Origin of the sequence: Micromonospora sp. NPDC000442, from assembly GCF_042898635.1 — a bacterium.
Taxonomy (GTDB): domain Bacteria; phylum Actinomycetota; class Actinomycetes; order Mycobacteriales; family Micromonosporaceae; genus Micromonospora.
The window spans coordinates 286,482-344,152 of sequence record NZ_JBIAYZ010000006.1; the positions used below are offsets into that span (position 1 = coordinate 286,482).

47 protein-coding genes and 1 pseudogene (2 of these 48 cut by a window edge) are annotated in these 57,671 nt (G+C 72.3%); 25 read left to right on the top strand and 23 right to left on the bottom strand.

What is annotated here, in order from left to right:
- The 5 genes and pseudogenes from ACFY2A_RS12510 to ACFY2A_RS12530 form a co-directional block, all read left to right on the top strand.
- Nucleotides 1–973, top strand: partial view of an amidohydrolase gene (locus ACFY2A_RS12510; RefSeq protein ID WP_387171158.1) — the 3' portion only. It extends 596 nt beyond the left edge of the window; only the last 973 of its 1,569 coding nucleotides appear in the window; its start codon lies beyond the left edge, outside the window; the stop codon is at nt 971–973.
- Nucleotides 970–2,529: pseudogene (locus ACFY2A_RS12515) on the top strand (lysine 5,6-aminomutase subunit alpha); the annotation flags it as partial. The gene ACFY2A_RS12510 and the pseudogene ACFY2A_RS12515, both read left to right, overlap by 4 nt.
- Before the next feature lie 59 nt (nt 2,530–2,588).
- Nucleotides 2,589–3,344, top strand: a complete 756-nt coding sequence (locus ACFY2A_RS12520) for an OAM dimerization domain-containing protein (protein WP_363920714.1) — start codon at nt 2,589–2,591, stop codon at nt 3,342–3,344.
- Nucleotides 3,341–3,733 (top strand): hotdog domain-containing protein, encoded by a 393-nt coding sequence (locus ACFY2A_RS12525; RefSeq protein WP_093402361.1) that lies wholly within the window; start codon nt 3,341–3,343, stop codon nt 3,731–3,733. The genes ACFY2A_RS12520 and ACFY2A_RS12525 overlap by 4 nt, the downstream gene beginning before the upstream one ends.
- On the top strand, nt 3,730–5,061 hold the full coding sequence (locus tag ACFY2A_RS12530; protein WP_387171160.1) for a glutamate mutase L: 1,332 nt from the start codon (nt 3,730–3,732) through the stop codon (nt 5,059–5,061). The genes ACFY2A_RS12525 and ACFY2A_RS12530 overlap by 4 nt, the downstream gene beginning before the upstream one ends.
- A gap of 468 nt (nt 5,062–5,529) precedes the next feature.
- Here the strand turns inward: ACFY2A_RS12530 and ACFY2A_RS12535 are convergent, their stop codons facing one another.
- Nucleotides 5,530–6,108, bottom strand: a complete 579-nt coding sequence (locus ACFY2A_RS12535; RefSeq protein ID WP_363920719.1) for an XRE family transcriptional regulator — start codon at nt 6,106–6,108, stop codon at nt 5,530–5,532.
- A 71-nt stretch (nt 6,109–6,179) separates the two neighbouring features.
- Between ACFY2A_RS12535 and ACFY2A_RS12540 the strand changes: the two genes are divergently transcribed.
- The 4 genes from ACFY2A_RS12540 (at nt 6,180) to ACFY2A_RS12555 (ending at nt 10,926) form a co-directional block, all read left to right on the top strand.
- Nucleotides 6,180–7,760 carry an FAD-dependent oxidoreductase gene (locus tag ACFY2A_RS12540; protein WP_387171162.1) on the top strand — a complete coding sequence of 527 codons (1,581 nt, stop codon included), beginning with the start codon at nt 6,180–6,182 and terminating at the stop codon, nt 7,758–7,760.
- A 44-nt stretch (nt 7,761–7,804) separates the two neighbouring features.
- A complete protein-coding gene (gene lnt / locus ACFY2A_RS12545) occupies nt 7,805–9,460 on the top strand; it encodes an apolipoprotein N-acyltransferase (RefSeq protein ID WP_387171164.1) in 1,656 nt (551 codons plus the stop codon).
- Between the two features lie 41 nt (nt 9,461–9,501).
- Nucleotides 9,502–10,281, top strand: a complete 780-nt coding sequence (locus ACFY2A_RS12550; protein WP_387171316.1) for a polyprenol monophosphomannose synthase — start codon at nt 9,502–9,504, stop codon at nt 10,279–10,281.
- 90 nt (nt 10,282–10,371) lie between these two features.
- Entirely contained in the window at nt 10,372–10,926 is a 555-nt protein-coding gene (locus ACFY2A_RS12555) for an FxsA family protein (RefSeq protein WP_387171166.1), read from the top strand.
- 56 nt (nt 10,927–10,982) lie between these two features.
- Here the strand turns inward: ACFY2A_RS12555 and ACFY2A_RS12560 are convergent, their stop codons facing one another.
- From ACFY2A_RS12560 to ACFY2A_RS12590, 7 genes are all read right to left on the bottom strand, one after another.
- A complete protein-coding gene (locus ACFY2A_RS12560) occupies nt 10,983–11,324 on the bottom strand; it encodes an RNA polymerase-binding protein RbpA (RefSeq protein WP_046564157.1) in 342 nt (113 codons plus the stop codon).
- Nucleotides 11,325–11,604: 280 nt separating this feature from the next.
- Complete coding sequence (locus ACFY2A_RS12565; RefSeq protein WP_387171168.1) at nt 11,605–12,198, bottom strand: pyridoxamine 5'-phosphate oxidase family protein; 594 nt, start codon at nt 12,196–12,198, stop codon at nt 11,605–11,607.
- A 123-nt stretch (nt 12,199–12,321) separates the two neighbouring features.
- Nucleotides 12,322–13,458 (bottom strand): hypothetical protein, encoded by a 1,137-nt coding sequence (locus ACFY2A_RS12570; protein WP_387171170.1) that lies wholly within the window; start codon nt 13,456–13,458, stop codon nt 12,322–12,324.
- 62 nt (nt 13,459–13,520) lie between these two features.
- Nucleotides 13,521–15,719, bottom strand: a complete 2,199-nt coding sequence (locus tag ACFY2A_RS12575; protein WP_387171172.1) for a glycoside hydrolase N-terminal domain-containing protein — start codon at nt 15,717–15,719, stop codon at nt 13,521–13,523.
- Nucleotides 15,716–16,789 carry a LacI family DNA-binding transcriptional regulator gene (locus ACFY2A_RS12580; protein ID WP_363920731.1) on the bottom strand — a complete coding sequence of 358 codons (1,074 nt, stop codon included), beginning with the start codon at nt 16,787–16,789 and terminating at the stop codon, nt 15,716–15,718. Before ACFY2A_RS12580 ends, ACFY2A_RS12575 begins: the two co-directional genes overlap by 4 nt.
- Nucleotides 16,786–19,233, bottom strand: a complete 2,448-nt coding sequence (locus ACFY2A_RS12585; RefSeq protein WP_387171174.1) for a glycoside hydrolase family 3 C-terminal domain-containing protein — start codon at nt 19,231–19,233, stop codon at nt 16,786–16,788. Before ACFY2A_RS12585 ends, ACFY2A_RS12580 begins: the two co-directional genes overlap by 4 nt.
- A 256-nt stretch (nt 19,234–19,489) precedes the next feature.
- On the bottom strand, nt 19,490–20,707 hold the full coding sequence (locus ACFY2A_RS12590; protein WP_387171176.1) for an ROK family protein: 1,218 nt from the start codon (nt 20,705–20,707) through the stop codon (nt 19,490–19,492).
- Nucleotides 20,708–20,903: 196 nt separating this feature from the next.
- On the opposite strand from ACFY2A_RS12590, the gene ACFY2A_RS12595 reads away from it, so the two are divergent.
- From ACFY2A_RS12595 to ACFY2A_RS12605, 3 genes are read left to right on the top strand one after another with little or no spacing between them, the layout of a single operon-like run.
- Nucleotides 20,904–22,568: an extracellular solute-binding protein gene (locus ACFY2A_RS12595; protein WP_387171178.1), complete on the top strand. Its 1,665-nt coding sequence runs from the start codon at nt 20,904–20,906 to the stop codon at nt 22,566–22,568.
- A gap of 43 nt (nt 22,569–22,611) precedes the next feature.
- A complete protein-coding gene (locus ACFY2A_RS12600) occupies nt 22,612–23,619 on the top strand; it encodes an ABC transporter permease subunit (protein WP_363920739.1) in 1,008 nt (335 codons plus the stop codon).
- Nucleotides 23,616–24,599, top strand: coding sequence for a carbohydrate ABC transporter permease (locus tag ACFY2A_RS12605; protein WP_387171180.1), 984 nt, complete (start codon nt 23,616–23,618; stop codon nt 24,597–24,599). Before ACFY2A_RS12600 ends, ACFY2A_RS12605 begins: the two co-directional genes overlap by 4 nt.
- Nucleotides 24,600–24,668: 69 nt before the next feature.
- Here ACFY2A_RS12605 and ACFY2A_RS12610 read toward each other — a convergent pair whose 3' ends face one another.
- Nucleotides 24,669–27,017, bottom strand: coding sequence for a TIM-barrel domain-containing protein (locus tag ACFY2A_RS12610; RefSeq protein ID WP_387171182.1), 2,349 nt, complete (start codon nt 27,015–27,017; stop codon nt 24,669–24,671).
- A gap of 158 nt (nt 27,018–27,175) precedes the next feature.
- Here ACFY2A_RS12610 and ACFY2A_RS12615 point away from each other — a divergent pair, with 158 nt between their 5' ends.
- Together ACFY2A_RS12615 and ACFY2A_RS12620 are read left to right on the top strand one after the other, a co-directional pair.
- Complete coding sequence (locus tag ACFY2A_RS12615) at nt 27,176–29,212, top strand: beta-galactosidase (protein WP_387171318.1); 2,037 nt, start codon at nt 27,176–27,178, stop codon at nt 29,210–29,212.
- Between the two features lie 156 nt (nt 29,213–29,368).
- Entirely contained in the window at nt 29,369–30,550 is a 1,182-nt protein-coding gene (locus ACFY2A_RS12620) for a phosphotransferase (RefSeq protein ID WP_387171184.1), read from the top strand.
- A gap of 74 nt (nt 30,551–30,624) precedes the next feature.
- On the opposite strand, the gene ACFY2A_RS12625 is transcribed toward ACFY2A_RS12620, so the two are convergent.
- The gene (locus ACFY2A_RS12625; RefSeq protein WP_363920749.1) at nt 30,625–31,275 is read right to left on the bottom strand and encodes a LysE family translocator; all 651 of its coding nucleotides are present in this window, start codon (nt 31,273–31,275) and stop codon (nt 30,625–30,627) included.
- 61 nt (nt 31,276–31,336) lie between these two features.
- On the opposite strand from ACFY2A_RS12625, the gene ACFY2A_RS12630 reads away from it, so the two are divergent.
- Nucleotides 31,337–31,879: a DUF1992 domain-containing protein gene (locus tag ACFY2A_RS12630; RefSeq protein ID WP_387171186.1), complete on the top strand. Its 543-nt coding sequence runs from the start codon at nt 31,337–31,339 to the stop codon at nt 31,877–31,879.
- Between the two features lie 112 nt (nt 31,880–31,991).
- Here ACFY2A_RS12630 and ACFY2A_RS12635 read toward each other — a convergent pair whose 3' ends face one another.
- Together ACFY2A_RS12635 and ACFY2A_RS12640 are read right to left on the bottom strand one after the other, a co-directional pair.
- Nucleotides 31,992–32,195, bottom strand: coding sequence for a cold-shock protein (locus tag ACFY2A_RS12635; RefSeq protein ID WP_099845825.1), 204 nt, complete (start codon nt 32,193–32,195; stop codon nt 31,992–31,994).
- A 310-nt stretch (nt 32,196–32,505) separates the two neighbouring features.
- Complete coding sequence (locus ACFY2A_RS12640) at nt 32,506–32,826, bottom strand: MerR family transcriptional regulator (RefSeq protein ID WP_387171189.1); 321 nt, start codon at nt 32,824–32,826, stop codon at nt 32,506–32,508.
- Between the two features lie 1,177 nt (nt 32,827–34,003).
- Here ACFY2A_RS12640 and ACFY2A_RS12645 point away from each other — a divergent pair.
- The gene (locus tag ACFY2A_RS12645) at nt 34,004–34,741 is read left to right on the top strand and encodes a VOC family protein (RefSeq protein WP_387171191.1); all 738 of its coding nucleotides are present in this window, start codon (nt 34,004–34,006) and stop codon (nt 34,739–34,741) included.
- 246 nt (nt 34,742–34,987) lie between these two features.
- The gene (locus tag ACFY2A_RS12650) at nt 34,988–35,548 is read left to right on the top strand and encodes a DUF1062 domain-containing protein (RefSeq protein ID WP_387171193.1); all 561 of its coding nucleotides are present in this window, start codon (nt 34,988–34,990) and stop codon (nt 35,546–35,548) included.
- Between the two features lie 92 nt (nt 35,549–35,640).
- Here ACFY2A_RS12650 and ACFY2A_RS12655 read toward each other — a convergent pair whose 3' ends face one another.
- Nucleotides 35,641–36,108, bottom strand: a complete 468-nt coding sequence (locus ACFY2A_RS12655) for an HNH endonuclease (RefSeq protein WP_363920758.1) — start codon at nt 36,106–36,108, stop codon at nt 35,641–35,643.
- 115 nt (nt 36,109–36,223) lie between these two features.
- Here ACFY2A_RS12655 and ACFY2A_RS12660 point away from each other — a divergent pair, with 115 nt between their 5' ends.
- Nucleotides 36,224–37,222: a tyrosine-type recombinase/integrase gene (locus tag ACFY2A_RS12660; RefSeq protein ID WP_387171195.1), complete on the top strand. Its 999-nt coding sequence runs from the start codon at nt 36,224–36,226 to the stop codon at nt 37,220–37,222.
- Nucleotides 37,223–37,230: 8 nt separating this feature from the next.
- Here the strand turns inward: ACFY2A_RS12660 and ACFY2A_RS12665 are convergent, their stop codons facing one another.
- Both ACFY2A_RS12665 and ACFY2A_RS12670 read right to left on the bottom strand, forming a co-directional pair.
- A complete protein-coding gene (locus ACFY2A_RS12665) occupies nt 37,231–38,013 on the bottom strand; it encodes an FkbM family methyltransferase (RefSeq protein ID WP_387171197.1) in 783 nt (260 codons plus the stop codon).
- A gap of 55 nt (nt 38,014–38,068) precedes the next feature.
- Complete coding sequence (locus ACFY2A_RS12670; RefSeq protein WP_387171198.1) at nt 38,069–39,601, bottom strand: ArnT family glycosyltransferase; 1,533 nt, start codon at nt 39,599–39,601, stop codon at nt 38,069–38,071.
- A gap of 149 nt (nt 39,602–39,750) precedes the next feature.
- Here ACFY2A_RS12670 and ACFY2A_RS12675 point away from each other — a divergent pair, with 149 nt between their 5' ends.
- Nucleotides 39,751–40,176 carry an Hsp20/alpha crystallin family protein gene (locus ACFY2A_RS12675; RefSeq protein ID WP_363920766.1) on the top strand — a complete coding sequence of 142 codons (426 nt, stop codon included), beginning with the start codon at nt 39,751–39,753 and terminating at the stop codon, nt 40,174–40,176.
- A 99-nt stretch (nt 40,177–40,275) separates the two neighbouring features.
- Nucleotides 40,276–40,734, top strand: coding sequence for a hypothetical protein (locus tag ACFY2A_RS12680; protein ID WP_387171199.1), 459 nt, complete (start codon nt 40,276–40,278; stop codon nt 40,732–40,734).
- 22 nt (nt 40,735–40,756) lie between these two features.
- On the opposite strand, the gene ACFY2A_RS12685 is transcribed toward ACFY2A_RS12680, so the two are convergent.
- From ACFY2A_RS12685 to ACFY2A_RS12715, 7 genes are all read right to left on the bottom strand, one after another.
- A complete protein-coding gene (locus ACFY2A_RS12685; protein ID WP_363920770.1) occupies nt 40,757–41,458 on the bottom strand; it encodes an ABC transporter ATP-binding protein in 702 nt (233 codons plus the stop codon).
- Nucleotides 41,455–42,423, bottom strand: a complete 969-nt coding sequence (locus tag ACFY2A_RS12690; RefSeq protein WP_363920772.1) for an ABC transporter ATP-binding protein — start codon at nt 42,421–42,423, stop codon at nt 41,455–41,457. Before ACFY2A_RS12690 ends, ACFY2A_RS12685 begins: the two co-directional genes overlap by 4 nt.
- Nucleotides 42,420–45,107 (bottom strand): FtsX-like permease family protein, encoded by a 2,688-nt coding sequence (locus tag ACFY2A_RS12695; RefSeq protein WP_387171201.1) that lies wholly within the window; start codon nt 45,105–45,107, stop codon nt 42,420–42,422. Before ACFY2A_RS12695 ends, ACFY2A_RS12690 begins: the two co-directional genes overlap by 4 nt.
- On the bottom strand, nt 45,104–48,307 hold the full coding sequence (locus ACFY2A_RS12700; RefSeq protein ID WP_387171203.1) for an FtsX-like permease family protein: 3,204 nt from the start codon (nt 48,305–48,307) through the stop codon (nt 45,104–45,106). Before ACFY2A_RS12700 ends, ACFY2A_RS12695 begins: the two co-directional genes overlap by 4 nt.
- Before the next feature lie 127 nt (nt 48,308–48,434).
- Nucleotides 48,435–49,136 (bottom strand): thymidine kinase, encoded by a 702-nt coding sequence (locus ACFY2A_RS12705; RefSeq protein WP_387171320.1) that lies wholly within the window; start codon nt 49,134–49,136, stop codon nt 48,435–48,437.
- Nucleotides 49,137–49,246: 110 nt separating this feature from the next.
- Complete coding sequence (locus tag ACFY2A_RS12710; RefSeq protein ID WP_387171205.1) at nt 49,247–50,641, bottom strand: MFS transporter; 1,395 nt, start codon at nt 50,639–50,641, stop codon at nt 49,247–49,249.
- A 21-nt stretch (nt 50,642–50,662) separates the two neighbouring features.
- Nucleotides 50,663–51,433: a glycerophosphodiester phosphodiesterase gene (locus tag ACFY2A_RS12715; RefSeq protein WP_387171207.1), complete on the bottom strand. Its 771-nt coding sequence runs from the start codon at nt 51,431–51,433 to the stop codon at nt 50,663–50,665.
- A 157-nt stretch (nt 51,434–51,590) separates the two neighbouring features.
- Between ACFY2A_RS12715 and ACFY2A_RS12720 the strand changes: the two genes are divergently transcribed.
- From ACFY2A_RS12720 to ACFY2A_RS12730, 3 genes are read left to right on the top strand one after another with little or no spacing between them, the layout of a single operon-like run.
- Complete coding sequence (locus tag ACFY2A_RS12720) at nt 51,591–52,262, top strand: hypothetical protein (protein ID WP_387171209.1); 672 nt, start codon at nt 51,591–51,593, stop codon at nt 52,260–52,262.
- A 1-nt stretch (nt 52,263) separates the two neighbouring features.
- Complete coding sequence (locus ACFY2A_RS12725; RefSeq protein WP_363920784.1) at nt 52,264–53,982, top strand: hypothetical protein; 1,719 nt, start codon at nt 52,264–52,266, stop codon at nt 53,980–53,982.
- Nucleotides 53,979–54,344, top strand: a complete 366-nt coding sequence (locus tag ACFY2A_RS12730; protein ID WP_387171211.1) for a hypothetical protein — start codon at nt 53,979–53,981, stop codon at nt 54,342–54,344. The genes ACFY2A_RS12725 and ACFY2A_RS12730 overlap by 4 nt, the downstream gene beginning before the upstream one ends.
- An 89-nt stretch (nt 54,345–54,433) precedes the next feature.
- Here the strand turns inward: ACFY2A_RS12730 and ACFY2A_RS12735 are convergent, their stop codons facing one another.
- The gene (locus ACFY2A_RS12735) at nt 54,434–55,213 is read right to left on the bottom strand and encodes a lysophospholipid acyltransferase family protein (RefSeq protein WP_387171213.1); all 780 of its coding nucleotides are present in this window, start codon (nt 55,211–55,213) and stop codon (nt 54,434–54,436) included.
- A gap of 177 nt (nt 55,214–55,390) precedes the next feature.
- Here ACFY2A_RS12735 and ACFY2A_RS12740 point away from each other — a divergent pair, with 177 nt between their 5' ends.
- Together ACFY2A_RS12740 and cydB are read left to right on the top strand one after the other, a co-directional pair.
- Nucleotides 55,391–56,803: a cytochrome ubiquinol oxidase subunit I gene (locus ACFY2A_RS12740; protein ID WP_387171215.1), complete on the top strand. Its 1,413-nt coding sequence runs from the start codon at nt 55,391–55,393 to the stop codon at nt 56,801–56,803.
- Nucleotides 56,804–56,818: 15 nt separating this feature from the next.
- On the top strand, nt 56,819–57,671 hold the 5' portion of the coding sequence (gene cydB / locus ACFY2A_RS12745) for a cytochrome d ubiquinol oxidase subunit II (RefSeq protein WP_387171217.1). Its footprint extends 146 nt past the window's final position; the window shows 853 of its 999 coding nt (coding positions 1–853); its start codon is at nt 56,819–56,821; its stop codon lies off the right edge, out of view.

The following is a 57,671-nucleotide window of genomic DNA, read 5'->3' on the forward strand; positions in this document are numbered from 1 at the left end:
GTATGCGGCGTCGGTGGGGATCGCGGCGGTGCACGAGTGTGGTGGGCCGGAGATTTCCGACGAGGAGGATTTCACCGGCCTGTTGGCGATTTCCGGTGCGGGGGTGCCGGAGGTGTACGGGTACTGGGGTGAGTTGGGTGGTGCGGCTCGGGCGCGGGAGTTGGGTGCGGTCGGTGCCGGTGGTGATCTGTTCGCCGATGGTGCGTTGGGTTCGCGTACGGCGCATCTGTCGCAGCCGTATGTCGATGGTGACGGGTGTGGTCACGGTTATCTGAGCGCGGACCAGGTTCGTGATCATTTGTTGGATTGTGCGGCGCACGGGATGCAGGGCGGGTTCCATGCGATCGGTGACGCGGCGGTGTCGACGGTGCTTGAGGGTTTCGCGGGGGCGGCGCGGCGGTTGGGTACGGACCGGTTGCGGGCGGCGCGGCATCGGGTGGAGCACGCGGAGATCGTGGATCGGCGGTTGATCGCCGGGTTCGTGGAGTTCGGGGTGGTGGCGTCGATGCAGCCGGCGTTCGACCGGTTGTGGGGTGGCGCGGGCCGGATGTATGAGTCGCGGTTGGGGTTGGCGCGGTCGTTGGCGTCGAATCCGATGGGGGCGATGCACGGGGTCGGGGTGGCGTTGGCGTTCGGTTCGGATTCGCCGGTGACGCCGTTGGATCCGTGGGGTTCGGTGCGGGCGGCGGTGGCGCATCACAACCCGGTGCAGCGGATGAGTGTGCGGGCGGCGTTCGCGGCGCACACGCGGGGTGGTTGGCGGGCGGTGCATCTGGACAACGAGGGGGTGCTGGCGTTGGGTGCGCCGGCGACGTTCGTGGTGTGGTCGACGCCTGCGGGGGTGGAGCGGGGGTTGCCGGTGTTGCAGGCCGTGGATCCGGAGGCGCGGGGTGCGGATGATCCGACGCCGTTGCCGGTGTGCCGGCGCACGGTGTTGCGCGGCGAGGTGATCTATGAGGAAGGGTCCGCGTGACGGGGAAGCTTGATCTGGATCCGGTGCTGGTGGCGCGGGCGCGGGAGTTGGCGCGGCGGGCCGGGCGGCCGGTGGTGGAGTTGGCGCGTGGTCATACCACGGTGTCGGTGGAGCGGGCGGTGCTGCGGCTGGCCGGGGTGGTCGGTGCGGATCCGGACGGTATTCCGTGGGTGAACCGGCTGGTGGACGCGGTGGTGGCGGATGTCGGTCTGGGGCACGGGGTGGCGGTGCCGGTGTTCGACGCCCTGGCGCGGGAGCAGATCACCGATGTGACGTTGCTGGCGCAGCAGGCGGCGGCGGGGTCGGTGCGGTTCCAGGTGCCGTCGGGTCGGGCGGCGACGGTGGCGCGGCGGGCTGCCCGGAAGGCGGTCGCGGCGGGGATCCGGCGGATCGATCGGCGGCGGGCCGAGCGGGACCGGTTGGTGAAGCGGTTCGGGGATCCGCCGCGGCGGCCGTGGATCTATCTGATCGTGGCGACGGGGGACATCTACGAGGACATTCCGCAGGCGCAGGCGGCGGCGCGGGCTGGTGCGGATGTGATCGCGGTGATCCGGTCGACGGGGCAGTCGCTGCTGGACTACGTGCCGGAGGGGGCGACGCGGGAGGGGTTCGCGGGGACGTACGCGACGCAGGAGAACTTCCGGTTGATGCGGGCGGCGTTGGATGAGTCGTCGAAGGAGTTGGGTCGTTATGTGCGGCTGACGAATTACGCGTCGGGGTTGTGCATGCCGGAGATGGCGACCCTCGCGGGCCTGGAGCGGTTGGACATGATGCTCAACGATTCGATGTACGGGATTTTGTTCCGGGACATCAATCCGGTGCGGACGTTCGTGGATCAGCGGTTTTCGCGGCAGGTGCACGCGCGGGCGGGGATCATCATCAACACCGGTGAGGACAACTACCTGACCACCGCGGACGCGGTGGACGAGGCGCACACGGTGACGGTGTCGCAGTTGCTCAACGAGTATTTCGCGCATGAGGCGGGGTTGGCGGACTGGCAGTTGGGGCTGGGGCACGCTTTCGAGATCAACCCTGATGTGTCGGAGTCGTTGCGCCTGGAGTTGGCGCACGCGTTGTTGGCGCGGGAGTTGTTTCCGGATGCGCCGTTGAAGTGGATGCCGCCGACGAAGCACATGACCGGGGACGTGTTTCGGGGGAATCTGCTGGACGGGTTCTTCAACCTGGTGGGCACGGTGACCGGGCAGGGCATCCTGCTGGTGGGGATGATGACGGAGGCGGTGGTGACGCCGTGGTTGTCGGACCGGGACATCGCGTTGCAGAACGTGCGGTATGTGCTCGGTGCGGCGGGTGGGTTGGCTGAGGATTTCGTGCCGGTGCCGGGTGGGTTCATTCAGCAGCGGGCGAACCGGGTGCTGGGTGAGGCGGTGGATCTGCTGGAGCGGATCGGGGATCAGTCGTTGTTGACGGCGATCGCCGAGGGCACGTTCGGGATCATGAAGCGGCCGGCGGACCGGGGTAAGGGTCTGGACGGGGTGGCGCGGCACGAGGCGGGTTACTACAACCCGGCCACGGAGATCCTGGAGCAGCCGGGAGCGCGAGGAATGAGCGAGCGCGGCGAGCGGGTCCCGCAGTCGCGACCCGAGGAGGTCCGGCAATGACGGGCGGCAGTGTCGTGCGGCCGTACGGGGACACCACCGGTGACGGCATGGTGCAGGTGTCGTTCACGTTGCCGGTGCCGCATGACAAGCGGGCCGAGGGTGCAGCGGTGCAGTTGGCGAACAGGATGGGTGTCGATCCGGCGTTGCTGGTGCACGCGAAGCCGATCGGTGACGGGTTCACGTTCTTCGTGGTGTACGGGCGGGTTAACCACCTGGTGGACCTGTCGGCGGTGCGGGTGGTGGAGCGGGACTTTCCGTTGCTGAGCGCCAAGGAGGTCAACGCGGTCGTCAAGCGGCGGTTGCGGCGGAAGTTGTCGGTGGTGGGGGCGTGTATCGGCACGGATGCGCACACGGTGGGCATCGACGCGATTTTGAATGTGAAGGGGATCGCGGGGGAGAAGGGCCTGGAGTACTACCGCGAGTTGGCGGTGACGAACCTGGGTGCGCAGGTGAGTGTGCCGGAGTTGGTGGAGGCGGCGCGGGTGGCGCGGGCCGATGCGGTGCTGGTGTCGCAGGTGGTGACGCAGCGGGATGCGCATCTGCACAACACGCGGGAGATGTCGGCGGCGTTCCGGGAGGCGATGCCGGCGGGTCGGCGACCGTTGCTGATCGTGGGTGGGCCGCGGTTCGACGAGTCGCAGGCCGCTGAGCTGGGGGTGGATCGGATCTTCGGTCGGGGTACGACCCCGGGTGAGGTGGCGTCCTATCTGGTCCACGCGTTGATCACGGGTAGGAAGGCGAGGGTGGCATGACGGACCGGCGGTTGGGTGTGACGGTGACGCATCGGCGGTATGTGCCGTACGCGCATGCGCACTACGCGGGTGATCTCGTCGACGGGGCGTACGCGTTGGGTCTGTTCGGGGATGTGGCGACCGAGGTGTGTATTCGGACCGACGGTGACGAGGGGTTGTTCGCGTCGTATTCGGATGTGCAGTTCAAGGCGCCGATGCGGGCCGGTGACGTGTTGGAGGTGGTGGCGACGGTGACCCGGGTGGGTACCCGTAGTCGCACCATCGACTTCGAGGCCCGGGTGGTGTGTCGGGGTCGGCCGGATCGGGGTTCGTCGGCGGCGGAGGTGTTGGCGGAGCCGTTGGTGGCGGTGACGGCGACCGGCACGGTGGTCGTGCCCGCTGCGGTGTGAACGTCGCGGTCTGCGCCGACGTCGGTTCGACGTACACGAAGGTGGCGGTGGTCGACCTCGACGGTGGTGGGCTGGTGTCGGCGGCGGCGGTGCCGACCACTGTGGGTTCGGATGTGCTGCGCGGTCTGGACGTGGCGGTGGGCGCGGCCACCGTCGGCCTCGGGTCGGGTGAGGTGCCGTGGTTGGTGTGTTCGTCGGCGGGTGGTGGGTTGCGGCTGGCGGTGGTCGGCTACGAGCCGTTGGTGACCGCGCAGGCGGGTCGCCGGGTCGGCCTGTCGGCGGGGGCGGACGTGGTGCACGTGGCGGCCGGGCGGCTGGGTCGCGCGGAGGTGACGGCGTTGCGGGCGGCCCGCCCGGACGTGGTGCTGCTGGTGGGTGGCACCGACGGCGGGGACGCGGAGACGCTCACGCACAACGCGACACGGTTGGCGCGGGCCCGCTGGCGGGTGCCGGTGGTGTTGGCGGGCAACGTCGACGTCCGTGACGACCTGCACGGGTTGTTGGCCGGGGCGGGGGTGCCGGTGACGGTGGCCGACAATGTGTTGCCTCGCATCGGGGTGTTGGCGCCGTCGTCGGCGCGGTCGGCGATCCGGCAGGTGTTCCTGCGGCATGTGATCGGTGGTAAGGGGTTGTCGCGGGGTGGTCGGTTCGCCCGGCTGGTGCGGGCGGCGACGCCGGATGCGGTGCTGTCGGGGGTGGAGGTGCTCGCCGACGTGGCCGGCGGTGACCTGGTGGTCGTCGACGTGGGTGGCGCGACGACGGACGTGTATTCGGTGCTCACCCCGGACGAGCGGGCCAGCGGGCCGGGCCGGGAGGTGGCCGGTGAGCTGTGGCGGGCTCGGACGGTCGAGGGGGACCTGGGTGTGCGGTGGAGCGCCCCCGGGGTGCTGCGGGCGGCCGTCGAGGAACGTCTCGTCGCGGCGGGGGCGGTCGACGGGTTGGCTGCCGAGGCTGCGGTGCGGGCCGCCGATCCCGGGTTCCTGCCGGCTGATGCGGCCGGGCGGGCCGTCGACGCGCGGATCGCGGCGTTGGCGGCGACGGTGGCGTTGCGTCGGCACGCCCGTGGGGTGGGCACCGGTGAGCGGGCCGGCCGGGATCTGCGGGACGTGCGGCTGCTGGTCGGTTCCGGTGGGGTGCTGCGGCACGCCCCGGACAACGACGCGGCCGGAGTGCTGGACGCGGTGTTGACCGACCATGCCGGTGGGTGGGCGTTGCCGCGTGCGGCCCGACCGGTGGTGGACACCGATTATGTGCTGGCCGCGGCGGGGTTGCTCGCCGAGGAGCATCCGGTGGCGGCTCGGGCGCTGCTGCGGCCGCTGTTGGGTTGACCAGGGTGGACGGCTGCTGTCGGCGGCCGGTGGTGGTGGCGGCCCGGGGTGCCGCCACCGGTGGTGGCCGCCACGACACGCCGGGGATGAGGCGACGACTCGTCGGGGGTGGGTTGACAAGGTTGGGGGTGGGCCACGTACCGTCTTTGAGTCCTACCACGGGAAGCGGCTGTTGTTCGCTTCGTCCCTTCGTCCGCTGGCCGAGCGACACGGTGCATGTTCAGTCGCGGCGGCCAGGTCCAGCGGGCGGGGGTCGGCGGGGCGGCGCGAACCGGCCGCGGTTACCGGTGTACGGGCAGGATGGGGTGCACGGCCAGTAGACAACGGCCAGGCGGGGACAGCCAGTCACCGTCGGGTCGGTCCGAAGGTCGGCGTGCCACATTCCGCCGCACCGGCCGGGAGGGGCCTGGGAGCATCGGGGCGCGGCGTATGCCGCGCCCCGACTTCGTCTGTGTCCGCCGGTGTGGTTCAGCTGGTGGGGCGGGCGCGTACGTGCAGGCGTTCGCCCTGCGGGCCGAACAGGTTGAGCACCTCGGTGGTTTCGGGGCCGGGGTTGGTGACGCAGTGCGGTATCCGGGTGTCGAACTCGGCGACCTCGCCGGGGGCGAGGAGCAGGTCGTGGTCGCCGAGGCGTAGCCGGAGCTGGCCGGAGAGCACGTACAGCCACTCGTAGCCCTCGTGGGACTGTTGCTGCGCCTCGGCGGGGGTGTGTGGGGGCAGGATCTGTTTGAACGCCTGTAGGCCGCCGGGGCGGCGGGTCAGCGGCAGGAACGTCATGCCGTGGCGGACGATGGGGCGGGGGCGGACCCGGGGGTCGCCGACGGCGGGTGCGCCGACCAGTTCGTCCAGGGGCACCTGGTGGGCGCGGGCCAGTGGCAGCAGCAGTTCCAGGGTGGGGCGGCGCTGGCCGGATTCGAGCCGGGACAGGGTGCTCACCGAGATGCCGGTGGTGTCGGAGAGTTCGTTCAGGGTGGTGCCGCGTTGTTTGCGTAGGGCTCGCAGTCGGGGTCCGACCGCTGCCAGCACCGCCGCCTCCTCGTTTGCCATAGCAGCAAGATTACTTGTCGATCGGCGGTGTTGGTTGCAGGGTGTGAGGCATCACCGACGAGGGGGCGGACATGGACGACAGGTATGACGTGGTGGTGGTCGGCGGCGGGGCGGCCGGGTTGGCGGGGGCGCTGGCGTTGGCCCGGGCGCGGCGCAGTGTGCTGGTGGTGGACGCGGGGGAGCCACGTAACGCCCCGGCAAATGGGGTGCACAACTATCTGGGGCGGGAGGGCACCCCGCCGGGGGAGTTGGTGGCCGTGGGCCGGGCGGAGGTCACCGCGTACGGCGGGCAGGTCGTGGCCGGGCGGGTCGACGCGGTCACCCGCGACGACAGCGGCTTCGTGGTCACCGTCGACGGCGGGCGTACGGTGCGGGCCCGGCGGTTGCTGGTCACCACCGGGTTGGTCGACGAGTTGCCCGAGGTCCCCGGGTTGACGCAGCGGTGGGGGCGTGACGTGCTGCACTGCCCGTACTGCCACGGCTGGGAGGTCCGGGACCAGGTGATCGGGGTGCTGGCCACTGGGCCGCTGGCGGTGCACGCGGCGAAGCTGTGGCGGCAGTGGAGCCCGCATGTGCGGCTGCTGCTGCACGACAGCGCGCCGCCGCAGCCGCAGGAGGCCGAAGAGTTGGCGGCCCGCGGCGTGGCCGTGGTGCCCGGGCGGGTCGTCGGGGTGGAGACCGCCGGGGACCGGCTGGCCGGGGTGCGGCTGGACTCCGGGGACCTGGTGGAACTCGACGCGGTGGTGGTGGCCTCCCGGATGACGGCCCGCTCGGCGCTGCTGGAGTCGCTCGGGTTGACCCCGGTCGACGTGGAGCATTCCGGGCACGTCATCGGCAGGCGGATCCCGGCCGACGCCAACGGCGCCACCGACGTGCCGGGGGTGTGGGTGGCCGGCAACGTGACCGACGTGACCGGTCAGGTGATCCGGGCCGCCGGGGCTGGCCTCACCGCCGGGGCGATGATCAACATGGATCTGGTGGAGGAGGACACCCGCGACGCGGTGGCCGAGCACCGGCGGCAGCGGGAGACCATGTTCACCGAGGCGGCGTGGGAGGAGCGCTACCGGTCCAAGCCGGCGGTGTGGAGCGGCCGACCCAACCCGCAGCTGGTCACCGAGGTCAGTGAGGTGGCGCCCGGTCGGGCGCTGGACGTGGGCAGCGGTGAGGGCGCCGACGCGGTGTGGCTGGCCGAGCGCGGCTGGCAGGTCCACGCGGTGGACATCTCCACCGTCGCGTTGGAGCGGGCCGCCGGCCACGCCCGGGCCGCCGGTACCGAGGTGGCCGCCCGGATCGAGTGGAGCCACGCCGACCTGTTCGAGTGGTCACCGCCGTCCGGCGCGTACGACCTGGTGTCCGCGCAGTTCATGCAGCTGCCACCGCCGCAGCGGCGGGAGGTCTTCGCCCGGCTGTCCGACGCGGTCGCGCCCGGCGGCCGGCTGCTGATCGTCGGGCATCACCCGGCGGACCTGCACACCTTCGGACACCGTCAGCACTTCCCGGAGATGATGTACACCGCCGAGCAGGTCGTCGCGGAGCTGGACCCGGCGCGCTTCGAGGTGCTCACCGCGCAGGCCCGGCGCCGCACCGTGACCGGCCCGGACGGGCGTGAGGTCGTCCACCACGACGCGGTGCTGCTGGCCCGCCGCCGCTGACGGTCCCCTGCCGCCGATCACGGCAGGCAGGTAGCCTTCGGCGCGTGATCGCGCCCGACCCGCCCGTGACGACCGTGGACCGCACCGCCGGGTCCGACCCGCCGCCACCTGCCCCGGTGACGGCGGGTCCGGTGCGCCTGCCGGTGGCCGTCGCCATGGCGGTGGCCGCCGGCCTGGCGTTGCTGCTGGCCTTCCCGCCGTACGGGTGGTGGCCGCTGGCGCCGGTCGGGGTGGCCCTGCTGGCCGCCGCGACCCACCGGCGGCGGCTGCGGGCCGGTGCCGGTCTGGGCTTTTTGACCGGTCTGACCCTGTTCGCGCCGTTGCTGGCCTGGACGAACCTGCACACCGGCTACCTGCCGTGGGTGCTGCTGTCGTTGTTGCAGGCCGGCTACCTGGCGGTGCTGGGGATGGCCACGGCGTGGGTGTCGCCGCTGGCCGACCGGTTCCCGGTGGCGTGGCCGGCGCTGACCGGCGTGCTGTGGGTGGGGCAGGAGGCGCTGCGCGACCGGACGCCGTTCGGCGGGTTTCCGTGGGGGCGGCTGGCGTTCGGGCAGGACGACTCGCCGCTGCTGCGGCTGGCCGCGCTCGGTGGTGCGCCGCTTGTGACGTTCGCGGTGGCGCTGGCCGGTGGGCTGCTTGTCGCCGGGGCGTGGTGGACGGCACGGGCCCGCCGTGGCGCCGACGTCCGGTGGTGGGTGCCCGCGGCGGGGTGCGCCGCGGCGGTGCTGCTGCTGCTCGCCGGTGGGCTGCTGGTGCCGGTGGCCACGACCCGTGCGGCGGCGAGTGTGACGGTGGCCATCGTGCAGGGCAACGTGCCGCGACTCGGGTTGGACTTCAACGCCCAACGGCAGGCCGTGCTCGACAACCACGTCGAGGCCACAATCGCGCTGGCCGGTGAGGTCACCGCCGGCACCCGGCCCCGACCGGACCTGGTGGTGTGGCCGGAGAACTCCAGCGACATCGACCCGCTGCGCAACGCTTCGGCCGGGGCGCGGATCTCCGCCGCCGCGGACGCCGTCGGGGTGCCGATCCTGGTCGGTGCGGTGTTGTACGGGCCGGAGCGGGGGCAGGTGCGCAACGCCGGGCTGCTGTGGCGGCCGGGCAGCGGACCCGACCTGGAGCAGCTGTACATCAAGCGGCATCCGGTGCCGTTCGCCGAGTACGTGCCGCTGCGCCGGATCGCCCGGATGGTCAGCGACCAGGTCGACCGGGTACGGGCCGACTTCGTGGCCGGCACCGAGGCGGGGGTGGTCGACAGCGGTCCGGTGGTGCTCGGAGACGTGATCTGCTTCGAGGTCGCCTACGACGGGCTGGTCCGCGACACCGTCATCGGTGGGGCGCAGCTGCTGGTGGTGCAGACAAACAACGCCACCTTCGACGAGGCCGAGGCGCGTCAGCAGTTGGCCATGGTGCGGCTGCGGGCCGTCGAGCACGGGCGTGCGGCGTTGATGGCCTCCACGGTCGGGGTGTCCGGGTTCGTCTCCCCGGACGGGCGGGTAAGCGACGCCACCGGGTTCAACACCCGCGCGGTCGTGGTTCGGCAGCTGCGGCTGACCGAGGGGCGCACGCTGGCCACCCGGGTCGGGGTGCTGCCGGAGGTGGCGCTGGCCGGGTTGGCGGTGGCCGCGCTTGTCGGCGCGGCGGTGCTGCGGCGCCGGCGGGACGGCCGATCCGTACCGGGGGCCGCCCACCCGGGGTGAAGGGGGCAGCGGTGGTACGCGGAACCGACATCCGTCCGGTGATGACCGGGGTGCCCGGCGTGGGTCGGGTGCTGGTGGTCATCCCCACCTACAACGAGGCCGACAACGTCACCGAGATCGTGCGGCGGGTCCGCCGGGCCGCACCGCAGGTGGAGATTCTGGTCGCCGACGACAACAGCCCGGACGGCACGGGTGTGATCGCCGAGGGCATCGCCGGCAGGGACCGGCGGGTGCACGTGTTGCACCGGGAGGGCAAGCAGGGGCTCGGCGCGGCGTACCTGGCGGGGTTCGCGTGGGCGCGGCGGCGTGGCTTCGACGCGGTGGTGGAGATGGACGCCGACGGTTCACACGCCCCGGAGGACCTGCCGGCGTTGCTGGCCGCGGCCCGCGACGCCGACGTGGTGATCGGGTCGCGGTGGACCCGGGGTGCCCGGGTGGTGAACTGGCCGCTGCGGCGGCTGCTGCTGTCGCGGTGCGGCAACCTGTACGCGCGCCTGGCGTTGGGTATGCCGGTCGCCGACGCCACCGGCGGCTACCGGGTCTACCGGGCCGGGGTGCTGGACGCCCTGGACCTGGATTCGGTGTGCTCGCAGGGGTACTCGTTCCAGGTGGAGTTGTCCCGGCTGGCCCACCGTGCGGGTGCGCGGATCGTGGAGGTGCCGATCACCTTCGCCGAGCGGGAACGCGGTGCCAGCAAGATGAGCCCGTTGATCGTCGTCGAGGCGCTGTGGCGCATCACCGGCTGGGCGGTACGCGACCGGCGTACGGCGGTGCGGCGTGGGCTGCACGCGGCCACCGCCGCGCAGGCGCGGTGGCCCTGAGCGGGCGGCGTGTCATGCTGGACGGACGGGACGGCTGCGCTGCCGGGGCGGGGCCGACACGATGAGGCGCCGTGAGGCGGATGGGGTGATATGCGCCGAGCACTGAGGTTCGTACCGTTGGCTCTGCTGGTGTCCGTGGCCGTGGAAATCGCCGTGTTCGTGGTGGTGGGTCGGGCGCTCGGGTTCGGTGTGGCGACGCTGCTGGTGTTCGCGGCCTCGCTGCTGGGTCTGGTGTTGCTGCGCCGGGAGGGCGTGCGGGCGTGGCGGGGTTTCCGGGAGGCGGCGCAGTCGGGTCGGCCGCCCGGTCGGCAGGTGACCGACGGGCTGGTGGGGCTGCTCGGTGCGCTGCTGTTGGCGACTCCGGGGCTGGTCAGCGGCCTGGTGGGGTTGTTGCTGCTGGTGCCGCCGGTGCGGCGGTTGACCCGGGGTGGGGTGCAGCGGGCCGCCGAACGCCGGGTGTCGTCGATGACCGCCGGTGACCTGTTCGGTCCCCGTCGGGTGCGGGTGTACCGGGGCGGGCCGCAGCAGCCGGGGCAGGCTCCGCCGCCGCAGAGCCCGACGACGACGCCGCAGACGTCCGCCTCCGCGGTGCCTCCGGTGGTCGAGGGGGAAGCCATCGAGGGTGAGATCGTGGAACCGCGCTGACAGACGCGAAACGGTGCCCCCGGGATCCTCCCGGGGGCACCGTTTGACGTATCGGGTCAGGCGCGACCGCGACGGGTGCGAACCTCCTGCAGCCGCTCGGCCAGGATGTCCTCCAGTTCGGCGATCGAACGCCGCTCCAGCAGCATGTCCCAGTGGGTACGCGGCGGCTTGGCCTTCTTCTGCTCCGGCTCGCTGCCGTCGACCAGTCGGGCCACGCTGCCGTCGAACTTGCACTCCCAGGTGGTCGGCACCTCGGCGTCGACGGCGAACGGCACCTCGAACTGGTGACCCTTGGCGCACAGGTACTCGCGGGTCTGCCGCGGCGCGAGCTCCGTGTTGCGGTCGGATTCGTAGCTGACCGCGCCCAGCCGGCTTCCGCGCAGCATACGCTCGCCCATGATCGACTTCCCCTCTTCGGTGGTGCAGGTCCTATCGGTGTAACGGTCCGTCTCCGCCGGGCCATTCCCACGGCCACGCCTCGACAACCCCGTACACCCGGGTGCGCAGTCCAGGGTAGCCGGCCATGACGTACGCCCGGCGGGGGTCGTCCCGGCCGGGTCGTCTCGGCGGACCGTCACCGCCAGCGGGAATGGTAACCGGCCGGGGCCTTCCTGGGGCGCCGCGGTGGGCTGACGCGCCGGTCGGGCATCCGGTGGTGGGGTGGTCCGGGCGGCCCGGTCAGCCGGTCCGCGGCGTCGGTGGCAGCGGCAACGGTAGCCCCGGCAGGCCGTCGATGCTGGTGGCGATGTCGTCCTTGCCGGCGAAGTAGGCGTCCAGCGACGTGTCGTCCTCCCGGGCGAAACGGCGGCCGTGCAGGTCCCGGTCGGTGTCGTAGGTCATCAGTGGTACCGCGTAGCCGCAGGTGTCGCGGATCAGCCGGGCGTGCACCACGATGATCGCCCGTAGCCCGTGCAGAGTGGTGTCGATGTCCGGGAAGTGCGCCAGCAGGTCGGGAAAGCGGGGATCGTCCCGGAACACCGGCTCGCCCCGACCGTGTACCCGCACGATGTTCGGCGGGCCGGTGAAGGCGCACCACATCAGCGTGATCCGGCCGTTCTCCCGCAGGTGGGCGATGGTCTCGGCGTTGCTGCCGGCGAAGTCCAGATAGGCCACCGTCTGCTCGTCGAGCACCGCGAGGCAGCCGCGCAGGCCCTTCGGGGAGAGGTTGACGGTGCCGTCGCCGGCCAGCGGCGCGGTCGCGGTGAAGAACATCGGTTGTGTCTCGATGAACTCCCGCAGCCGCCCCTCGATGCGCTCATACATCTTACCCATGCCGCCATCCTCCCTCACCCGCGCCCGCCGCTCATGCAGTTATGGCAGTCGATTTGTCCGGATGGCGCGCTTTCTGGGGTGCCACAACTGCATGATCGACGCCCGGCAGGGGGAGCGGGACGGTCAGGCGGTGGGGCGGGTGAGGGCGGTGGCCAGGTCGGCGACCTTCGCGGCGAGTTGCGCCACCCGCTCACGGGCGTCGTCGCGGTCGGCCTCGGTGGCGCGTAGGCGTACGGTCAGCTCGCTCACCCGAGCCTCCGCGCCGCCGAGCGTTGCCCGCAGGCCGGCCAGTTCCTCGCCCAACCGGTCGGCGCGGGCGGTGAGCGCGGCCTGCTGCTCTCCGGCCTGACGGGCCTGCGCCCGCGCCTGCTCACGGTCGGCGTCGGCCTGCGCCCGCGCCTGCTCCGCCCGCTCGGCCTCGGCGCGGGCCGAGGCCGACTCCGCACGGGCCTGCTCCGCCTCGGCACGGGCCCGCGCAGCCTCCGCCCTGGCCTGCTCGGCTGCGGCCTGCGTCCGGTCCACCTCGCCCTGCAGCCGGTCGGCCTCGGCGAGCGCCACGGCGGCGGCGTTGGCGGCCCGCTCCGCCTCGATACGGGCAGCGTCGCGTTCGGCGACCAGGTCGGCGCTGCGACGGCGTTCGGTGGCCAGGTCGGCCCGCACCGAGGTCAACTGGGCGCGGGCGGCGTCCCGGTCCGCCTCGGCCTGCGCCCGCAACGCCTGCGCGGCGGCGGTCTCCCGCCGCGCCTCGTCCCGGGCGGTCTGCGCGTCCTGCGCCCGGTGTGCGGCCGAGGCGGCCTGCTCGGTCGCGCGTGCGGCCTCGTCGCGGGCGGCGTCACGCTCGACGGTCGCCGCCTGGGCCTGCCGACGCTGCCGCTCGGCGTGGGCCGCGGCGTCCTCGGCGGCCCGTAGCGCCTCGTCGCGTTCGGCCTGCGCCGCCGCGATCTCCCCGGCGGTCTCCGCGCGTAGCTGGGACAGTTGCCGCTGCACCCCGGCCGGGGACAACTCGGCGTGCAGCGCCTCGGTCAGGGTGACCACGATCTGGTCGAGCCGGTCGACCGCCTCCCAGGTCCGGGCCACCTGCCCGGGCAGGCCCGGGGCGTTGCGGTGCCGCATGCGGCTGTTACGGGAGGCCCGCTGGCAGGCACCGTCGTTGTCCCGGCAGTACCGGAACGGGCGGCCCGCACCGGCCCGCTGCGGCACGTCACGCCCACAGTGGGCGCAGGGGCGGGTATCGGCGGCGGCAGTCGACTCAACGTCCATCGAACGCGGAGTCTAGTGCGCCGTCCGGCACCGCCGACGAGGTCGCGGACAGGCCCGGCCGGTCAGCGGGTGAACGACACCTCGATCGGCTCACCGGCTGTCACCTGCCGTACCGACTCGCCGTACGGGCTGCGGATCCGCAGTCGTTGGGCGACCGCCGAGACCAGCCGGGCCCGCACCGCACCCGGGCGCCAGGCCAACTCCTCGACGGTGACCCGACCGGGGCAGCTCACCCCACGCAGTGTCCCGCGCGGCAGTCCCGGCAGCGGCGCCGGTAGCAGCCGCAGCCGACCGGGTCGCCCCTGCACCAGCGCCTCGATCAGCACCGCCGGCAGGGTGTGTACGGCGTCGGCGTTGTAGGTGACCCGACCCGGGTTGTGCGCGCTCATCAGCGACCGGAAGAACATGTCGTTGCCGACGATCTTGAGTAGGTTCGCCTCGACCAGCGGCCCGTCGTGCAGCCGGGCGGCGGCCAGCGCCCGGTGCAGGCTGCCGTGCGCGGACAGGTTCTCGTCACCCCGGCGGCGCAGCGCCCGGTGCGCGGCGCCGGCCAGCTCCGGAGTGTCCTCGGGGTTGATCTCGTCCAGTGGCCACACCGGATACAGGTGACTGACGTGGCGGTGGTTCTCGTCGGCCCGATAGCCGGGCCAGGCCCACTCGGCCAACGCCCCGTCGGCGTCGACCCGGTACGGCGGCAGCCGCGCCGCCAACCGCGCCCACCGCTGCTGGCCGGTCAGCACGGCGGCCACGGTGAACGCGTGCCGCGCCGCGGCGATGTCCATGGTGGCGTTGACCGCCACATGCACCGCCGTGCCCGAGGCGTCCAGCGGCCCGGTCTCCGCCGAGTACGACGGCACGAACCCCCACGTCCCCTCGCCTGCGGTGGTGGTCAGCACGTCGGCGAAGAACTCGGCCACCTCCACCAGCCAACCCGCCACCTCACCCAGCGGCTCCCCGGTCACCAGATGCCGCTCGTAGAGGGGGAACAGCAGCCAGTGCGCACCCGGCAGCCACGCCGCGAACGGCCAGTCCGGATGCAGGTGGAACAGGTGGCCGTGCTCGCCGTCGGTGCGGCTGGGCGCCAGCAGGCCGCGCGCCCCGTAGATCACCCGGGCGTTGCGTCGCCAGTGCTCGACCTGTGTCCGTACCAGCCGGGCGTGTGCCGCGGTGACCTCCGGCAGGGCGGCCACGTTCGCCGAGGCCAGCTGAAGGTTCAGGTTGGCGTCGGTGGTGAAGTCGCCGGCCCAGGCGGCGTCCCACGAACCGAGCCACAGCCCGGTCAGCCGGGGCGGCAGCACGCCGCTGGCGCTCAGCAACAGGTGACGTCCGGCGTGGAACAGCCGCTCCAGCAGGGCCGCGTCCAGCGTGTGCGGGTCGGCGGCCTGCCGGGCCAGCAGCTCACCGACGGGCACCGCCCGCTGCGCGGTCGGCACCGCCAGGTCCAGCTCGACCCGCCGGTACGCCGGGGTGTGCCGGGCCGTGTGCCGGGCGAGCAGGTCACCGTAGCGGGCGTCCCGGTAACGGGTCAGTCGACGCACCAGCCCTCCGGTACGCCACCGGGCCTGCGGGCGGTCGAGCACCGTCAACAGCAGGGCCGGCCCGTCGACCTGCACTCCGTCGCCGTCGAGCTCCACCGCGCCGCACAACAGGGTCAACCCCTCGAAGCCGTACGCGGCACCGGCCGTCGGATAGCGGGCCCGCACCCGCAGGAAGACCAGCCCGTCGCGGCGGTACGCCGCCACCGCGTAACGCAGCCCGGCGGGGCGGCCCGGCAGGTCGCCGGTCACACCCACCCGGCAGGCCCCCATGTCCAGCCGGGTGACGATCAGCCGATCGGTACGCGAGACGAACGAACGGCGGCTCCCGCCGGCCCACCGCACGACGACCTCGCCGGTGTCGAAATCGGTGTACCGACGGTAGTCGCCGACCGGTCCGCCGTCGGCGTCGACGGTGAGGGCGAAGCCGGGATGGAACGACTGGGTCCAGCGCAGCACGCCGTCACCGGCCAGCAGCCGGCTGGCCTGCGCGCGCCGGTCGGCCAGGATCAACCGCCGGATCCGGGGCAGCAGCGCGGCCAGCTGCGGGGCACGGGCGTCGTGGGTGCCGTTGGGCAGCACGAACCGGTGGTGGTTGACCACGATGCGTTCGGCCCACGGCCGGCCGTGCACCATGATCCCGTACTCGCCGTTGCCGGCGAGGAACGCGTCCTGCCAGTCGGTCGCCGGTGCGGTGTCCCAGATCCGGTGCGCCGCACCGGTCACCGGGCCGCCGCCCGGCCGTCGTACGCCGCCGGGGTGCCGGTCGCCGCGGCCGTGCTGTCCCGGACGGTCAGCCGGGGCTCCAGCAGCGTCACCTGCGGTGTCGGCTCGTCGTGCAGCTTACGCATGAGCAACGACACGGCCTGCCGGCCGATCTCCTCGGCGGGCACCGGCACCGAGGTCAGGCGCGGGCTGGCGTGCTCGGCGAACTGGTCCGGGCAGACGGCAACCACCGACACGTCGTCGGGCACCCGCCGGCCCAGCGCGGCCAGCGTCGCCTGCACCGGACCCACCGCCGCCTCGTTCTGCACCACCAGACCGGACAGCTCCGGTTGCCGGGCGAACAGCTCCACCACCCGGGCGCGCACCTCGGCGGCGTTCTCCTCGCAGGGCAGCGTCACCGCCTCGACGCCGTGCCGGGTCGCCGCCTCGACCACGCCCGCGCGGGTGCGGTGGGCGAACCCGGTGCCCCGGTCGTAGACGGCGGCGGGTGCGCCGAGCAGCGCGATGCGGCGGTGCCCGAGCCCCGCCAGGTGCTCCACGCAGACCTGCCCGGCCCGGTGGAAGTCCAGGTCCACACAGGTCAGCCCGTCGGTGTCGGCGGGCAGCCCGATCAGCACACTGGGCCGACCCAGCCCGCGCAGCAGCGGCACCCGCACGTCGTGCAGCTCCACGTCCATCACCAGCACCCCGTCGACCAGGGCACCGGCGGCGATGCGGTGCAACCCCTGCGGGCCCTCGTCGGAGGTCAGCAGCAGCACGTCGTGGTCGTGGCGGCGGGCGGAGGTCACCACCGCCGTGGCGAACTGCATCACCACCGGCACCTGGATGCCCGAGCGCAGCGGCAGCACCAGCGCGATCACGTTGGCGCGTCGGCTGGCCAGGGCCCGCGCGCCCGCGTTCGGGTGGTAGCCGAGCAGCCGGACGCTGGCCAGCACCCGGTTGCGGGTCAGCTCCGAGATGGCCCGCTTGCCACTGAGCACGTACGACACGGTGCTCACCGCGACACCGGCGTGCCGGGCGACGTCGGCGATGGTGGGCTGACCGGACGGCACCCGGCCCCGCCCGCTCACCGGACCCCGCTCGTGGCGTGCGGCCGGGCCGGGCGGGTGAGCGGCTCACCGCGTACGGCCACGGCGCCGACCAGCCGCACGTCGGTCGCGGAACGCCCGACCAGCACGGTGTGGGTGGCGTCCTCCACCACGAAGGTGCCCGCGTCGGCGTCCCACCAGCTCAGCTCGGCGCTGCGCAGCCGCAGCGTGACGGTACGCCGTTCACCGGGGGCGAGGACGATCCGGGTGAAGTCGCGCAGTTGCCGCAGTGGCTGCTTCACCCGGGAGCGCCGTTGCCGGGTGTAGAGCTGCACCACCTCCACTCCGGGACGGTCGCTGGTGTTGGTGACGTCCACGCTCACCTCCACCTCCTCGCCGACGCTCACCGAAGTGGCGCTCAGTCGTAGGTCGCGGTAGTCGAACTCGGCGTAGGACAGTCCGTGCCCGAACGGGTACAGCGGCTCGCCCCGGTAGTACAGGTAGGTGGAGTCCGCGCCGATCACGTCGTAGTCGAGCAGGTCGGGCAGGTCGGCGGTGTCGGCGTACCAGGTCTGGGTGAGCCGGCCACCGGGGTCGGTGTCGCCGAGGAGCACCTCGGCCAGGGCATGGCCGTGCTCCTGCCCGCCGTGCGCCGACCAGAGCACCGCCGGCAGGTGCTCCTGTGCCCAGCCCAGCGCGTACGGGTAGCTGCTTGTCACCACCAGCACGGTGCGTGGGTTGGCGGCGTGCACGGCGCGCAGCATCGCCTCCTGCCGGGCCGGCAGGGACAGGTCGAGGCGGTCCTCGGTCTCGCGTCCGTTGACCATCGGATGGTTGCCCAACGTCACCACCGCCACGTCGGCGGCGGCGGCCAGCTCGGCGGCCCGGGCCGCGCCGTCGGTGACCACGTCGATGCCGAAGCCGGTGCCGGCCCGCCGGTCGTCGCCGTCGACCCGCAGCCGGCCGTTGTCGTCGACCGTGACGTAGCGGTCGGTGGCCAGGTGGCGCAGCAGCACGGTGCCGTCGGGCAGCGGGTCGAACTGGAAGGTTTCCCGGACCACCCAGCCGCCGGGACCGGACCGGTCGTTGACAAGTGCGCCGTCGTCGTCGACGCCGACGTGGCGGCCGTTGCCGACGGCCCGTAACGCGACGCTGTCCCGACCCCAGTCGAACACGTCGAACGAGGCCGGGTCGACACCGACGGTCAGTGGCCCGCCCTCGGCCTGGTCGGTGCAGCCCACGTAACGGTCGCCGACCCGCAACGTGATCCGGTCGGTGCCGGGGTGGGTGGTGACCGTCGGCAGCCGCTCGGCCAGCCCCTCGAGGGTGCTGATCGCGTACGGCAGGGTGCCGCTGTACCAGTCGGTGTGCAGGGTGTCGGCTAGCGGACCGAGCACGGCGACCCGCAGGTTGGGCGCGAGCGGCAGCAGCCCACGGTTGCGCAGCAGCACGATGGACTGCCGGGCGGCCTCCCGGGCCAGGTTGCGGTGCACCGGGCAGTCGATCACCTCCGGGCCGGTCGCGGCGTACGGGTCGGTGTGCGGTGGATCGAGGTCACCCAGCCGCAGCCGGACGGTGAGCACCCGACGGACCGCCCGGTCCACGTCGGACTCGGTGATCAGTCCACGGTCCAGTGCCTCGGTCAGGTGTCGCCGGGTCGGCCCGCTGTCGGCGTCGTCCTCGGTGAAGCTGTCGATTCCGGCGCGCAGCGCCGCGGCGAACCCGCGGACGTGGTCGGGCAGGTGGCCCTGCATGCCGGCGATGTTGCTCACCGCTCCGGCGTCGCCGACGACCAGGACCTCGCCGGGGGCCCACCGGCGTAGTTCGCTGTCGATGAGCGGGCTCAGGTGCGCCGGCACCCCGTCGACCAGGTTGTACGCGGCCATCGCGGCGACCGCCGCGTCGGCGGCGAGGGGGGCGCGGAACGCCGGCAGTTCGTACTCGTGCAGCACCCGGGGTGGCAGGTCGCTTGAGGTGGTGGCCCGGTCGGTCTCGTTGTTGTAGCCGAGGAAGTGCTTGACCGTGGGGGCGGTCCGCAGCCGCTCGGGATGCCCGCCGCGCAGACCCTGGGCGTAGGCGGTGGCGAGCCGGCCGGTCAGCCACGGGTCCTCCGACCAGCCTTCCTCGTTGCGTCCCCAGCGGGGGTCGCGCAGCGGGTTGACCACCGGCGCCCACACGTTGAGGCCGACGCGCTGCGGGTCGTCGTGGTGCTTGGCCCGCACCTCGTCGCCGACGGCGTCGCCGACGGCGCGTACCAGGTCGGGGTTCCAACTGCTGGCCAGGCCGACGGCCTGGGGGAAGACGGTCGCCGGGCCGAGCCAGGCGACGCCGTGCAGCGCCTCGGTGCCGGTGCGGAAGCCGGGCAGGCCGAGCCGGGGTACGGGGGCCTGCCACTGGTGCAGCAGCCCGATCTTCTCCGGCAGGGTGAGCCGGGCCAGCAGGTCGTCGATCCGGTCCCGGATCGCGGGCGTGGTGCGGTCGGTCATGGTGGATCGCCTTCCAGTGCCCGGCGCGCCGGAGGTCGAAGCGCTTCGACGGCGGATGGCCGAGCGGCCTCGCAGGTCATGGTGGGGTGACGGTCGTCGGCCCGGACGCTGGCGAAGCGCTTCGACAAACCGTGGAAAGCAAGCCGCCCCGGGTGCCCGTAGCGGAGCGGCTCGCTTCGAGGTTGGCACCTGCGGCGGGTCGGGTCAAGACTCCGACCGGCCGAGCGGGCATCGACCGGGAACGTTGCCGGTCGGATCAGCGGGCGGGTAGCCGTCCGGCCTCGACGGTGGCCAGGGCGGCGGTGGCGCCGCCGAGCGCGGCGGCCGTGTCCAGGGTGGAGGCTTCCAGTCGGCACCCGCCGGCGCCCGGGGCGTGGGCCCGGGCGGCCAGCTCCGACCGGGCTGCCGGCAGCAGCCAGGGCGCCAGGGTGGCGAAGTGGTCGCCGAGCACGACGGTCTCCGGGTTCAGCAGGTCGGCCAGGACGGCGACGCCGCGGCCGAGGTGCCGGCCGGTCTCGGCCAGGCCGCTGCACACGCCCGGGTCGTCCTGCCGGGCGAGCGTCACGATCCGGGTCAGTTCCGGCAGATAGTCGATCACCGGGCCGTCGGCCTCGACGTCGGGCAGCAGCCGGCGTACCACGGCGGGCAGGCCGACCAGGGCGGTCAGGCAGCCGCGGGTGCCGCAGGTGCACGTCGGCCCGGCCGGGTCCAGCGACAGGTGTCCGATGCCACCGGCGAAGCCGCGTCCGCCGCGCAGCAATCGTCCGGCGGCGATGATGCCGGCGCCGACGGTGAGCCCGCCGGTCAGGTGGACCAGGTCGGTGCTGCCGGCGTAGGCGCCGTGCCGCTGCTCGGCGAGGGCGGCGAGGTTGGCGACGCTGTCGACCCCGACGGCGAACTCCGGATCCCGCAGGATGGCGCGCAGCTCTGCCGCGACCGGCACGTCCCGCCAGCCCAGGGCGCTGGCCAGCGGCACCGCGCCGGACGGGTCGACCAGTCCGGGTACGCCGACGGTGAGGCCCAGCACGGTGCGGCCCTGGGCGGTGACCCGCCCGACCGCCCGCCGGGCGAGCGCAGCCAGGGCACGCAGCGTCTCGGTGGGGGGCACGGTGGTCGCCGCGAAGGCCCGCCGCCAGGTCAGCAGGCGGTTGCCGCCGAGGTCGACGGCGACGGCCACCAGTTCGTCGGGGCCGATCTGCAGGCCCAGCGCGGCGTACGGCTCACCGTCGAGGACCAGCATGGTGGCGGGTCGGCCGACCCGGTTCTCGGTGAGCCCGGTCTCGCGGACCAGTCGCTTGTCGATCAGCTCGGTCACCAGGCTGGAGACGGTGGCCTTGTTCAGGCCGGTGCGGGCGGCGATGTCGGCGCGGGAGCAGGGGGCGTGCAGACGTACGTGCCGCAGCACCACCGCCCGGTTGGCGACGCGTACGTCACCGAGGTCGGTCGGCTGCGGTTCGTTGTGGATGCTGATCACGATCTGCCCGCTCCCTGCGCCGGTGTCGCGGCGCGCGTCCATCATCGCGTACCGCGTTGGCGGGACCGACCAGGCCGCCCGCGCTTGTCTTGTGGGACGGATTGCCGTCGATTAGTTTGTTCGGCTAGAACCCCAACTAATCCTAGCCGGAGTCTTCCGCTCCGCAAACCGTTATCGACGACGAAGGGAGTGCGCCGTGACGCCTTCTGCGCGCACATCCACCGACCGCCGGACCATGCTGCGGCTGATCGGCCTCGGCGCCGCCGCGACCGTGGGCGGTGGTGCCCTGGCCGGTTGCAGCAAGGAAGCCGGCAGCCAGGGCAGCGCCACGAACGCCGACGCCATCAAGGCGGTGCTGCCCACCTACAAGCGGGTCGAGCTGCTCAAGCCGGACATCCCCGGCGAGGGCCCGATCCCGGACGGTTACCTCAGCTACCCTCGCGAACTCGTCGACGCGGTCACCGAGCCGCCCGGCCGGGGTGGCCCGCCGATCCAGACGATGAGCCCCTGGTGGGGCCCGACGCCGCCGCCGCTGGGCCGCAACTCCTACCTGAGCGCGGTGAACGGCAAGCTCGGCGTGGAGGTCAATCCGAGCCTGCAGGACGGCCTGACCTACGCCGACAAACTCAACGCCATGCTCGGCGCCCGCGACGTGCCGGAGCTGCTGTCCGCGCCGAACTGGGAGGTGGACAAGGTCGCCCGGTTCTCCGACGCGGTCAAGGCGTTGTTCACCGACCTGACCGACCACCTCCAGGGCGACAACGCGGCGAAGTACCCGTACCTGGCGGCGCTGCCCAGCGGCGCCTGGGAGTACTCGGTCTGGGCCGGGCGGCTCTACGCCGTGCCGTTCCCCACCGACGGTCCGTTCGCGTGGGCCATGTTCTACCGTAAGGATCTGCTCGGCGCCGCCGGCCTGGCCACCCCCACCAGCCCCGACGAGCTGTACGAGTTCGGCAAGAAGGCCACCGACCCGGCCAAGGGCGTGTGGGCCTTCGGCAGCGTCTTCGAGATGATCCAGCAGTACTTCGGCTGCAACCAGACCTGGCGCAAGAAGCCTGACGGCGGTCTACAGCACAAGTTCGAGGACCCGGCGTTCGAGGCGGCGCTGGCGTTCACCGCCCGGCTGTTCGCCGAGGGCCTGGTGCACCCGGACACGGTGGCCAGCAAGGGCGAGGACGAGAAGCAACTGTTCAACTCCGGCAAGATTCTCATGTACCGCGACGGCCTCGGTGCCTGGCAGGGCATGCAGAGCGAACGGGCCAAGGAGCTGCCCACCTTCGACATGCAGCCGCTGCCGGTCTTCGGCGCACAGGGCGCCCAGCCGGTCATCTGGGGCAGCGAGAAGCCGATCTTCTACACCTTCCTCAAGAAGGACCTGCCCGCCGAGCGGGTCGACGAGATGCTGCGGGTGCTCAACTGGTGTGCCGCCCCGTTCGGCAGCCGGGAGTTCGAGTTGCGCGAGTACGGCGTGGAGGGACAGCACTTCAGCCGGGGCGCCGACGGCACGCCGGCGCTCACCGAGCTGGGCCGTAAGGAACTCGGCGCGCAGTACACCCACATCGGCGGTCGGGTGCCGGTCAAGGTGCGCAGCGGCGACACCCCGAACTACGTGCAGGACTACATCGGGTACTACCGCAACCACATCGGCCAGATGGAGCAGGACCTGTTCGCCGGGATCAAGCTGGAGCTGCCGGCGAACTGGTCGAAGATCATCCAGCCGACCGAGGACAAGCTCCGCGACATCCTGCGTGGCCGTCGCCCGGTCAGCGACCTGGCCCAGGTACGCAAGGAGTTCCTGGACACCGGTGGCGAGGAGGGCCGCGCGTTCCACGAGAAGGCGCTCGCCGACAACGGCCGATGAGCGGGCAGGTGAGCGTGCCGCCGACCGGTGCCGGGGTGCGGCCGTGAGCGCCCCCGGCACCGTCGACACGCGACCACCCGCCGGGCGTACGCCGTCACCGCGGCGTCCCCGTCGGGGTGGGCGGCGCAGCCTGCGGGTCCGGCTGCGCCGCGACTGGCCGCTGCTGGCGATGGCCGCACCGGCGGCAGTGCTGCTGCTGGTCTTCCACTATCTGCCCACGCTGGGCAACATCATCGCCTTCCAGGACTACAACCCGTTCGTCGGCGACGACCCGCTCGACGCGTTCCTCAACAGCGAGTGGATCGGCTTCGGCAATTTCGAGGCCCTCTTCCGCGACCCGCTGTTCTGGGACGCGGTCCGCAACACGCTGAGCATCACCGCCTTCCAGTTGGTGTTCTTCTTCCCGCTGCCGATCCTGCTGGCGCTCATCCTCAACAGCGTCGTCTCCGGGCGGCTGCGCGGCTTCGTGCAGAGCGTCGTCTACCTGCCGCACTTCTTCAGCTGGGTGCTGGTGGTGACGTTCTTCGTGCAGATGTTCGGCGGGGCCGGACTGCTGGCCCAGGAGATGCGCCAGGCCGGTCTGGAGCCCTGGGGGATCATGACCAACCCGGACACGTTCATCGTGCTGGTCACCGCCGAGGCGGTCTGGAAGGACCTGGGGTGGGGCGCGATCGTCTTCCTGGCCGCGCTGTCGGCCATCGACCAGAACCTGTACGAGGCGGCGGCCGCCGACGGGGCCGGCCGGTGGCGGCGGTTGTGGCACATCACCCTGCCCGGCCTGCGGCCGGTGATCGTGCTGCTGCTCATCATGCGGCTCGGCGACGCGCTCTCGGTCGGGTTCGAGCAGTTCATCCTGCAACGGGAGGCGGTCGGCCGGGAGGCCGCCGAGGTGCTCGACACGTTCGTCTACTACCAGGCGATCAGTACCCAGCAGTGGGGGCTCGGTGCCGCGGCGGGCCTGTTCAAGGCGGTGGTCGGGCTGGCGCTGATCCTCACCGCGAACAAGATCGCGCATCGGCTCGGTGAGCAGGGGGTGTACGCGAAATCATGACCGCACAGCTCAGTGGTGCCGGGCCGGTGCCCGCGGCACCGACCACGGCGGGCCCACCCGCGCCACCGCCGCGGCGACGCCACCCCGGTCGTCCGGTGTGGGCGGGCCGCCCGTCGACGTCCCTGACCATCGGCAAGGGGGTCGTGCTCACGCTGCTGGTAGCGGCGGTGCTGGTGCCGCTCTGGGCGGTGCTTGTCACCAGCCTCGCCTCACGCGGCACCATCGACGACGCCGGCGGCATGGTGATGATCCCTCGGGAGTTCGACCCGTCGGCGTACATCACCATCTTCAGCGGCGGCGACGTCACCCGGGCGGTGTGGGTCAGCACCCTGGTCACCGTGTTCGGCACCACGGTCAGCCTGGTGCTCACCGTGCTGGCCGCGTACGGGCTGTCCCGGCCGGGCTCGGTGGCCCACCGTGGGCTGCTGTTCTACTTCCTGTTGACGTTCCTGATCTTCCCGGGGCTGGTGCCGAGCTACCTGGTGGTGACCGGGCTGGGCCTCAAGGACAGCCTCTGGTCGCTGATCCTGCCCAGCGCGATAAGCGTGTTCAACCTGGTGGTTATCCGGGCGTTCTTCATGAACGTACCGGCGGAACTGCTCGACAGCGCCCGTATCGACGGCGCGGGGGAGTTGCGCATCCTCACCCGGATCGTGCTGCCGCTGTCCAGGGCGGTGATCGCCGTGGTCGGGCTCTTCTACGCGGTCGGCTACTGGAACGTGTACTTCAACGCGGTGCTCTACATCGACTCCAACGACAAGTTCCCGATCCAGCGGGTGTTGCAGAGCTACATCCTGGCCGGGCAGTCGCCGAACGTCTCGGGCGCGTCGGTGAGCCTGCCCGGGGTGACCGCGTACCCGCCGACGCTCGCGGTCAAGATGGCGGTCGTGGTGGTGACGGTCATCCCGGCGGTGATCATCTACCCGTTCGTGCAGCGTCACTTCACCAAGGGCGTGATCACCGGCGCGGTGAAGGGCTGACCCCGCGCGCACCGCGGCCCCGTTCCGCGCGGCGCCCGACTCCGTCCAGTCAGGCGCCGCGCGGAACGGTCAGCCCTCCTCGGGGAAGAGCCCCGCGAAGGGCACGACGGTCACCGCCGCACCGTTGAGCAGTGACCGGGCCGGTCGGTCGGCGTCGCCGACCCCCGCGAGCGCCAGCTGCCCCACCAGCAGCGGCCCCCGGGTCCGGATCCGCAACTCGTCGCCGTCGCGGACCGCCTCAATGATTGTGTCTCCGTCCACGTCGTGCACGACGGTGCGTCCGTCCACGGCGCCCCAGCAGACCAGGGTGACGTCCCGGAAGGGCCCGTCGCCGACCGTGGCCCCCGCCGCGACCAGCGGCAACAGCGTGCCCCGGCGTACGTACAACGGCATCCGGGACAGCGGCACCCGAACCCGCAGATGCCGGCCACCCGGATGCAGTTCGCCGGTGGTGGCGTCGAACCAGTCCTCGCCGACGGGCAGGTAGACGTCCCGTACCCCGGCCGCGTCGGTGACCGGCGCGACCAGCAGGTCCGTCCCGAGGCGGTACTGCAGGTCCGTCGTCCAGGCCGTCGGATCCTGCGGGGTGTCGACAAGCAGGGCCCGCATCATCGGTACGCCGGTGCGGGCCGCCTGGACGGCCGCCGACCAGAGGTACGGCATCAACCGGTAGCGTAGCCGCAACGCGGCCACCGCGAGTCGTTCCGCCTCGGCCGGGAACTCCCACGGCAGCCGGCTGGTGGTGCCGTGCAGCCGCACCAACGGCGACAGCGCACCGAACTGCGACCAGCGTACGTACAGGTCGGGTTCGGGGGTGCCGTGGAAGCCGCCGGTGTCGTGGCTCCAGAACGGCACCCCCGACAGGCCGTGCGACAGGCCCCCGCGCAGCGTGCTGGCCAGTGCCGGCCAGGTGGCGTTGACGTCGCCGCTCCACTGCGCGCTGTGCCGCTGCCCGCCCAGGTACGACGAGCGTGCCCACACCGCCCGGTGACCGGCCACCTCCTCGGTGACATCGGCGACCACGTCGTTGAACAGCAGGGCGTACACGTTGTGCAGGTCGACGCCGCTCATCCCGTTGTGGGCCACCGCGTCGGCGGGCACCCCCTCGGCGAAGTCGGTCTTGAACACCGCCACGCCCTGTCGCAGCAAAGGCCGGAGCAGCCCGGTGAACCAGTCGACCGCCGCCGGGTTGGTCAGGTCCACGATGGCCGAGGCCGGGTAGCTGCCGTGCCATACGTCGGCGACGTACGTGCTGCCGTCGGGTCGACGCAGGAAGTATCCGGCCGCGTCGGCCTCGGCGTAGAGCGGGCTGGCCGTCATCAGGTAGGGGTTCATCCAGAGGCAGACCCGGAAGCCCTGCTCGGACAGGGTCCGCAGCATCCCGGCCGGGTCGGGAAACGCCTCGCTGTCCCACCGCAGGTCCGACCAGTTGCCGGCGACCTGCCAGTAGCAGTCCAGGTGCAGCACGTCGCAGGGGATGTCGCGCTCGCGCAGGCGGCGGGCCCGCTCCAGCACCCGTTCCTGGCTGTCGGGGTAGAAGCCCGAGGAGACCCAGGTGCCGAAGGCCCAGCGCGGCGGCAGGTACGGCTGCCCGGTCAACTGGCGCAACCGGTCGAGCACCTCGGCGGGGGTCGGTCCGGCCAGCACGTAGTAGTCGAGCAGGTCGTCGGGGACCAGGATCTGCACCGCGCTGTGGGTGGACTGGCAGACGTCGAACTGCACCGGCAGCCCGCTGTCGACCAGGACCCCGTAGCCCCGGTTGGACAGGTAGAACGGCACGTTCTTGTGCGCCCGGTCGGATTCGCTGCCGAAGGCGTCGAAGTTCCACATCAGCGCCCGCTGGCCGCGTTTGTCCAGTGGGGTGAACTTCTCGCCGAAGCCGACGAACCGCTCGTCGCCGGGGGCGACGAAGCTCTCGTGCCAGGCGACGCGGACCCCGTCGGTGGTGGAGTATCCGAACGGGAGGGTGCGTTGCCGGCCGCTGATGTCGACAGTGCCCGGATCCTGCTCCAGCAGCAGCGAGCCGTCGGGGCGCAGGAACCGGATGTGCCACGGGTCGAGCCGGATCTCGGCGATCAGCGCGCCGGCGTCGATCCGTACCTGCCGGTCGTCGACGGTGACGGTGGCCGGGTGTACACGGGGGTGCACAAGCGGCATCAGCCGGGCCGACCGGCTGCGCGCCTGGGGATCCTCGGCGAGCCGTACCCGGATCATTCCGTCGCCGGCCGCGTCGACGCGTACCACCGCCGTCACCCCGTCGGCCAGCACCGCCTTGACGGTGGCTCCGTGTGCGTCGGTGCCGGCGAGCTCGGCCCGGCTCACCATGGCCGGGCCGCCCTCACCGGGGGTGCGCACCGGTAGGTCGGGCGGGTCGGCGACGAAGGTCTCGTAGGGCACCAACGGCGGTCGGTACGGCATCAGCTCTCCTCAGCGGCGTTCGGGGCGGTGCCGACAGTTTCTTTAACTATCCAACGAACTGTCAACGACGATGGTAAATATGATCCGGCGTCTACCTGTTGACATGGGCAGTGATGATCCATAGTTTGGATGCATCCTCAACTAAACGCGGGCTGGTGATGGTGATGTGGACCGACGGCCCGCTCTGCTACGGCGGCGACTACAACCCGGAGCAGTGGCCGGCGCAGGTCTGGTCCGAGGACGTCGCGCTGATGCGCCAGGCCGGGGTCAACCTCGTCACCGTGGGGGTGTTCGCCTGGTCCCGGCTCGAACCGGCACCCGGCCGGTACACCTTCGACTGGCTCGATCAGGTGCTCGACCTGCTGCACGCCGGTGGCGTACGGGTCGCCCTGGCCACCCCCACCGCCTCGCCACCACCCTGGTTCTCCCTGGCCCACCCCGGCGCGCTGCCCGTCACCGCCGACGGGATCCGGCTGCACCACGGCAGCCGGGACACCTACTGCGCCGCCACCCCCGCCTACCGCGAGGCCGCGCTGCGCATCACCGCCGCCCTGGCCGACCGGTACGCCGACCACCCGGCGCTGGCCGGCTGGCACGTGCACAACGAGTACGGCACCACCTGCCACTGCGAGCATGTCGCCCGCGCCTTCCGGTGCTGGCTGGCCGCCCGCCACGGTGACCTGGCCGCCCTCAACGACGCCTGGGTCACCAGCTTCTGGAGCCAGCACTACTCCGACTGGGCGCAGATCAGCTCCCCCCGGGCCACCCAGTACCTGCCCAACCCCGGACAACTGCTCGACTTCCGTCGCTTCTGGTCGGACACCCTGCTCGCCGCGTACACCGAGCAACGCGACCTGCTGCGGGCCGCGAACCCGGCGCTCACCATCACCACCAACTACGTGCTCGGTGACTGGGTGCCGGTCGACCACGCCCGCTGGGCCACCGAGGTCGACCTGGTCGCCGTCGACCACTACCCGTCCGCCGTCGACGGCGGCGCCGAGGAACAGACCGCGCTCGCCGCCGACCTGGCCCGTGGCTGGGCCCGGCACGCCGCCGCCCGCCGGCACCCCACCCCACCGTCGGCCGGCACCACCGTGCCCGCCGCCACCTGGCTGCTGATGGAGAGCGCACCCAACCAGATCCACACCGCCGGACGGATGCACACCAAGGAACCGGGGCGGATGCTGCGGCACAGCCTCGCCCATGTGGCCCGCGGCTCACACGGCGCGATGTTCTTCCAGTGGCGGGCACCGGTCGGTGGCGCTGAACGTTTCCACTCCGCCCTGGTGCCGCACGTCGGCCCGGACAGCCGGGTGTTCCGGGAAACCGTCGCACTCGGTGCCGCGCTGCGGCAGCTCAGCGAGGTCCGGGGCAGCGTCGAGGCATCGGTGGCGCTCGTCGTCGACGCGGCCAGCGGCTGGGCGCTGCGCCACCCGGGCCTGCCGTCGGCCCTGCCGGACCACCACGACGAACTCGCCGCCGTGCACCGGGCCCTGTGGCGCAGCGGGTACGCCTGCGACACCGTCACCCCGGGCGACCCGCTCGACGGCTACCGGATGCTCGTCCTGCCCGCCGTCTACCTGATCGACGAGGCCACCGCCGACTGGCTGCGCGGCTACCTGCACACCGGCGGCCACCTGCTGGTCACCTACCTCAGCGGTGTCGCCGACGAACACGCCCGGGTACGCCTCGGCGGCTACCCCGGCGCGCTCCGGGAGCTGCTGGGCGCGTACGCCGAGGAGTTCCACCCCCTGGCCGCGGACGACCAGGTCCTTCTTGACAGCGGCGGCACCGGGCGGATCTGGGCCGAGACGCTGCGCCTGACCGGCGCCGACACCGTCGTCTCCTACGTCGGGGGCGTACTCGACGCGATGCCCGCCGTCACCCGGCACCGGGTCGGCGCCGGCACCGCCTGGTACCTGTCCACCCGCCCCGACGACACCACCTACCGGCGGCTGCTCGACACCGCCGCCCGGGCGGCCGGCGTCACCACCGTCTGCCCCGACGCACCCGAGGGCGTCGAGGCGGTACGCCGCCGCGACGGCGAGGCGAGCTGGCTTTTCCTGCTCAACCACACCGACCACGAGCAACGCGTACCCGCACGCGGGGTGGAGTTGCTCACCGCGACGCCGATCGAACAGGCGATCACCCTGGCACCCGGCGGTGTCGCGGTGCTCCGCGAACACAAGGGTTGATCCGTCGGCCGGAGCTGGCTAATCTCGCACCAGCGCGTCGGGAACGCGCCGAGACTCGCCGGTAGGCTTGAAGCCACCCCTCACACCACCCGTCGAGCGACGGACACCGAAGCTCATTTCCGCCCGTGCGAGTCCGGGCGAGGAGTGAGGTGCCATGTGAAGAACCTGCCCGACAACCCCAGCCTCGACCACCTGCGTCAGCAGGCCAAGAACCTGCTCGCCGGCCTACGCGACATCGACCCGGCAGCGACGCTGACCACCGCTCAGGCGCGGCTGGCCGAGCAGTACGGCTTTCCCACCTGGACAGCCCTGAAGACCGAGGTCGCCCGGATGCGGGGCCGGGCCGAGACCGCGCAGGTGTCCCTGGCGCGCGAGATCGCCGCCTGCTACGGCCTCGGTGACGTCGTCGGCGAGATGCGCACCCTCGCCCGCGCCGACGACATGGGGCGTCGCTGGTCGCTGGTGACGGACCGGGGCCGCTGGGCGGTGCGGACGATGGACACCTGGTGGCCCATCGTCGACGCCGAGACCGACGTGGCGTTGCAGCAGGCCGCCGCGGCCGCCGGCATCCTGCTGCCCGCGCCGGTGCGCAGCCGCGCGGGTCGGATCGTGGAGACCATCGGTGGGCACCGCTGGCGGGTCTACGAAGGGCTGCACTCCGGACCGCCACTGCTGGCCCCGGCCCGTTCGTCGGTCACCGGTGCGGTCGGCGGGGTACTCGCCACGATCCACGGGCTCGGCCTGCCGGTGGACCGGGTCAGCCCGTGGCACGGCACCCGGCTGGTCACCGCGAGCTGGTCCGAACTCGCCGCCGGCGCTGCGGCCCGCCAGACCAGCTGGGCTGGGGCGCTCGGTGCCGCGGTGGCCACCCTGACGGAGCTCGACGGCATCGGCGGCGACACCGAGACGCCGCAACCTGTGCTCTGCCACAACACCCTGGGGCCGGCGAGCACCCGGCTGGCCACGAACGGTCGCCTCGTCGTCGTCGGCTGGGAACATGCCGGCGGTCAACCGCCGAGCTGGGAGCTGGCCAACGCACTGCTGGACTGGGCCGTGGTCCCCGGTGGGGCGGTCAACGTGGCCGGTGCACGCGCGTTGCTCGACGGGTACCGCGCGACGGCGGGCACCCTGCCGTCGCTGGACCTGGCCGCGTTCCGTGGCGCGGTCACCAGCCTCGCCAACTACGTCTCCGGACAGGTGGGCGCTGCCCTGGAGGCACGCGACGACGAGGAGCGGCGGTACGCCGACCGCAGCGTTGCGCACCTGCTGTCGCACCTGCCCACCCGCGCGGTCCTGGAACAACTGCTGGACGTGGCCACCGGGGCGGCACGCCGCTGACCGTGACCGCTCTGCTCGGCCGGTGGCGGTGCGGAACGATCGGCTCGGCCCGTGGCGGTGCGGAACGGTCGGGGTCAGCCGGTGGCGACGGCGGCGCGGGAACGGTCGGCGGCGATCCGCACCGCCATCGCCGCCAGCACCGTGCCCATCAGCATCCGCTGTACGCGCAGCCACAGCGGTCGCCGGCTGAGGAAACCAGCGATGCCACCGGCGGTGAGCACGATCAGCGTGTTCACGGTCAGCGCCACGGCGATCTGGGTCAGCCCCAGCAGCAGGCTCTGCCCGGCGACGTTGCCCCGCGCCGGGTCGATGAACTGCGGCAACAGCGACACGTACAGGATGGCGATCTTCGGGTTGAGCAGGTTCGTGACCAGCCCCATGGTGAACAGCCGGCGGGCCGGATCCGGTGGCAGCGGCGCCGGGTTGAACGGCGACTGCCCGCCGGGGCGCAACGCCTGCCACGCCAACCAGAGCAGGTACGCCGCGCCGGCCAGCTTGACCGCCGTGTACAGCGCCGGCACCAGCACGAACACGGTGGCGATGCCGGCGACCGCCGCACCCAGGTAGACCGCGAACCCGGCGGCGACCCCGAGCAGCGAGATCAACCCGGCCCGTCGGCCCTGGGTCACCGACCGCGACACCAGGTAGACCATGTTCGGCCCCGGGGTCAGCACCATCCCCAAGGCGACCAGTGCGATGCCGACAATTCCCGCCGTACCGACCATCCTGTGACCCCCGTCCCACGTTGTGCCTGAGCCTAGGGCACGGGGAATGCCGGCTGGGCCCGTGACGCTGCGCCATCGCGAGACGGTGGTCACGTTACGGTTGTCCGGGGAGGTGGCGAGGGTGGAGATGCGTTGGGAAGCGTCGGTGGAGGCGCAGATCCGGGCGGCGCAGGAGCGCGGCGAGTTCGACAATCTGCCCGGTGCGGGCAAGCCGATCGCCGGCCGGGGCCTGCCCTACGACGAGTCCTGGTGGATCAAGAGTTTCCTGGAGCGCGAACAGCTGCCGACGAACCTGTTGCTGCCCGCTCCGCTGCTGCTGCGTCGCCGCATCGAGCAACTGCCCGACGAGGTCCGGGATCTGCCCACCGAGCAGGCCGTGCGGGCGGTCGTGGCCGAGCTGAACGCGGAGGTGCTGGCCTGGCTGCGTAACCCGTCCGGCCCCCGGATCGCGGTACGTCCGGCCGACGCCGACGCGGTGGTACGGCGGTGGCAGGACGAGCGGCGGAACGCGGTCCCGCCCGCACCCGCCGCGGCACCGTCGGTGCCGCGACGGCGCTCCTGGTTCCGCCGCCACTCCTGGTTCCGCCGCCGCGGCACCGCGTGACGGGCCGGCGTGAGCCATGAGCGGACGGGGTGACCGGCCTGTCGGTGACGTGGCACGGAAATGCCGAACGGCGGCCCGCTGAACCAGTCGGGCCGCCGTTCGCAGAATGGGATCAGAGCGGGCGGATGTTCTCCGCCTGCGGGCCCTTCTGGCCCTGGGTGATGTCGAACTCCACCCGCTGGTTCTCGTCGAGGCTGCGGAATCCGCTCGACGAGATCGCGGAGAAGTGGGCGAAGACATCGGCGCCGCCGCCGTCCTGGGCGATGAAGCCGAAGCCCTTGTCGGCGTTGAACCACTTCACGGTACCTGTAGCCATGTCTGCTCCTTCGCAGGCTGGTGGAGACCGCGGTGTGCGGACTCGTACGCCGCCGCGTTGATCGCCCGCGCCGAACCGACACGACAAACGAAAAAGCGCCGGACAGGTTTCAGATAACCCATCAGGCGCCGGAAACGTCTACGGAAATCAAAACTGCAACAGAAAAGACTCTAGCACAGGCGACCCGTAGCAGCCCCGATGTCCTGGCTGTATCCCTGGTCTCAGCGGCGCGGTACCCCGGCGTCCGCAGGTTCTTCGGGACACGACAGACGGTCCCTCCCGTAGTGGGGAAGGACCGTGCGGCGTGGAGTCAGGCAGCGCCGGGCTGCGGGCGGCACTTGTGGTCCCGGTTGTGCTGGAGGGCTTCTTCGAGCTGGTCTTCGAGAATGATGATCCGGCAGGCGGCTTCGAGAGCGGTGCCGTGGTCGACCATCTCCCGGGCTCGCGCGGCCAGGCGCAGCTGGTAGCGGGAGTAGCGGCGGTGTCCGCCGGCGGAACGGAACGGGATGATCAGCTTGGCCTCGTCGAGGCGGCGCAGGAAGTCCTGCGAGGCGCCCACGATCTCGGCGGCACGGCCCATGGTGTAGGCGGGGTAGTCGTCGTCGTTGAGCATGTCGTCCGGTTGGGCCATACATTCCTCGTCATGAACGAGGGCCCCGGCATAGAACGCGCCGGGGCCCAGGGTTACGGGTTGAATACACCATCTACCGACAGGTTCGTCGGGTTCTCGTGTCCGCACCGTGCCGTTGTAGGCATGCGGTGCGAGGATCGCATAAGCGTGACCGGAGACCACCTCACGTTCGATGGGGCAACGGCGTCCACCGCAGAACTGGCACTATGTCCCGACGGCGGGCGATCCAACGGCGTCCAGCCCTCCCTTTCCTCTTCTTCCACTGCCTGCGGTGCTGTCCGCCGATGTCGGAGCCTCACGCGACTTCATGGCCCCGCACACGTGCGACGGATCCTTGCTGCGTCAGGCGGAGCCCGGAACCTGCGTCGGCTCCCCCTGTTGCCCTGACCTGGAGTTACGTCAAGGTCTTGTCGTGCACTTGCCGTGTTGCGTGCGGTGCTGTGGTGCACCGCGGTTGCCGAGCGAGCCGCGAGAAGTTCCGGGCCCTGCTTTGACGCTCGGCCTGTTTCGTCAGCGTCTTTAACCGATCTCTCTCGTCAACGGGGGCAACGTTACCCAGCCCCACCGAGAATGTCTAGTCTCGGGAGACCAGATTTTCTCGGTGGCTGCCCAAGGCTTTCCGGACGTGCCGACGGCCGGCAGCGGTGTGCGTCCGGCGGGGGAGAGGTCGGCGGCGGCGGCCGGGAGTTCACCGGTAACCGTGGCGGTGACACCGTGGCCGCACTTGTCGATCAGTAGGGCTCCGGTCAACCAACGGGCCAGGTAGGGCAGTAGCGCCGAGCCGGTCATTCGGCGGCGGGCCCGGCGGGTACCCGCTCGCGCCGCGGCCGTGGTCGCCGATCGGGCAGATCAGGGTGCGCTCCGACAGGCTCGGGTCGAGCCGACCGTGGCACCGCCGTGGCGTACCGCGCTGGTGACCATCTCGTGGACGGCCGCGACGAAGTCCGAAAGCGCTGCGCCGGGGCACCCGGTTGGGTTGGCCGAGCGGCTGGCCGCCGACGACAGACACCCACCGTCTCGCGCATTATCGGATTATCGGTTACGGCAATCCAATAACTAGACCTCTACAACCGGACATAACGTACGCACATCATAATGACTGTTAATGTGCGTAAGCGGTTGCCCTGGTGTACGCGGGTCGTTCACCAGCCGATCCGGCCGGGCATAGGGTGGCGGCATGGCGCTGCGGCTTGTTCAGGTGAACTTCAAGGCTCGGGACGAGGTGGCCCTCGGCCGATTCTGGGCGGACGCCCTCGGCTGGGGTGTCGCCAGCGAGGAGCCCGGGGTCACAAACGTCGAGCCTCTGGGATTCACCTGGCCGGATCCGACCGCCGTCTGCGTCGACGTCGTCGTCGTCCCGGATCCGGAGACGGTGCGGTACCGCGTGCACCTCGACCTCGCCACCACCTCCGCAGCCCATCAGGCGGAGTTGGTCGGCCGCCTGATGGATCTCGGTGCGACGCGCGTGGACGTGGGTCAGGGCGATGTCCGGTGGACGGTGCTGGCCGACCCGGAGGGCAACGTGTTCTGTGTGTTGGAGCCTCGGGAGATCTACCGGGACACCGGGCCGATAGCCGCGGTGGTGGTCGACTGTGCGGATCCGCGTGCCATGGCCCGCTTCTGGAGTGAGGCGACGGACTGGGCCCTGCACGAGGTGAGCGATGACCATGCACGGCTGCGTTCGGCCAAGGGGGTCGGGCCGTACCTGCTGTTCCGTCGCACACCCGGGGCGAGGACCTGGTGGAGCCGGGCCCACCTCGACCTCAAGCCGTATGCCGGTGATGATCAGGCGGCGGAGGTGGCCCGGCTGGAGTCGCTCGGTGCGGCCGTCGTCGACGTCGGCCAGGGCGACGTGTCGTGGAGGTGCCTCGCCGACCCCGAGGGGAACGAGTTCTGCGTCCTCGCCCCGGGCTGACGCCGGCTCGCACCGACCGGCGAAACCGGTTGAGTCCCGTTTTGTGGTTCCCGTAGGTTGCCTGCGACCCGTGGCCGTGAGGCAGAGGACAAAACCGCGTGACCCCGCCTGCTCTGTAGACCTGACATCTTCCGCTCACCGGTAGCCGACGCTCCCGTCGGCTCTGCCGGGCTGCCCTTGTGCGCCCGGTCGTACCGCGCTTGAGGCCGCGCTCAATCGGCCTCGTGTCAGGTCTCTGGAGCAATCGTGTCTGCACAACCTCATATCGTGCTGCCCTGGGTCGTCCGTCGGACCAGGCTGCCGCTGCTGTCGCGGCGGTGCGTGGACTGCGGGTCGGAGTCGGCGACCACCGGCGAGGGCAGGTTCCGCGTCAACGCCAACGGCAAGCTGCTGGACGTGTGGCTGCTGGTCCGCTGCGTGTCCTGTGACCGGACGAGCAAGCTCACCGTGCACGAGCGCACCCCGGTCAGATCCTTCGATCCGGCCGAGTTACGCGGTTACCGTCTCAACGATCCGTCGCTGGTGGCGTCCCGACTGTTGGATCCGCTGCTGGCCCACCGCAACCGCTTCGCCCTCGACTGGACGGGGGCGTGGCGGTTGGACACCCCGTCGGAGTGGCTCGACGGGACGTGGCCGGTCCAGGTGGCGGTCGTCTTCGCCGATCCGGTACCGGTGCGTCCGGAACGACTCATCGCGCACGGGCTCGGCCTCAGCCGGGGCGAGGTACTGCGCCGGATCAAGTGCGACATTCCGTTGCGCCGTCCGAGGAGTACCGGGTTCACCTTCACCGTGATGGCCGGGGACTGATCGGGGCGGCCGGGCGGGTTCCCTGCGGCCCGCCCGGCCACGGAACCACGCGCAGCCGCCCCCGCCACCGCAAGCGGCGGGGGCGGGGGCGGTCAGGAGGACGTCCGACCGTACGCCGCACGGGCCTGCGCCACCTCTGCCGCCTGGCGCTCACGCCAACGCTGCTGCGCCAGCCGGTTGCACGTCCGGCAGACCCGGCGCAGGCGACCCGTCGCCGGCTCGGTCTCCCGCTCGTGCCCGTTGCGGCAGCGTGGACGCTGGGTCCGTGCCCGGCAGTTGTCCGCGTGGCTGAGCTGGCGCAGGTGGGTCGGCTCGATGCAGTCCGGCACTCCGCAGTCGTGGTGGACTTCGAGGGTGGGGTCGTAGCCGCCGACGAAGACCACGTACGCGGCGATGTGTGCCCACGCCCGGCCCGCGAGCTTCTGGTGCACGCCGCGCCGGCTGCCGTAGCCGCGCACGATGAGGCATCCGGTGTCGGACCGCACCGACCGACCCATCAGGTACGCCCGGAGGGTGTCCTCGGTGAAGTGTCGGGACAGACCGTTGACCTGAGACAGCACCGGGTCAGCGTAGGGGCTGGGTGCGACGCGGTGTCCCCGCGTACCCCGGCAGCCGATCATGATGTTTCGGCGCGCCTGATCGTCAACCCACAGCAGGGCTGAGAGCATTTTTCACATGCGTCCGCACGACACTTCGGTGCAGTACCGCCCGTCGGCCTACCCGGCCCTGCCCGACGGGCCGATGGCCGTCACCGACGCATGGTTGCGTAACCGACGGTTGAGCGAGCACACCCGCGATGCGTACCGCCGGGACGTCGCCGGTTGGCTGGCCTGGTGCGCCGCCCGGGAACTGGACCCGCTGCGCGCGAACTTCCTGCATGTCAACGAGTACGGGCGGGCGTTGGAGAACAGCGTCTCGGCCCGGACCGGCCGCCCGCTGACCCCGGCGACGGTGGCCCGGAAGCTATCCGCGCTGTCGAGCTGGTACGACTTCCTGATCAAACTGCGGGCGGTGGAACTCAACCCGGTGGCCGGAGCCGACCGACCACGGGTCGACCGGGACCATTCGGCCACTGTCGGACTGGCCCCCGACGAGGTGGACGCGCTGCTCGCGGCGGCCGAGGCCGAGACCGGGCCGACCGCTGCCCGCAACCGGGCCGCCGTCGCGCTGCTCGCCGATCTGGGACTGCGGGTGGGGGAGTTGGTCTCGCTCAACCTGGATGACCTGGGCGCCGAGCGGGGACACCGCAGCGTGCGCTTCGTCGGCAAGGGCGGCCGGTCGCGCCGCCGGGCGTTGACTCCGGGCACGGCGTACGCCGTCGACGCGTACCTGGCCGAGCGGGCCGCCGCGCGGCGGGTGGAGGTGGCGGAGTTGACCGGCCCGTTGCTGGTCACCGCCAGCGGCGCCCGCCTCGACCGGCACTCGGTGTTCCGGTTGGTCCGGCGGCTCGCCCGCAGCGCCGGGATCGCCGCGTGGGCCCGGCTGTCACCGCACTCGCTGCGACATGCCTTCGCCACCACCGCACGGTCCGAGGGGGTGCCGCTGGAGGACGTGCAGGACGCGATGGGCCATGCCGATCCGCGTACCACCCGCCGTTACGACCGGGACCGGCACAACCTGGACCGGGATCCCGCGTACGCCATCTGGGCGGCCCGAGCCCGCCGCCGCGGCTGACCGGCGGATCAACCGCGCGTCGTGCGGACGCAGTACACGTCGCCGGAGTTGGCCTCGTGTGGCAGCGCGAGCAGGTGCGCGGCCATCTCCTTGGCATCGACCCAGCGCCCGAGGGTCAGCGACTTGTCGTCGCCGAGCGCCACGTCGAATCCGTCGAAACCGAGCACGGCGAGCCGGTCCAGGCACCGCAGCGCGACGGCCCGTCCGATCGTGGTGAACTCGAACGACAGGGCCGGCAGGGGACGGCTCAGCCCGGCGAGCACGGCGTCCTCGAAGCCCTCCACATCGATCTTGACGAAGGTCGGCGGGCCGTGCTCGGCGATCAGCGTGTCGACGGTGGTCACCGGTACCTCGATCTGACCGTCCCAGACCTGGTCCTCCCAGCCGCCCGCGCCCGCGGCGGCCGTGACGAAGTCGGTGGAGGCGGTGGAGACGGTGGGGTTGGCCGAGTTGACCAGGAAGCCGATCCGACCGGGTTGGGCCCCGCAGGCCGCCTCGATCAGCGTGACCTGGTCGTCGTCGGCGTAGATGGCACGCAACGCCCGCAGGCACAGGGGTTGCGGTTCGACGGCGATGACCCGGGCACCCAGCCGGCGGAAGCTGCCGATGTGGTCTCCCACGTGCGAACCGATGTCGAAGACCAGGTCACCGGGGCGGACGAAGCGGGCGTAGAACGCGTCCATCGCCGCGTCCCGGTCGGGGTTGCCGTAGTAGACCTCCAACGACCGGCGCAGTGCGGCGGTGCGCGGGTCGGTCTTGAGCGCCTCGACCGCGGCGGAGTGGGTACCCATCGCAGCACCTTAACCCGCCCGATCTGCTCGCCGTGGCGGTCCGCGCCGCGGCCGGTCACCCCCGGTGACGTACCTCGGTGTCCCAGATGTCGGCCCATGGACGCCGTAGCCCACGGCACAACCAGATCGGTCCGCCGTTCTCGTCGTTGTCCACCGCCACCCCCAGGTCCACCCGCCCGGCGAGGGTGACGTCGGTGAACCAGGACCGCAACCGGTCCGGCCGCGACCACCCGACGGCGATCACCACGTCGGCGCCGTCCGGCGGCCGACCGAAGTCGACCATGCTGTTGTGCCCGGAGTACGCGGCGGGCAACCCGCGCTGCGCACCGAAGCGGGCCACCGCACCCGCCTCGCCGTAGTTGCCCGTGAGGATGACCGCCCGGGCCTGCTCCTGCGCCGGCAGGGTGCGGTACACGGCGGCCAGCGAGTCGGTGAACGCCGGCCAGCCGATGGTCTCCCCGGCGTCGTAGTTGACCGCCACGACGAAGCCGGGCAGCCGGTCGGCCGGCAGAACCGGCAGCAACAGCACCGCGTTACTGGCGGCGGTGAGGACAACAACCGCCGCCAGCAGGGCGCGGCGTACCCGACTGCGCGCTGCCCAGCCGGCGGCGACGACCGCTCCGGCGGCGGTGAGTACCAGCAGCAGCGGGGCGTCGTAGTAGCCCTTGCCGCCGACGAACAGCACGATGCCGGCTACCACCAGCCAGGCCCAGCCGAGCGCTCGGTAGCTGCGCCAGCCGGACCGGCGTAGCAGCACCTCCAGCCCGGTCACCCAGATCGGCACCACGAACGGGCTGATGATCACGAAGTGCAGCAGCAGGGCGTCGAGCCGGCCACTGTAGGAACTCTCTCCCCCGGAGATCGTCGCGGCGACCCCCAGCTGCGGAAACCCGTTGACCGCCTGCCAGGTCAGGCTCGCGGCGGCGAGCAGCCCGAACAACGCGGTGGCGGCCAGCACCCAGCGGTCACGCAGCAGCCGGCGCGGCCCGCCTAGCGCCAGCCCGGCCACCAACCCCACGGCGAGCAGCGCGGGCAGCAGCTTGTTGAACATGCCGACGCCGAGCAGCAGCGCGACGGCGAGGGCCCAGCGGCCGTCCCCGGTGCCTAGCAGTCGCACCGTGCACAGCGCGGCGGCCAACCAGACCACCAGGTCGACGGTGCTGGTGCTGAGCAGATGACCGGTGGCCAGCACGATCCCCGACGTGGCACCGAGCACGGCGGCGAACGTCTGGGTGCGCCGGTCCGCACCGAACTGCCGGGCGGTCGCGGCGATCAGCAGCACCGCGCCGCCAGCCAGCAGCGCCGACGGCGTCCGCAGGACGAGCAGGCTGCCGGGGGCGACCGTGTCGGCGAGTCTGGCCAGCGCCGGTACCAGCGGCCCCTGGTCGACGTACCCCCAGTCGAGGTGCCTGCCGGCGAGGAGGAAGTACAGCTCGTCACGGTGGTAGCCGTAGCGTGGGGCCAGGGCCAACAGGACCAGGGTGACCGTCGTGGCGACCAGCCACGGCCCGGTGGTCCGGGGACCGGGCTCGGGGGCTGGCGGCTGCTGTGTCGCACCGGTTCGGACCCGCGGCGTCGCCGTTGTCACGGTGACATTGTCGCCCGTGCCCGCCAGGTCGGTAGGGCACGACCGGCCGACTTGACGACACGCGTGCGGGCGCGCTAATAAGGAAGCGGAAGTTGAGTCGCACAGACTCAACTAAGGACCTTCGGCCAGGAGAACCGAGGAGGTACCCGATGTTGATGCGCACCGACCCGTTCCGTGAGATCGACCGGCTCGCCGAGCAGTTCTTCGGCAGCACCAGCCGCCCGGCCGTCATGCACATGGACGCCTACCGCGACGGCGACCACTTCTACGCCGCCTTCGACCTGCCCGGAGTCGACCCGGAGAGCATCGAATGCACCGTGCAGCGCAACGTGCTGACCGTCCGCGCCGAACGTCGCCGCCCCGCCGGTGACAACGTCGAACTGGTCGCCGCCGAGCGTCCGATGGGCGTCTTCAACCGCCAACTCTTCCTCGGCGACACCCTCGACACCGACAAGCTCGAAGCCGGCTACGACAACGGCGTGTTGACGCTGCGGATCCCGGTGGCCGAGCGGGCCAAGCCCCGCCGGGTCACCATCAGCGCGACCGGCAACGGCCGCAAGGAGATCAAGGCCTGAGCACCGACCTACCCCGGCGTGGCCGGACGGGACGCGGTCCCGTGCGGCCACGCCCACTTTCCGCCCGCCGCGGCGGCCGATTCTCTACCGTCGAGTGGTGTGGGGGCTGTGCAGCCGTGGAGCAGACCGGCCCGGCGACGCCATCCGATGCGGACCGGCCTCGCCGTCGCCGGAGCGGGGGTGGCGCTGTGCTGCGTCGGGGTCGCCGGTCTGGGTGCCTGGAACCTGCAACTGGTCACCCAGGCCGCCGCCCCGGTCCGGGAGACCGCCGAGGGGTTCCTGCGCGAGGTCACCGCGGGCGACACCGGCAGCGCGTACGAGCGGCTCTGCGCCGACGCGCGCACCCGGTGGAGCGAAATCGGCTTCACCAGCTGGGTACGCACCCCGCCGGTGGTGCGCGACTACGAAATCGTGGACGTGTCCGTGGCCACCCGCGGCGGCCGACCACACGGCAAGGTCACCGTACTGCTGACCCGCGACAGCGGCAGCACCGAACAGCGGGACCTGTCGGTGGTGCGGGAAGACGGCGGATGGCGGGTCTGCGGCGACCCGTACTGACCGGGCACCCCGTCCAGCGCGGTCACACCCGGGCCGGCTCGGCCGCCTCGACCAGCCGACCGTCGCGCAGCACCAGCACCCGGTCGGCCAACTCCACAAGCGTCGGGTCGTGCGTGGCGACCAGCGCGGTCATGCCCCGGGCATGCACCAGCGCCCGCAGCAGGTCCATCACCGCCCGGCCGGTCTCCGAGTCCAACTGGCCGGTCGGCTCGTCGGCGATCAGCAGCGCCGGATCGTTTGCCAACGCCCGGGCGATCGCCACCCGCTGCTGCTGCCCACCGGACATCTCGTACGGCCGCTGCGCCGCGTGACCACCCAACCCGACCAGTTCCAGCAGCACCGACACCCGCTCTTCACGTTGCGCGGCCGGTACCTTCGCCAGCCGCATCGGCACCCCCACGTTCTCCGCCGCGGACAGGATCGGAATCAGCCCGAAGGACTGGAACACGAAACCGATGGTGTCCCGACGCAACCGCAGCAGCTCCTTCTCGCTGGCCGCGGTGACCTCCTGGCCGGCCACCCACACCCGCCCCGAGGTGGGCCGGTCCAGCCCACCGATCAGGTTCAGCAGGGTGGTCTTGCCCGCCCCGGAACGACCCCGCACCGCGACCAGCTCACCGCGGCCGGCGCGCAACGAGACGTCCCGCACCGCGTGGACCACCCGGTCACCACCGCCGTAGTCGCGGCTGAGCCCGTCGACCCGGATCAGATCCTGCTCGCTCACCGCGCGCTCCTCTCGTCGCCGGAACGGACCTGCACGTGGTCCGGCTCCAGGGTCAACCGCACCCGGTCCCGCAGCGCCAACGCGTCGACGAAACCCGCCGGAAGCTGCATCCGCCCGGCCCGGTCCAACACCGCGTACTCCTCGGTCACCAACTCCTCGACGCCGTCGGCCCCGATCCGCGCGGTGCGGTGCACCTCCGAGGCGGTACGGCCGTCGCGGATCGACACGGTACGTCGCACCTGCGAGGCGACCTGCGGGTCATGGGTCACCACCACCACGGTCACCCCCAGTTCGGCATTGATGGTGCGCAGCGCGGCGAAAACCTCACCGGCCGTCGCCTCGTCCAGCTCACCGGTCGGCTCGTCGGCGAAGAGCACCTCCGGGTCGTTGGCCACCGCCACCGCGACGGCGCAGCGCTGCTGCTCGCCGCCGCTCATCTGCCCCGGTCGACGGTCGGCGCAGTAGCCGACGCCGACCATCTCCAGCAGTTCCGCCGCCCGCCGCCGAGCGGCCCGGCCACCCCGGCGCGCCAGCCGCATCGGCAGCTCCACGTTCTCCCGCGCGGTCAGGTACGGCAGCAGGTTGCGTGCGGTCTGCTGCCACACGAACCCGACAGTGTGCCGCCGGTACCGCAACCGCTTGGCGGCCGACATGGTCAGCAGGTCGTAACCGGCCACCCGGGCGATCCCCGCGGTCGGCGTGTCCAGCCCGGACAGGATGTTCAACACCGTCGACTTGCCGGAACCCGACGCGCCCACGATGGCCAGCAGCTCACCACGGTCCACGACCAGGTCGAGGCCCTGCAACGCGACGACCTCCACCCCCTCGCTGGTGAAGATGCGCACCAGCCCGTCGCAGACGATGTGCCCCCGCAGGCGATCCGTGCCACCGGCCCGTGCGGCGGCCCGCTCCGCCGCACGCCGTTGCAACGTCGCCAGGTCCGGAACCTCCGACACCACCGTCACGGGTTCTCCTCTCCTAGACGCAGCACCTCACCGAGGCGCATCCGTCGGTTCCACAGGTTCTCCACCGCCAGCCCGGTCACCAGCCCCAGCACCACCAGCCCCAACACCGAGGCCAGGACCAGCGGATCCAGGTGATCGCGGACCGGCACGCCGGGCACGAACGCGGACAGCCCGAGGGTCGGCCCCAGGATCCGGGGCAGGGCCACCCCCACCGCCGCCCCGGTCAACGCCGCGACCAGGACCAACGGCACCAGCTCGTACACCAGCAGCCGCCGGCCACGGCCGACGGACAGGCCCAGGGTGCGCAACCGGGACAGCATCCGCCCCCGCCCCGCCGCGTCGGCCACCACCGAGAACCCGACGGCGAGCACCGCCAGCGCGGTGCCCCCGACCGCGCCGGCGGTGAACGCCAGGGTCAGTACGTCGTTGGCTCCGGTCCGGTCCAGGTCCGCGCGGTACGCCCGCCAGGTGTCCAGGGCCGCCGGCATCTGCGTACGCGTCACCGCCGCACCGAGCACCGCCGACTGCCGCCGCCGCTGCGCGTCGTCGGCCACCCCCAACAACTGCGCCTCATCGATGTCGTCACCGGCGACCAGATACCGGTTCGGGATGATCGGCGTGTACTCGTACTCGGGCAGCGCCTGCCACGGCAGCACCACGAACCGCTCGGTGCCCAACCCCACGCCCGGGAAGGCGTCGGTCACCTCGGCGACCCGGAACTCGTACAACCGGCCCTGCACGTCGACGGCGGCCCGGTCACCGATTTCCGTGGCCACCTCCGACGACACCACCGCCGGCACCGGCCCGTCACCCCGGGCGGCAGCCCGCAGAGCGGCCGGCACGTCCACCTCGACACCGCTGTGCGCCACCACCTCCGCGAAGGCCGGGCCGTCCACCACCAGCACCCGGGCCGTGCCGATCTGCCGCGACGGCAACCCCGCGTCCGGCACCAGCCGCCGATTCGAGTCCACCCACACCCGGGCCACCGCCGTCACCCCGGACACCCCGGTCAACGCGTCCCCGGCGTCGGGGGAGAAGGTGTACCCGGTCAGCCAGGCGTCCGCCGGCACCGTCAACGTGGCCGCCCGGTCCCGGGCCGCCGCGACGGTGGTGGTGACCACCCCGCCGAAGACTCCGGTGCTGACCGCGACGATAAGCACCGCCAACGGACCCAACGCCACCGGCGCACCCCGTCCGGCGCGGGCGACACCGAGGAACAGCACCGCGCCCCGGGCCCGCGCGGCCAGCCGACCGGCCGCCCGCAGCGGCCACGGCAACAGCCGCACCGCCACCAGCGCCGCGGCGACCGCGACCAGCACCGGCACCGAACTGAGGTACGCGTCGACACCGGCACCCGGATCGAGACCACGGCGGCGCAGCAACACCACCCCGAGCACGGCCAGCAGCAGCACGGCCGCCTCGACGGTCAGCCGCCGGGCCGACGGGCGTCGCCACGCGGCATCGGCGCGTCCGGTCACCACCGCGACCCGCCGCTGCGAGTGCATCGCCAACACCGGCACCACGGCGGTGGTGAGCACCGCCAGCGCCAGCACCAACCACGGAAACGCCCCGTCGCGACCCGGCACCCGGCTGCCGACGAACCAACCGACAAGCACCGCCAGCGGCTGCACCGGCGCGGACTCGGCCAGGGTACGCAGCCCGATGGCGGTCAGGGCGGCGCCCCGGGCCCGCAGCAACGCGAACTCGTCACGTCGCCGCAGCACCGTCAACCGCGCCGCCAGCACGATCAACCCGAGCAGGCTGGCGACCAGTCCCGCCTGCACCACCGCGAGCAGGGCCTGCACGGCGCGCAACTGACCGGCGAACCGCGACAGCGCGCCGTCCAACGACGTCTGCACGGTCGCCTGCGAACTCCACGACATGCGGCGGGCCTCGGCCACCGCCGCCGTCACCGACTCCAGCGTCTGCGCGTGCAGCCGCCGCTCGTCGAGGCGATACCGCCAACCGCTGATTGCGGGGACACCACTGCCGGCGGAGACGACGTCCACCCCGACCCAGTCGGTCACCCCCGCCACGACGTACGGCTCACCGTCCAGCACCGGGACCACCGGCTCCAGGGCGTAGCCCAGGTCGTCCCAGACCGGGTCACCGGCGTCGCGCGGCTCGAACACCCCGACGATGTGCGCGTCCGCCTGACCATCGCGCCCGGCGAACCGCAGCCGCTGACCGGCACGCAACGACAGCGTCTCGGCCACCGACCCCGACACCACCACCTCCGCCGGACCGCCCGGGCGGGTGCGGGGCCAGCGACCCGCGGTCAGCTCGGCCGCCTCCACGACGTCGGTCTGGGCGCGCAGCCCGAACATCTTCCGGGCGCCGCCGTCCATCGGCGGCTCGTCGCCGACGGCGAACAGTTGCTCCTCATCCAGCGACGCCGCGTACCACCGCCGGTGCACCAGGTCCGGCAGCGGCGCCGGCAGCTCGGCGGCGTAACGGTCCAGGTCGGCCTGCCCATCGGCGACGGGCGCCGGCCGCTGCCCGGCGAGTGACACGTCACGAACCAGGTGCGGCAGCCGGGCCACGTCCGCGCGCAACCCCCGATCGGCGTACTCCCCGGTCAGTCGGGGCGCGGCGGTCAGCAGCAGTGCCGCCACCAACCCCAGCACCGCCAGCAGCCCCACCTGCCCGCCGTACGCCCTGATCCGCCTCAGGTTCACTCTCACTGGTCCTCCCCGGTGCGCAGGTGCGCGGCGGTGAGCCGGCGTCGGACGCTTACCGACACCGCGGCGCTGAACGCCAGGGCCAACGCCAGCAGTCCGACGGCGGTACCCAGCACCGGTGGCCAGTCGACGTTCAGCAGCGGCGGGGGATCGGGGCGGTCCGCCGACGGGGTCAGGATGACCAGCGGGGCCATCGTCGCCGCCACACCGATGCCCACGGCCAACCCCACCAGCACACCCATGCCGGCGAGGAACGACTGCTCGGCCAGCAGCGACCGGGCCACCAGCCGGTGACCCGCGCCGAGGGTGTGCAGCACCGCCAGTTCCCTGGCCCGGCGCCGTGCCGTGGCGCTGACGTCCACGGCCGCCCCCACCGCGGCCAGCAGCACCGCGGCGAGGGCGGCGACGAACAGCGCACCACGGGCACCCACCCCGAACGGGTCGCGAGCCAGCTCGTCGGCGACGTCCTGGCGATCCAGGACGGTCAGGTCATCGAGCGCGGCGGCGGCCCCGGCGACCTGTGCCGCCGCACCGGTCCGGGCGGCGACCCACCACTCCTGGGGCGCGCGGACGATGCCACGCTCGTGGAACAGTCGGGTACGCAGCGACGGCAGATCGACAAGCAACGCGGCGTCCTCGACGTCACCGGGCAGCGCCGCGACCCGGTCCACCAGGACGACGTCGACCTCGGCACCACCCAGGAACAGCCGGGTCTGCGCACCGACGCCGACGTGCAGCATGTCCAGTGCCGCACCGGTGGCGACCACCGGCACCCGGTCCGTACCGGTCGGACGGGTGACGGCCAGCTGCACCGGGGTGTTCCGGGCGAACCAGCCCGCCGGTATGTCACGTTCGTAGCGACCGGCCAGGGTGGTGCCGGAAACCCTCGACGCGGTGGCCGTGCCGGCGCGGTCGACCAGCTGCCACGGCCCGTCCGCGGCCAGGTCCACCGGTGTGCCGGTGGTGGAGTCCGGGCTGGCCCGCAGGTTCGACAACCGCCAGTCGAGGCTCAGCCGTGGGCCGCCGAGGGTCTCGGCGGTGAAGCCGGCAAGCCGCCACGGCCCGTCGCCGGCCGGCAGCTCGACGGAGAACCGCAGCGGCTCACCACCCCGGCCGGTGGAACCCAGGGCCACCCGGCGGTGTTCGCCCCGGGTGTCGCTGAGCACCACCTCGTGGCGGATGCGCAGGCCGTCGTCGACGTCGCCCCAGGTGCGCAGCTGGCCGGTCAGCCGCCGGGTGCCCACCGGCAACACCGTCTCCGGTGCCTGCACCCGCGCGTCCGCGAGGCCACCGAGCAGCCGGTCGGTGGATCCGCCGGCCAGGTCGGACCGCAGCCGCAGCACTTCGTCCGCGGCACCGGCGTCGACCGCCACCATGGTGGCCGGTTCGGCGCCGGCACCGAGCCGCACCGGCTCCCGCCAGGCCGGCAGGACCGCCCGGGTCCCCGGCAGGGTGGCGAGCTGGTCGGCGCGGCCGTCGGGGGCGGCACCGGTGGCCTCGGTCAACCGCAGGTCGGCACCGACCCGGTGGGCGGCCTGGTCGTCGAGGGAACGTTGCGACGTCCCGGCGAGCGACCAGGCCAGGGTGCCGACCGCCACGGCGAGGGCGAGCAGCAGCACCGGACCGGCGTGCGGACGCCGGCCCGCCTGCCAGGTGCCGAGCATGACGCCGGTCCACGGCCGGCGGTCCACCCAGCGTTCCGTCAGCCGCACCAGCGGCGGCAGCAGCCGCAGCGCGAGCACCGCCCCGGCCAGCACACCGAGCGTCGGCGCGGCCGCCAGCAGCGGATCGACGCCCAGCTCACCGCCGCGCGCCCGGGACAGCGGGGACGAGTACCTGCTCAGCTGGTACCAGCTGAGCAGGGCCAGGCCGACGAGCACGACGTCCAACCCGGCCCGCTGCACCATGCCCCGCCGGCTCGGACGGGAGCGGCTGGCCAGGTCGGCGACGTAACTGTCGCCCCGGCGCAGACTCGGGCCGATCATCGCCGCCGCGCAGCCGGCTGCCGCGAGCCCGGCCACCAGCCACACCGTCGGGTCGGCCCACAGGTCGGACCGTAGCGAGACGGCGGCGAGTCCGGGCAGCCGGTCGGCCAGCCCCAGCAGCTCCACGACGAGCGGTGGGGCCAGGACCACGGCCGGCAGGACGACCAGCGCGGCCTCCCGGGCGGTCAGCCCGGCCAGCTGCCAGCGGGCGGCGCCCCGGGCCCGCAGCAGCGCGGTCTCACCCCGCCGGTGCTCGGTGAGCAGGATCGCCACGAGCAGCAGCGCGTACCCGCCGAGCACCACCACCAGCAGCATCGGGGTCACCAGGGCGGACCGGCCGACGAGGGTGGCCTGTCGCAGCCGGTGCACCAGGTCCACCAGGTCACCGGTGACCACCGCCGAATCGCCGAGGCCGGCCTGCGCCGAGCTGCTCGTGGTGATCCGGGTGGCTGCCTCGGCCAGCCGGTCCAGGGCGGTCGGGCCGACCCCGGCCAGATCCGGCTCGACCAGCCAGCCGGCGGAGGCGTTGGCCAGGAAGTGGGTGACGAAGTCGTCCCGGGTCACCGTCATCGGCCCGTAGGTGGCCGCCTGCGGCAGCGAACCGGTCGCCGTCTCCGGCGCCAGCCGCCAGTACGCGGCATCTGGATCGACGGGGGTGAACACGCCCGTCACGACGACCTCGGTGACCTGCCCGCTGAGCCCGTCGGTGATCGGGATGCGGTCGCCGACGCCCACCCGCAACGTCGTCGCCGCCACCTCGGCGATCGCGGTCTGCACCGGATCGGCCCCGGTCTGCGGCCACGCCCCCGAGGTCAACCGGGCGTGCGCGGGCAGATCGTCGAGGAACATCACCGACGCGTAGGTGGCCCCGCTACGGTCGGCGACGGCGTCACCGGTGTCGCCGCGCAGTTGTCGACCGGCCGCGTACCCGGCGGTGCTCACCCGGGCCGGCAGGCCGGCCAGGTCGGCGGCGACCCGCTCCCGCAACGCGCCGTCACGGTCCCGCAGCACCGCATCGGTGCGTCCGGCGGAAGCGCGTACCAGGATCGAGCGTTCCTCGGCGGTGGCCGCCGCCAGCACGTTGCGGGTGCCGGAGTCGACGACGTCCCGGTTGTACGCGGCCAGGCCGGTGAGCGCGACGGTGGCCACCAGCGCCGCCCCGACGGCGGCCAGCAGCAGGCCCTTCGTGGCCCGGGCACGCCGCAACGCGAACCTCATGTGTCCTTTACCCCCGCCGGTTCGCGGGCCGGTGCGGCCCCCTGGATGCTCCCGTCATGCACCAGAAGGGGCCGGGTCCCGGGAAAGGTTCGCAGCGGTGATCGTTTCGTTATCCAGGGGCGTGTGCTCAGGTGCCGGGCGCGGTGCTGCGGGGGCCCAGGTCACCGGCGCGGTGATGCCGCCGGCAGAGCACCTGGTACCGCACGTCGGCGGTGTCGACGGTGTCGCCGATGACGACCTGCGCGCCCTCGCGGGCCACCCGCCCGTCGGCGACGCGGGCGTTGAGCAGGCCCTCGCGGCCGCACCAGCAGAGCACCTCGACCTGGATCCGGGCCACCGAGTCGGCCAGCTCGAACAGCCGCCGCGCCGCCGGGAACAGGCTGGAGCGGAAGTCGGTGGCCAGGCCGAAGGCGTACACGTCGACGTCGTAGCTGTCGACCAGGTCGGCCATCTGCTCCACGTGTTCGACCGCGTAGAAGCTGGCCTCGTCGCAGATCAGGTAGTCCACCCGCACCCCGTCGGCCCAGGCGTCGCGTACCAGGGTGCGCAGGTCCAGCGAGTCGGTCACCTCGATGGCCTCGTGGGCCAGCCCGATGCGGGTGGTCACCTGCGGGCCGAGTGAGCGGTCGATGCGGGTGGTGACCAGTCCCCGGCGGCCCTGCCGGGCATGGTTGTAGTTCATCTGCAGCGCCATCGTGGACTTGCCGCAGTCCATCGGTCCCCAGTAGAACCGCAGCGCGGCGGCGTGCGCCGGTCGCCCGTCGACGCCACGGGCGGCGACACACCCGGCCGGGTTGTCGCCCGTACCGGGCAGTGTCGGGCGGGCCAGGCAGGTCGGTACGGCGTCGTCGGTCGTCACGGACCGGCAGCCTAGTGCGGTGCGTCGCCGGGCCGCGCGGTCGACCCGGCCGGGGTGTCGATCATCGCACCGTCGCCCGGTCAGAGCACCCGGGGCGGGGTGTTGCCGGCGGCGACGATGGCCCGCCGGATGGGCACCGCCAGCAGCAGCAGGAAGCCGACCACGAAGAAGATCAGCAGCGAGACCAGGCCGACCCGGTACGAGTTGGTGAGCTGGAACACCAGCCCGAACGCCGCTGGTCCGAGCCAGCTGGTGCCCTTGTCGCTGATCTCGTAGAAGCCGTAGTACTCGCCCTCCTTGCCGGCGGGAATCAGCTGGCTGAACAGGGACCGGCTCAGCGCCTGACTGCCGCCCAGGACCAGGCCGATGGCCGCGCCGAGCACCATGAACGGCAGCGGCGCCTCGGCGGGCAACCGGAACGCCGCGACAATCACCCCGGTCCACAGCACCAGGCTCAGCAGCACCGTCTTCCACGCCCCGATCCGACCGGCCAGCGCGCCGAGGGCCAACGCGCCGCCGAAGGCCAGGAACTGGACCAGCAGGATCGTCACGATCAAGGTGCTCTGCCCCAGCCGTAGTTCCTCGGTGCCGTACACGCTGGCCAGCGTGATGACGGTCTGGATGCCGTCGTTGTAGACCAGGAACGCCAGCAGGAAGAACAGCGTCAGCGGGTACGCCTTCATCCCCCGCAGGGTGCGCCCGAGTTGCCGGAACCCGTCGGTGAGCACGTTGCCGCGGCCACCGGCGGCCAGCGCGGCGGCGGTCGGGTGCTCCCGCAGCCAGCGCAGCGGCACCAGAGTGAACGCCGCCCACCACAGCCCGGCCGAGACGATGGACCAGCGGGCCATATCCAGGGTGCGTTCGGCGGTGCCGTTGTCGAACGACTGCACCACGACCAGGTTCAACCCCAGCAGCAGACCGCCACCGAGGTAACCCAGCGCCCAACCTCTGCTGGAGATGCCGTCGCGTTCGTCCGGCCCGCCGAGCTGCGGTAGGAACGAGTTGTACACCACGATCGACGCCCCGAAGGCGATGTTGGCGATCAGCAGCAGCACGCCGCCGAGCAGGTACCGGTCGCCGGTGACGAAGACCATCGCGGTGGTGGCGAACGCGCCGGTGAACGCGCTGGCGGCCAGCAGCCGCTTCTTGTGCAGCGACCGGTCGGCCACGGCCCCGATCACCGGCAGCACGAAGACGGTCAGCAGCACCGACAGCGAGATCGTGTACGGGTAGAACGACCCGGTGGCCACCTTGATGCCCAGCGGATAGACGTAGCCGGTGCAGTTGTCGGCACCGGGTTCGCAGCCGGCGGCGAGCTTGGCGACGCTGGTCAGGTACGGCCCGAGGAAGACCGTGATGACGGTGGTCTGGAAGGCCGAGTTCGCCCAGTCGTAGAAGTACCAGCCGGTGCGCTCGCGTCGGGTGCTTCTCGGTGGTGGGATATCCTGCGCCGCCGGGGTGACCGTCTCGGCCATGGGGGTCCTCCGCCCAGGTGTTCAGGCGGCCCAGTGGCCGCGGCTGCGGTAGACGTCGCGCAGCACGCCGACGTGGTCGGTCATGATGCCATCAACCCCAAGATCAAGTAACTCGTGCATCTCGGCAGGTTCGTCGATCGTCCAGACGTGCACCTGCAGGCCGAGCCGGTGGGCCGTGCGCAGGAAACGACTGTCGACCACCGGCACCCGCCCGTAGCGCACCGGCACCTGCGCGGCCACCACCGACGGCGGCAGCCGCAGCGGCCGCCCGGTCCACGAGGCCCACCGCAGCCGGGCCACCCCGCGTACCCCGAGGCTGGTGGCGACCCGCCCGCCGGTCAACGCCCGCAGCCGGGTCAGCCGGGCGTCACTGAACGAGGCCAGCAGCACCCGCCCGCCGGCGCCGGCCCGGTCGACCGTGGCCACCGTGGGGGCCACCCCCTGGTCGGACTTGACGTCGATGTTGAACCGCACCTGCGGCCACGCGCCGAGCACCTCGTCGAGGCGCGGCACCACGGCGGAACCGCCGACGCGCACCGTGGCCAGGTCGGCCCAGCGCATCGCGCCCACCCGGCCACGCTGCCCGGTGACCCGTTCCAGGGTGTCGTCGTGGAACACCACGGCCACCCCGTCGGCGGTGCCGTGCACGTCGGTCTCCACGTACCGGTAGCCCAGCTCGACCGCCCGGGCGAAGGCGGCGGTGGTGTTCTCGTCGCCGTCGGCGGCGCCGCCGCGGTGGGCGAAGGCCAGTGGGGCGGGTGCGTCGAGGTAGGGGTGGGCGGTCGTTGGCACGCGGCGCAGTATGCCTGGCCCCGGTGACCGCCCGGTGGCGGGCCGGCGGCGAGCCGGGTTCGTCCGGTCGTCCACGCACCACCTCGTACCCGCCGGTGACTGCCAGATGCCGGACAGTAGTCTTCCCCGCCCGCTCGGCGATGGTGAGAATGCCCCGGTGATGGCGTGGACGAATCCCGCACCGCGACGCGACGACCCGCCCTCGACGTCGGCGGTGTTGACCATCCGTACGGTGCACCCGCTGCCCGGGCGCGTTGCGCCGCCACGCCGCCCGGCGACCCGTCACCTCCCGACCGGTTTCGGGGCGCTGCTGGTGACGACGCTTGTCGCCGGCAGCCCCTGGGGATACGAGGTGCTGCGGGAGCTGAGCGTCAACCTGCCCCGGGTCGACGGTCCGGCCGGGATCCTCACGACCGTGGTCGACGCGATGCTGGTCGGGCTGTCCTGGCTGCGCTGGGGCAGCGCCGACGGCCCCGAGACGCTGTCCAGCTACCAGCTCGCCCGCACCGCCCAGGTGGCGCTGTTCGTCCTGATCGTGCTGGTGCTGCTGCGCAGGCTGGCCGCCGGGGCCGCCCCGCCTCGGGCGTACCGGTTCTTTGGCACGCTCGGTGCAACGGTGGTGGCGGCGGCCCTCGCCATGGTTGGCGGCGCCCTGCTGCACCTGGCCGTCGACAGCGGTGTCTACGCCGGGTCGGCGATGCGTGCGGAACTGCTCAACGAACTGGTACGGGCGCTGCTGTGCGGCTTCGTCGTCGGGCTGCTGCTGGCGGCGGTGCCGACCCGACGGCACCGGTCCCGACCGACCGTCCCCGGCCTGGGAGGGAACTGACATGGTGATCCGGCAGGTCACCCCCGAGGTCTCGACCGCGGGCCCGGCGGACGCCACGAGTGAGGCGACCCGCTACCTGTGCGTGGCGGCCCACACCGACGACACGTTCGCCGACTCGGCCCTGTCCGAGGTCTTCGACGACGAGTTGCGGGCGGTGGCACCCTCGGTCGGCTTCGACCTGACCACCGTGCTGCGGCACTGCCTGGAGGCACGCCAGCGACGCATCCGCCGCGACGCCGGCCTGCTGATCGCCGGCAGCATGGCCCTGCTGCTGGCACCGCTGTGGACGCTGCTGGCTGCGGCGGTGCTGGCGATCGGCATGTCGGTGGCCCGGGCCAACCGGCACGGCCCGCTGGCCTCGGTGGCGGCAATGGCGGCGACGGCCGTGGTGTCGCTGTGGCTGGTGGCACAGTTCGCCGGTCTCGACACCGACGGCGAGGACGGCACGCTCAGCTGGATGATCGGCCTGCCGTGGCTGGCGCTGGTGGCCGGGCTGCTCGCGTACCTGATCCTCGTGCTGCACCTGTTGGGCACCCGGCAGCTGCTTGTGGAGCGGCTGCGGCGCGGTCACTTCCAGCCCACGTCGGCCGACACCGGCCCGGTGCCGCAGCGCTACGCGACACGCCTGGCCCAGGTCGACACGGCCCAGCACGGCAACGTGACGATCTACAGCGGCTACACCCCGTTCGTCGGGCACGGCGCACCGGTGGCCGGCTGGTCGTTCGCCCTGCCGATCCACCGGGCCGAACAGCAACTGCCCGAACCGTCGCCCCCGGTCACCGACGACGACGCGGACGCCACCGTACAGTTCGCCGTGGTGGATCTGATCGACCACGTGCGGCGGCGGCTGGCGGCGATCCGACTCGACCCGGCCGGCGACCCGGAGCTGAATCCGGAACGGCTCGCGGGGCTGGTGTTGGAGGATCGGGTCTTCGTGCACGGCGGTCTGCTGACCGACGACCCGCAGCTGCTGCCCGACCGCACCCGGATGCCCCGGCAACGCTGGTCCGACGAGCGGCTGCGGGCGGTGGCGAGCCGGCCGCAGGGCGCCGCACGGCACTTCCTGGGCGCCCTGGTGCCGTCCTGGGGCGGCGAGGTGGTGGCCTGCACGTTCCTGCACTTCTCCACCGATGGTCGGGTGCTCTACCTGGAGTGTGCCCGGACGTTGCTGGAGCCGCCCCGCATCGAGTACCACGACGTGGACCGGTTGACCGAGTGGATCCCGGTGCGTCAGTTCGTCCAGTTGTTCACCGCGGCCGCCGAGCAGTTGGTGCGTACCGCCTTCGGCGCGCCGGTGCGCCTGGTACGAGACGGCGTCCGGGTGGTGCGTCACCAGATCCGGCAGGCCCGGTCGCGCCGGATGGCCCGCGAGGACCTCGGCTACGACTACGGTGCCCGGGCCGGGGTGCGGGAGTTGGCCACCGGCACCACCTACCACAACTACTTCCAGGTGCTCGACGCCGCGAAGCATCTCAAGGTGGTCGAGCGTCACGTGCTGGCCGCCATCGTCGACTTCCTGGAGGACAAGGGTGTGGACACCGCCGAGTTCCGCACCCGGCAAACCATGATCCTCAACCAGGGTGTGATCCAGACCGGCGGCCTCAGCGTCGTCGGTAACCAGGCGGTGGGTGCCGGGGCGCGAGCGGAGCAGCAGAGCACCACGGAGCAGCCGTCGCCGCAGGGCACGAGCCGTCGAGCCGGCACCGGGAGGCCGTCATGACCACGTCCGACAACTCGGTCAACTTCGGGATTCAGCAGTCGGGTGGGGTGAGCCAGGTCGGCAACCAGGCGGTGGGTCCGGGAGCGCACGCGGTCGGTGGGGGATTGTGGGCCACGGCGCCGGGGGTGGACGTGCCGGCGCTGGTGGCCCACCTGGTGCAGACGCTCGACCGGCACCGTGACGAGTTGCCGGAGCCGGCTCGGGCGGTGGCCGCCGAACTGCGGGTCCACCTGGCGCGCCCGGATCCGGAACCGGCCCGGGTGACGGCGCTGTTGCAGCGCCTGGCGGCGCTGGCCGCCCCGGTGGTGCCGGTGGCCTCGGCCGTGACCGAGGTGTTGCGGGCGGTGCAGCAGGCGACCTGAGCGCCGCCACGTCGGGGCCTCGCGTCGGCTGCGGCGGGCCCGGTCGACGCCCGGCGACGTCGAGGATCGGTCCGGGGTTCCCGACGGTCTCAGCCGGCGGCGGGGCGGCGCCGGTGTGCGCGGCTGGTGTCGACCGGCCGGCTGGGGTCGACGTGGCGGGGTCGGGCGGGTTCGTCCGGCCGCAGCGGGCCGAGGGTGTCGGTGAGCGCGTCGATGATCCGGTCGGTGGCCAACCGGGCCGCGCCGGGCACGGCGCGGGGCACCTCGGCCAGGTCCACCGGGTCACCGAAGTGCACCCGGACGGTGGGACGACGCACCAGGGACCGAGCGATGCCGCGCAGCATCCCTCGGGGGGCCTGGTAGGGCAGCACCTCGTGGGATCCCCACTGGGCGACGGGAATGACGGGTGCGCCGCAGGCCAGGGCCAGCCGGGCGGCGCCGGTCTTGCCGCGTTCGGGCCACATGTCCGGGTCGAGACCGATGCGTCCTTCGGGGTAGACCAGGATCGGCGCGGCGGCGGCGACCGCGGCGGCGGCGTCGTCCAGGGCCCGGTGTACGCCGCTGGTGCCCCGGTCGACGCGGATGTGCCCGGCGCTGCGCATCGCGGCGCCGATCAGCGGTGCCCGGAACAGCCCACCGGTGGCCATGATCCGGGGCGCCACCCGGCGGGCCCGGCAGGCCGCGGCGAGCACGATCGGGTCGAACGGGCTGATGTGGTTGGCGGCCAGGATCAGCGGCCCGCCGCGCAACCGGGCCGGGATGTCGCCGGTGACCTCCAGCCGGGTCAGCATCCCGACGACGACGCGGGCCAGCAGCAGCGCGACGCGCCAGATCAGCGGCGGCTGCCAGGGGGAGTGGGCTGCTTCCATCAGCGGGACATGGTGGCACGGCGGGCGGGCAGCGTGGCGGCCAGGGCGGGCCGTACGGCAGACGTGAGCAGGGTCATTGGTCCCGGTCCGGTCCGGGCCGCCCGCCTCTGCCGATCCCCGTACGACGCGCTGTAGTATTTACTACGTCTTGTAGTATGAATAGCCTGGGGGTCGCAGGTGGACGCGTTGGACGTCGCCCGCTGGCAGTTCGGTGTCACCACCGTCTACCACTTTCTCTTCGTGCCGCTGACTATCGGCCTGTCCGTTCTGGTCGCCATCCTGCAGACACTCTGGCACCGCACGGGGGACGAGAAGTACCTCAAGCTCACCAAGTTCTACGGCAAACTCTTCCTGATCAACTTCGCCATGGGCGTGGTCACCGGCATCGTGCAGGAGTTCCAGTTCGGCATGAACTGGAGCGACTACTCCCGCTTCGTCGGTGACATCTTCGGCGCACCCCTGGCCATCGAGGCCCTGGTCGCGTTCTTCCTCGAATCCACCTTCATCGGCCTGTGGATCTTCGGCTGGGACCGACTACCCGCCCGCCTGCACCTGGCCAGCATCTGGGCCGCCGCCATCGGCACCAACCTGTCGGCGTACTTCATCCTCGCCGCGAACTCGTTCATGCAGAACCCGGTCGGCTACCGCTACAACCCGGAGACCGGCCGCGCCGAGCTGACCGACTTCGTCGCCGTGCTGACCAACAAGGTCGCCCTGATCACCTTCCCGCACACCATCGCTGGCGCCTTCCTGGTCGCCGGGTCGCTGCTGGTGGCCGTCGCCCTGTGGCACCTGATCCGCAACCGCGACAGCGCCGACACCCCGGCCTACCGCTTCGCCGCCCGCTTCGGCTCCTGGGTCACCCTGGTCGCCGCCACCGTCGTCGTCATCACCGGCGACATCCAAGGCAAGATCATGACGCAGGTGCAGCCGATGAAGATGGCCGCCGCCGAAGGGCTCTACTCCACCGAGAGCCCCGCCTCGTTCTCCGTACTGACCATCGGCAGCCTCGACGGCAGCCGCGAACTGTTCGCCCTCAAGATCCCGTACCTGCTGTCCTACCTCGGCACCGGCGACCCCAACGGCACCGTGCAGGGCATCAACGACCTGCAGGCCCTCTACAGCGCCCAGTACGGCGCCGGCAGCTACACCCCGATCATCCCGGTCACCTACTGGAGCTTCCGACTGATGATCGGCTTCGGGCTGGCCGCCGCCGCCATCGCCCTGCTGGTGCTCTGGAGCCAACGCAAGGGCCGTACGCCCACCAGCAAATGGCTGCTGCGCGCCGGCCTGGCCATGCCGATCCTGCCGCTGCTGGCCAACTCCTTCGGCTGGATCTTCACCGAGATGGGCCGCCAACCCTGGATCGTCTTCGGCGAGATGCTCACCCGCGACGGCGTGTCCCGCAGCGTCTCCCTGACCGAGGTCCTCACCTCCTTCACCGCCTTCACCCTCATCTACGCCGTCCTCGCCGTCATCGAGGTGAAGCTGCTGATCCGCTACGCCAAGGCCGGCGTACCCGACGTCACCCCGGTCCCCGAACCCGACGACACCGACGACGCCGAGCGCCCGCTCGCCTTCGCCTACTGAGCCCGGAGCCCCACCGTGGAACTGACCACCATCTGGTTTCTCCTCGTCGCCGTGCTGTTCACCGGCTACTTCATCCTCGAAGGCTTCGACTTCGGCGTCGGCATGCTGCTGCCCGTGCTCGGCCGCGACGACAAGGAACGCCGCGTCATGATCAACACGATCGGGCCGGTCTGGGACGGCAACGAGGTCTGGCTGATTACCGCCGGAGGCGCCATGTTCGCCGCCTTCCCCGAGTGGTACGCCACCCTCTTCTCCGGCTTCTACCTACCCCTGCTGCTCATCCTGCTGGCCCTGATCGCCCGCGGCGTGGCCTTCGAGTACCGCCACAAGCGTCCCGAGGCGTCCTGGAAACGCCGCTGGGACAAGGCCATCTTCTTCGGCTCACTCGTGCCGGCGATCCTGTGGGGCGTCGCGTTCGCCAACATCCTGCGTGGCGTACCACTGGACGCCGACCACGAGTACGTCGGCGGACTGCTCAACCTGCTCAACCCGTACGGCCTGCTCGGTGGCGCGACCACCGCGGCGCTGTTCGCCACCCACGGCGCCGTCTTCGTCGCCCTCAAGACCGTCGGCGACATCCGCGACCGGGCCGCCGCGCTCGCCGTGCGCCTGGGCCTGGCCGCGGCGGTCCTCGCGGTGGCCTTCCTGAGCTGGACCCTGACGATCCGCTCCAGCACCGCCGCCGTCGTGCTCGCCGTCGCCGCCGCGCTCGCCCTGCTCGGCGGTCTGGCCGCCGCCACGGTACGTCGCGAGGGTTGGGCGTTCACCGGCACCGCCGCGGCGATCGGTCTGGCCGTGGCCACCCTGTTCGCCGCCCTGTTCCCGAACGTGCTGCCCTCCACCCTGGACGCCGCCGGCACGCTCACCG

Coding starts and splice junctions, on each gene's coding strand:
- ACFY2A_RS12525 (WP_093402361.1), top strand. CDS start 3,341: ATGACGGACCGGCGGTTGGGTGTGACGGTGACGCATCGGCGGTATGTG.
- ACFY2A_RS12535 (WP_363920719.1), bottom strand. CDS start 6,108: ATGGCAAACGAGGAGGCGGCGGTGCTGGCAGCGGTCGGACCCCGACTG.
- ACFY2A_RS12725 (WP_363920784.1), top strand. CDS start 52,264: ATGGTGATCCGGCAGGTCACCCCCGAGGTCTCGACCGCGGGCCCGGCG.
- ACFY2A_RS12520 (WP_363920714.1), top strand. CDS start 2,589: ATGACGGGCGGCAGTGTCGTGCGGCCGTACGGGGACACCACCGGTGAC.
- ACFY2A_RS12560 (WP_046564157.1), bottom strand. CDS start 11,324: ATGGGCGAGCGTATGCTGCGCGGAAGCCGGCTGGGCGCGGTCAGCTAC.
- ACFY2A_RS12565 (WP_387171168.1), bottom strand. CDS start 12,198: ATGGGTAAGATGTATGAGCGCATCGAGGGGCGGCTGCGGGAGTTCATC.
- ACFY2A_RS12625 (WP_363920749.1), bottom strand. CDS start 31,275: ATGGTCGGTACGGCGGGAATTGTCGGCATCGCACTGGTCGCCTTGGGG.
- ACFY2A_RS12710 (WP_387171205.1), bottom strand. CDS start 50,641: ATGGCCGAGACGGTCACCCCGGCGGCGCAGGATATCCCACCACCGAGA.
- ACFY2A_RS12645 (WP_387171191.1), top strand. CDS start 34,004: ATGGCGCTGCGGCTTGTTCAGGTGAACTTCAAGGCTCGGGACGAGGTG.
- ACFY2A_RS12615 (WP_387171318.1), top strand. CDS start 27,176: ATGGTGATGTGGACCGACGGCCCGCTCTGCTACGGCGGCGACTACAAC.
- ACFY2A_RS12675 (WP_363920766.1), top strand. CDS start 39,751: ATGTTGATGCGCACCGACCCGTTCCGTGAGATCGACCGGCTCGCCGAG.
- ACFY2A_RS12660 (WP_387171195.1), top strand. CDS start 36,224: ATGCGTCCGCACGACACTTCGGTGCAGTACCGCCCGTCGGCCTACCCG.
- ACFY2A_RS12585 (WP_387171174.1), bottom strand. CDS start 19,233: ATGACCGACCGCACCACGCCCGCGATCCGGGACCGGATCGACGACCTG.
- ACFY2A_RS12555 (WP_387171166.1), top strand. CDS start 10,372: ATGCGCCGAGCACTGAGGTTCGTACCGTTGGCTCTGCTGGTGTCCGTG.
- ACFY2A_RS12550 (WP_387171316.1), top strand. CDS start 9,502: ATGACCGGGGTGCCCGGCGTGGGTCGGGTGCTGGTGGTCATCCCCACC.
- ACFY2A_RS12605 (WP_387171180.1), top strand. CDS start 23,616: ATGACCGCACAGCTCAGTGGTGCCGGGCCGGTGCCCGCGGCACCGACC.
- ACFY2A_RS12540 (WP_387171162.1), top strand. CDS start 6,180: ATGGACGACAGGTATGACGTGGTGGTGGTCGGCGGCGGGGCGGCCGGG.
- ACFY2A_RS12610 (WP_387171182.1), bottom strand. CDS start 27,017: ATGCCGTACCGACCGCCGTTGGTGCCCTACGAGACCTTCGTCGCCGAC.
- ACFY2A_RS12570 (WP_387171170.1), bottom strand. CDS start 13,458: ATGGACGTTGAGTCGACTGCCGCCGCCGATACCCGCCCCTGCGCCCAC.
- ACFY2A_RS12635 (WP_099845825.1), bottom strand. CDS start 32,195: ATGGCTACAGGTACCGTGAAGTGGTTCAACGCCGACAAGGGCTTCGGC.
- ACFY2A_RS12665 (WP_387171197.1), bottom strand. CDS start 38,013: ATGGGTACCCACTCCGCCGCGGTCGAGGCGCTCAAGACCGACCCGCGC.
- ACFY2A_RS12730 (WP_387171211.1), top strand. CDS start 53,979: ATGACCACGTCCGACAACTCGGTCAACTTCGGGATTCAGCAGTCGGGT.
- ACFY2A_RS12700 (WP_387171203.1), bottom strand. CDS start 48,307: ATGAGGTTCGCGTTGCGGCGTGCCCGGGCCACGAAGGGCCTGCTGCTG.
- ACFY2A_RS12735 (WP_387171213.1), bottom strand. CDS start 55,213: ATGGAAGCAGCCCACTCCCCCTGGCAGCCGCCGCTGATCTGGCGCGTC.
- ACFY2A_RS12640 (WP_387171189.1), bottom strand. CDS start 32,826: ATGGCCCAACCGGACGACATGCTCAACGACGACGACTACCCCGCCTAC.